The organism is Micromonospora lutea (genome assembly GCF_016863535.1).
Classification (GTDB): domain Bacteria; phylum Actinomycetota; class Actinomycetes; order Mycobacteriales; family Micromonosporaceae; genus Micromonospora; species Micromonospora lutea.
The window spans coordinates 1-57,671 of sequence record NZ_BOPB01000010.1; the positions used below are offsets into that span (position 1 = coordinate 1).

General features: G+C 71.0%; 43 protein-coding genes, 1 pseudogene and 1 riboswitch (1 of these 45 running past the window's edge). Of the genes and pseudogenes, 15 read left to right on the forward strand and 29 right to left on the reverse strand.

Annotated features, from left to right (window positions below; genetic code table 11):
- Positions 1-357 precede the first annotated feature (357 nt).
- The 5 genes from ung to Vlu01_RS10425 are packed head-to-tail and all read right to left on the reverse strand — an operon-like array spanning position 358 to position 5,325.
- Complete coding sequence (gene ung, locus Vlu01_RS10405) at positions 358-1,059, reverse strand: uracil-DNA glycosylase (protein ID WP_203997129.1); 702 nt, start codon at positions 1,057-1,059, stop codon at positions 358-360.
- A gap of 60 nt (positions 1,060-1,119) precedes the next feature.
- Positions 1,120-1,599, reverse strand: coding sequence for a tRNA (adenosine(37)-N6)-threonylcarbamoyltransferase complex ATPase subunit type 1 TsaE (gene tsaE / locus Vlu01_RS10410; protein WP_203997137.1), 480 nt, complete (start codon positions 1,597-1,599; stop codon positions 1,120-1,122).
- Positions 1,596-2,699, reverse strand: a complete 1,104-nt coding sequence (locus tag Vlu01_RS10415) for an alpha/beta fold hydrolase (protein WP_203997140.1) — start codon at positions 2,697-2,699, stop codon at positions 1,596-1,598. The genes tsaE and Vlu01_RS10415 overlap by 4 nt, the downstream gene beginning before the upstream one ends.
- Positions 2,696-3,814: an alanine racemase gene (gene alr / locus Vlu01_RS10420; protein WP_203997142.1), complete on the reverse strand. Its 1,119-nt coding sequence runs from the start codon at positions 3,812-3,814 to the stop codon at positions 2,696-2,698. Before alr ends, Vlu01_RS10415 begins: the two co-directional genes overlap by 4 nt.
- Before the next feature lie 41 nt (positions 3,815-3,855).
- Positions 3,856-5,325, reverse strand: coding sequence for an NAD(P)H-hydrate dehydratase (locus Vlu01_RS10425; protein ID WP_203997144.1), 1,470 nt, complete (start codon positions 5,323-5,325; stop codon positions 3,856-3,858).
- A 173-nt stretch (positions 5,326-5,498) separates the two neighbouring features.
- On the opposite strand from Vlu01_RS10425, the gene Vlu01_RS10430 reads away from it, so the two are divergent.
- Complete coding sequence (locus Vlu01_RS10430) at positions 5,499-5,795, forward strand: type VII secretion target (RefSeq protein WP_203997145.1); 297 nt, start codon at positions 5,499-5,501, stop codon at positions 5,793-5,795.
- Complete coding sequence (locus tag Vlu01_RS10435; protein ID WP_203997146.1) at positions 5,792-7,390, forward strand: alpha/beta hydrolase; 1,599 nt, start codon at positions 5,792-5,794, stop codon at positions 7,388-7,390. Before Vlu01_RS10430 ends, Vlu01_RS10435 begins: the two co-directional genes overlap by 4 nt.
- Positions 7,391-7,400: 10 nt before the next feature.
- On the opposite strand, the gene glmS is transcribed toward Vlu01_RS10435, so the two are convergent.
- On the reverse strand, positions 7,401-9,314 hold the full coding sequence (glmS, locus tag Vlu01_RS10440; protein ID WP_203997147.1) for a glutamine--fructose-6-phosphate transaminase (isomerizing): 1,914 nt from the start codon (positions 9,312-9,314) through the stop codon (positions 7,401-7,403).
- 156 nt (positions 9,315-9,470) lie between these two features.
- On the opposite strand from glmS, the gene Vlu01_RS10445 reads away from it, so the two are divergent.
- A complete protein-coding gene (locus tag Vlu01_RS10445; RefSeq protein ID WP_203997148.1) occupies positions 9,471-10,664 on the forward strand; it encodes a pyridoxal phosphate-dependent aminotransferase in 1,194 nt (397 codons plus the stop codon).
- On the opposite strand, the gene Vlu01_RS10450 is transcribed toward Vlu01_RS10445, so the two are convergent.
- From Vlu01_RS10450 to Vlu01_RS10485, 8 genes are all read right to left on the reverse strand, one after another.
- Entirely contained in the window at positions 10,647-11,591 is a 945-nt protein-coding gene (locus tag Vlu01_RS10450; RefSeq protein ID WP_203997149.1) for a hypothetical protein, read from the reverse strand. The two genes, Vlu01_RS10445 and Vlu01_RS10450, sit on opposite strands and share 18 nt — an antisense overlap.
- Positions 11,592-11,831: 240 nt before the next feature.
- Positions 11,832-13,184, reverse strand: coding sequence for a phosphoglucosamine mutase (gene glmM, locus Vlu01_RS10455; RefSeq protein WP_203997150.1), 1,353 nt, complete (start codon positions 13,182-13,184; stop codon positions 11,832-11,834).
- 134 nt (positions 13,185-13,318) lie between these two features.
- Positions 13,319-13,783, reverse strand: a complete 465-nt coding sequence (gene rpsI / locus Vlu01_RS10460) for a 30S ribosomal protein S9 (protein ID WP_018784602.1) — start codon at positions 13,781-13,783, stop codon at positions 13,319-13,321.
- A gap of 20 nt (positions 13,784-13,803) precedes the next feature.
- Complete coding sequence (gene rplM, locus Vlu01_RS10465) at positions 13,804-14,247, reverse strand: 50S ribosomal protein L13 (RefSeq protein WP_203997151.1); 444 nt, start codon at positions 14,245-14,247, stop codon at positions 13,804-13,806.
- A gap of 208 nt (positions 14,248-14,455) precedes the next feature.
- On the reverse strand, positions 14,456-15,823 hold the full coding sequence (locus Vlu01_RS10470) for a NarK family nitrate/nitrite MFS transporter (RefSeq protein ID WP_203997153.1): 1,368 nt from the start codon (positions 15,821-15,823) through the stop codon (positions 14,456-14,458).
- 113 nt (positions 15,824-15,936) lie between these two features.
- Positions 15,937-16,242, reverse strand: coding sequence for a type II toxin-antitoxin system PemK/MazF family toxin (locus Vlu01_RS10475; RefSeq protein WP_203997436.1), 306 nt, complete (start codon positions 16,240-16,242; stop codon positions 15,937-15,939).
- A complete protein-coding gene (locus Vlu01_RS10480; RefSeq protein WP_155214581.1) occupies positions 16,220-16,477 on the reverse strand; it encodes a hypothetical protein in 258 nt (85 codons plus the stop codon). The genes Vlu01_RS10475 and Vlu01_RS10480 overlap by 23 nt, the downstream gene beginning before the upstream one ends.
- 9 nt (positions 16,478-16,486) lie before the next feature.
- Positions 16,487-17,233 carry a class I SAM-dependent methyltransferase gene (locus Vlu01_RS10485; protein WP_203997155.1) on the reverse strand — a complete coding sequence of 249 codons (747 nt, stop codon included), beginning with the start codon at positions 17,231-17,233 and terminating at the stop codon, positions 16,487-16,489.
- A gap of 146 nt (positions 17,234-17,379) precedes the next feature.
- Between Vlu01_RS10485 and Vlu01_RS28100 the strand changes: the two genes are divergently transcribed.
- From Vlu01_RS28100 to Vlu01_RS10510, 5 genes are read left to right on the forward strand one after another with little or no spacing between them, the layout of a single operon-like run.
- Positions 17,380-19,557, forward strand: a complete 2,178-nt coding sequence (locus Vlu01_RS28100) for a molybdopterin oxidoreductase family protein (RefSeq protein ID WP_203997157.1) — start codon at positions 17,380-17,382, stop codon at positions 19,555-19,557.
- A complete protein-coding gene (locus Vlu01_RS10495; protein ID WP_203997159.1) occupies positions 19,554-20,999 on the forward strand; it encodes an FAD-dependent oxidoreductase in 1,446 nt (481 codons plus the stop codon). The genes Vlu01_RS28100 and Vlu01_RS10495 overlap by 4 nt, the downstream gene beginning before the upstream one ends.
- Positions 20,996-23,518, forward strand: a complete 2,523-nt coding sequence (nirB, locus tag Vlu01_RS10500) for a nitrite reductase large subunit NirB (protein WP_203997162.1) — start codon at positions 20,996-20,998, stop codon at positions 23,516-23,518. Before Vlu01_RS10495 ends, nirB begins: the two co-directional genes overlap by 4 nt.
- A complete protein-coding gene (gene nirD, locus Vlu01_RS10505) occupies positions 23,515-23,862 on the forward strand; it encodes a nitrite reductase small subunit NirD (protein ID WP_203997163.1) in 348 nt (115 codons plus the stop codon). Before nirB ends, nirD begins: the two co-directional genes overlap by 4 nt.
- Entirely contained in the window at positions 23,862-24,950 is a 1,089-nt protein-coding gene (locus Vlu01_RS10510; protein WP_203997165.1) for a uroporphyrinogen-III synthase, read from the forward strand. The genes nirD and Vlu01_RS10510 overlap by 1 nt, the downstream gene beginning before the upstream one ends.
- A 65-nt stretch (positions 24,951-25,015) precedes the next feature.
- On the opposite strand, the gene Vlu01_RS10515 is transcribed toward Vlu01_RS10510, so the two are convergent.
- Genes Vlu01_RS10515 through Vlu01_RS10530 form a run of 4 tightly spaced genes read right to left on the reverse strand, consistent with a single transcriptional unit; the run spans position 25,016 to position 29,519 of the window.
- Positions 25,016-25,639 (reverse strand): GTP-binding protein, encoded by a 624-nt coding sequence (locus Vlu01_RS10515; RefSeq protein WP_203997167.1) that lies wholly within the window; start codon positions 25,637-25,639, stop codon positions 25,016-25,018.
- Positions 25,620-25,982: a DUF742 domain-containing protein gene (locus Vlu01_RS10520; RefSeq protein ID WP_203997169.1), complete on the reverse strand. Its 363-nt coding sequence runs from the start codon at positions 25,980-25,982 to the stop codon at positions 25,620-25,622. Before Vlu01_RS10520 ends, Vlu01_RS10515 begins: the two co-directional genes overlap by 20 nt.
- 43 nt (positions 25,983-26,025) lie before the next feature.
- Complete coding sequence (locus Vlu01_RS10525; RefSeq protein ID WP_099849649.1) at positions 26,026-26,433, reverse strand: roadblock/LC7 domain-containing protein; 408 nt, start codon at positions 26,431-26,433, stop codon at positions 26,026-26,028.
- Positions 26,430-29,519: a sensor histidine kinase gene (locus Vlu01_RS10530; protein WP_203997171.1), complete on the reverse strand. Its 3,090-nt coding sequence runs from the start codon at positions 29,517-29,519 to the stop codon at positions 26,430-26,432. The genes Vlu01_RS10525 and Vlu01_RS10530 overlap by 4 nt, the downstream gene beginning before the upstream one ends.
- Positions 29,520-29,961: 442 nt before the next feature.
- Here Vlu01_RS10530 and Vlu01_RS10535 point away from each other — a divergent pair, with 442 nt between their 5' ends.
- Positions 29,962-31,143, forward strand: a complete 1,182-nt coding sequence (locus Vlu01_RS10535; RefSeq protein ID WP_203997173.1) for an ABC transporter substrate-binding protein — start codon at positions 29,962-29,964, stop codon at positions 31,141-31,143.
- Between the two features lie 15 nt (positions 31,144-31,158).
- Here Vlu01_RS10535 and Vlu01_RS10540 read toward each other — a convergent pair whose 3' ends face one another.
- Positions 31,159-32,019 carry an ABC transporter permease gene (locus Vlu01_RS10540; RefSeq protein WP_203997174.1) on the reverse strand — a complete coding sequence of 287 codons (861 nt, stop codon included), beginning with the start codon at positions 32,017-32,019 and terminating at the stop codon, positions 31,159-31,161.
- 95 nt (positions 32,020-32,114) lie between these two features.
- A complete protein-coding gene (locus tag Vlu01_RS10545; RefSeq protein ID WP_203997177.1) occupies positions 32,115-33,137 on the reverse strand; it encodes an ABC transporter substrate-binding protein in 1,023 nt (340 codons plus the stop codon).
- A 266-nt stretch (positions 33,138-33,403) separates the two neighbouring features.
- On the opposite strand from Vlu01_RS10545, the gene Vlu01_RS10550 reads away from it, so the two are divergent.
- The 4 genes from Vlu01_RS10550 (at position 33,404) to Vlu01_RS10565 (ending at position 37,721) form a co-directional block, all read left to right on the forward strand.
- Complete coding sequence (locus Vlu01_RS10550; protein WP_203997179.1) at positions 33,404-34,189, forward strand: ABC transporter ATP-binding protein; 786 nt, start codon at positions 33,404-33,406, stop codon at positions 34,187-34,189.
- A 2-nt stretch (positions 34,190-34,191) separates the two neighbouring features.
- Positions 34,192-35,142, forward strand: a complete 951-nt coding sequence (locus Vlu01_RS10555) for an LLM class F420-dependent oxidoreductase (RefSeq protein ID WP_203997437.1) — start codon at positions 34,192-34,194, stop codon at positions 35,140-35,142.
- Positions 35,139-35,462 (forward strand): cupin domain-containing protein, encoded by a 324-nt coding sequence (locus Vlu01_RS10560; protein ID WP_203997181.1) that lies wholly within the window; start codon positions 35,139-35,141, stop codon positions 35,460-35,462. The genes Vlu01_RS10555 and Vlu01_RS10560 overlap by 4 nt, the downstream gene beginning before the upstream one ends.
- Before the next feature lie 78 nt (positions 35,463-35,540).
- A complete protein-coding gene (locus Vlu01_RS10565; RefSeq protein ID WP_203997183.1) occupies positions 35,541-37,721 on the forward strand; it encodes a hypothetical protein in 2,181 nt (726 codons plus the stop codon).
- A 103-nt stretch (positions 37,722-37,824) separates the two neighbouring features.
- Here Vlu01_RS10565 and thiC read toward each other — a convergent pair whose 3' ends face one another.
- From thiC to thiE, 7 genes and pseudogenes are all read right to left on the reverse strand, one after another.
- Positions 37,825-39,417, reverse strand: a complete 1,593-nt coding sequence (gene thiC / locus Vlu01_RS10570) for a phosphomethylpyrimidine synthase ThiC (protein ID WP_203997184.1) — start codon at positions 39,415-39,417, stop codon at positions 37,825-37,827.
- Between the two features lie 13 nt (positions 39,418-39,430).
- Entirely contained in the window at positions 39,431-40,219 is a 789-nt protein-coding gene (gene thiD / locus Vlu01_RS10575; RefSeq protein WP_203997185.1) for a bifunctional hydroxymethylpyrimidine kinase/phosphomethylpyrimidine kinase, read from the reverse strand.
- Between the two features lie 274 nt (positions 40,220-40,493).
- Positions 40,494-41,099 (reverse strand): annotated as a pseudogene (locus Vlu01_RS10580) (thiamine phosphate synthase); the annotation flags it as partial.
- Between the two features lie 65 nt (positions 41,100-41,164).
- Positions 41,165-41,950: a thiazole synthase gene (locus Vlu01_RS10585; RefSeq protein WP_203997186.1), complete on the reverse strand. Its 786-nt coding sequence runs from the start codon at positions 41,948-41,950 to the stop codon at positions 41,165-41,167.
- Positions 41,951-41,955: 5 nt separating this feature from the next.
- Positions 41,956-42,156, reverse strand: a complete 201-nt coding sequence (gene thiS, locus Vlu01_RS10590) for a sulfur carrier protein ThiS (RefSeq protein WP_099849631.1) — start codon at positions 42,154-42,156, stop codon at positions 41,956-41,958.
- A complete protein-coding gene (gene thiO, locus Vlu01_RS10595) occupies positions 42,147-43,340 on the reverse strand; it encodes a glycine oxidase ThiO (RefSeq protein WP_203997187.1) in 1,194 nt (397 codons plus the stop codon). Before thiO ends, thiS begins: the two co-directional genes overlap by 10 nt.
- Positions 43,334-43,960, reverse strand: a complete 627-nt coding sequence (thiE, locus tag Vlu01_RS10600; protein ID WP_203997188.1) for a thiamine phosphate synthase — start codon at positions 43,958-43,960, stop codon at positions 43,334-43,336. The genes thiO and thiE overlap by 7 nt, the downstream gene beginning before the upstream one ends.
- Positions 43,955-44,064, reverse strand: a riboswitch (TPP riboswitch). It overlaps the preceding gene by 6 nt.
- 346 nt (positions 44,065-44,410) lie before the next feature.
- On the opposite strand from thiE, the gene Vlu01_RS10605 reads away from it, so the two are divergent.
- Complete coding sequence (locus Vlu01_RS10605; RefSeq protein WP_203997195.1) at positions 44,411-49,084, forward strand: ThuA domain-containing protein; 4,674 nt, start codon at positions 44,411-44,413, stop codon at positions 49,082-49,084.
- Between the two features lie 276 nt (positions 49,085-49,360).
- Positions 49,361-55,195, forward strand: a complete 5,835-nt coding sequence (locus Vlu01_RS10610; RefSeq protein WP_203997197.1) for a ThuA domain-containing protein — start codon at positions 49,361-49,363, stop codon at positions 55,193-55,195.
- Between the two features lie 162 nt (positions 55,196-55,357).
- On the opposite strand, the gene Vlu01_RS10615 is transcribed toward Vlu01_RS10610, so the two are convergent.
- Both Vlu01_RS10615 and Vlu01_RS10620 read right to left on the reverse strand, forming a co-directional pair.
- Entirely contained in the window at positions 55,358-56,311 is a 954-nt protein-coding gene (locus Vlu01_RS10615; protein ID WP_203997441.1) for an aldo/keto reductase, read from the reverse strand.
- A 72-nt stretch (positions 56,312-56,383) separates the two neighbouring features.
- A protein-coding gene (locus tag Vlu01_RS10620; protein ID WP_203997199.1) for an ABC-F family ATP-binding cassette domain-containing protein crosses the window boundary here: on the reverse strand, positions 56,384-57,671 show its 3' portion. 392 nt of this gene lie beyond the right edge of the window; the window shows 1,288 of its 1,680 coding nt (coding positions 393-1,680); its start codon lies beyond the right edge, outside the window; it ends in the stop codon at positions 56,384-56,386.

Here is a 57,671-nt window from a genome sequence, read left to right on the forward strand (position 1 = left end):
CCGCGTCGGCGACTCTTGCGGTGTGTGGGGATTTCGTTCATGGTGGCGTGCTTCTCCTTGCGAGAGGCGGCGTGACGTGATCGACGGGGTGCTTGTGGTAACGGGACGGTCACCGTTCGTCGTTGCCGCGCCATGGTTGTACGAATTACCGGACTGTCGGTTGTGTGGGTGTTCCACTGCTACTTCGCGTCGCCACTGACCCCCAGACTGAGGATGTTAGCCAGCATCGATGTTTCCGATATCGTTATCCAACGATCGATGTCAGTCAAGGAATGTCGTACGACCGGCTGAATCGATCAACCAGGCGGATGCCACCGGCTGGTACGTGCGGGCGACGTGGCGGGAGAAGCACGCGGCTCAGCCGGCCGAGCGCTCCCAGTCGATGGTGGGCTGGCCGGCGTCGGCGAGCGCCTTGTTGGCCGCGCTGAACGGCCGGCTGCCGAGGAAGCCGCGCGGATTCATCGGGCTGGGATGACCGGCCTCCAGGACCACGTGCGAGGGGTTGCTGACCAGCGTCGCCTTCTTGCGCGCGTAGCCGCCCCAGAGGAGAAAGACCACCCGGGAGTCCAGCGCGTCGAGTGCCCGGATGGTCGCGTCGGTGAACTCCTCCCAGCCCCGGTTCGCGTGCGAACCGGGCTTGCCCTGCCGCACGGTCAGCACCGAGTTGAGCAACAGCACACCCTGCGCCGCCCAGCCGTCGAGGTTGCCGCTGCGCGGCTTCGGCACGCCCAGATCCTCGCCCAGTTCCTTGAAGACGTTGCGCAACGACGGCGGCACCGACACCCCCTCCCGCACACTGAAGCTCAACCCGTGAGCCTGGCCGGCGCGGTGGTAGGGATCCTGACCGAGGATCAACACCCGGCAGGCCGACGGCGCGCAGAGCCGATAGGCCGAGAACAGATCCTCGACCGGCGGGAAGACCGGGCCGGCAGCGTACTCCCCGGCGACGAACTCGGCCAACGCGGACACCCGGGCCGGGTCGAGATGGGGGGTCAGCACCGCCCGCCACTCATCGGGAAGCAGCGCCAGCAGGTCGAGAGCAGGGGTGTCGTCGGGCATCGGCAACCTCTCACCGGTCGGAACGTCTGCGGGCACTGTAGGTATCGGGTACGACAGCGCTCAGCCCAGGGCGGCGAGGCGCTCCGCCCAGTCGCCACCGACCGGCTCCAGCTCCGCCGTACGGGTATCGTCGTCGTGCCGGTGCAGGCGGATCCGCAGATGCGCGTCGGCCAGTTGCTCCACCAGCCCTTCGCCCCACTCGACCACGGTCACCGACTCGTCGACCGAAGCGTCGAGGTCGAGGTCGTCGATCTCGGCCCGGGGATCACCCGCGTCACCCAACCGGTACGCGTCAGCGTGCACCAGCGCCACTGCGCGCCCGCCGGTCGGGTCCGGACGGTGCACCCGGGCGATCACGAACGTCGGCGAGGTGATGTCACCGAGCACCCCCAGACCGGCCCCGATCCCCCGGGTCAACGCGGTCTTGCCCGCGCCCAGCGGGCCGGTGAGCAGCACCAGGTCACCGGCGCGCAGCAGCCCGGCCAGCCGACGCCCGAAGGCGTACGTGTCCGCGACCGTCGGCAGCACGACCTCGGTCACGAGCCGTCCCGCCCGCAGGTGTCGAGGAAGCTGAGCAACGCGGCGTTGACCTCGTCGGCGTGCTCCAGCATCACCACGTGACCGCTGTCGGGGATCCGTACGAACTCGGCGTGCGGCAGCCGCCGGACGATCTCCTCCGAATGGTTGATCGGGGTGATCATGTCCTTGTCGCCGACGATCACCAGCACCGGCGTGCCCGCCAACGCGGCCAGTGCCGGAAATCGGGAGTGGGTGGCCAGCGTGCGCAGATAGCGGGTCACCGTGTCGGCGGAGGTACGGGAGTTCATCTGCTCCACGTAGGACACCAGGGCAGGGCTCGGATTGCTGGTGCCGAAACCGTACCTGCGCGTGAGCAACCAGGCCACGTTCGTGGTCGAGCGGCGGGCCCGGTCGATCACCGCCCCGCCGTAACGGGTGACGTTGCCCGCCATGTAGAGCACCGGCGCGCCCACCCGGCCCAGCAGGGCGGGCGCGACCAGCTTCGTCTCCGCCAGCAGCCCGCCCGACGTGGCCATCAGCACGGTTCCCACCACCCGGTCGCCGAACATCTCCGGATACAGCTCGGCCAGGGCCATGATGGTCATGCCGCCCATCGAGTGACCGACGAGCACCAGGGGCCCCTCCGGGGCAGCCTCGTCGATCACCCGGCGCAGCGTACGCCCCAGCGCAGCCAGGTCGTACTCGCCGCTCTCCAGCCGCCCCGACCGGCCGTGCCCCGGCTGGTCGTACGCGACGATCCGGTGCTCGCCCCGCTCGGCGAGCAGCTTGCGCTGGAAGTGGAAGGTGCCCATGTCCAGGCAGAAGCCGTGCACCAGCAGCACGGTCGGGTTGCCCGCTACCGGTCGGGTCGGCTCGACCACCTCGACGTGGATGTCGGTGCCGTCGCTCATCTCCAGCCGGTACGCCTCGTCGTACCGCTGATCGTCGAAGACCTCGTCGGCGTACGCGTCGGTGGGGTCCGCCTTCAGCCGGCGGACCAGGGCGCGTTCCGTGGCGACGCCGGCGGCCAGTCCGGCGGCGGCCACCCCCAGCGCCGCGCCCACGAGTCCGGCGGCCTTTCCGGCGGTCGTCCGGGGTCGCGGAATGTGCCAACCGCTCATGGGTGGTCGCCGTCGTAGACGCGGGGCACCCGGGTGCTGCCGAACCGGGTGACGATCTCGTAGTTGATGGTGCCGACCGCCTCGGCCCAGTCGTCAGCGGTGGGCTCGCCCTCGGCCCCGCTGCCGAACAGGACCGCCACGTCGCCGGCGGCCACCGGGTCGTCGCCGCAGTCGAGCACGAACTGGTCCATGCAGACCCGACCGGAGATGGTCCGGCGGACCCCGCCGAGCTGCACCGGACCGGAGTTCGAGGCGTGTCGGGGCACCCCGTCGGCGTAGCCGAGCGGCACCACGGCCAGGTTCGCCGCACGCTCGGTCGTGTAGGTGTGGCCGTAGGAGACACCCGAACCGGCCGGCACCCGCTTGGTCAGCATCACCCGGGCGCGGGCGGTCATCGCCGGACGCAGCCCGTACGTCTCGCCCGCCACCGGGGAGAGTCCGTAGACGGCCAGCCCCGGACGGACCAGGTCGAAATGGGTGTCCGGCCGGGTCAGCGTGGCCGCCGAGTTGGCCAGGTGCCGGTAGCGCGGGCGCAGCCCGGCCCGCTCGACCATGGCCAGGCCCTCGTGGAAAACGGCCAACTGCCGATCGGTGGTCGGGTGACCGGGCGAATCCGCGTACACGAAGTGGCTCCACACCCCGACCACCTCGGCCAGCCCGTCGGCCTGTGCCTTCGCGGCGGCGTCGAGCAGAGTCGGCCAGTCGGCGACCGTCGCGCCGCCCCGGGCCAGCCCGGTGTCGATCTTCAGGTGCAGTCGGACGGGTCGCCCGGCCGTCCGGCTCGCCGCCAGCATCTCGTCGAGCTGGGGCAGGCTGGCCGCTCCCAGGTCGATGTTGGCCGTCACGCCGGTGTGCAGCGGTAGCCCCGGCGTGAGCAGCCAGGCCAGCACCGGGGCCTCGATGCCGGCCGCGCGCAACGCCAGCGCCTCGTCCAGGGTGCAGACGCCGAGCCAGTCCGCTCCCGCGTCGAGCGCCGCTCGGGCGGCCGGAACCATGCCGTGGCCGTATCCGTCGCCCTTCACCACCGCCATCAGTTCCGCGCTGGTGCCCGCGCGCAGCCGGTCCACGTTCTCCCGGATCGCGTCAAGGTCGACACGTACCTCGGCCTGCCACATGCTTCCACCCTACTTTCCGCGCTGATCACCACGACGGGTACTCAGGGCAGACGGGCCAGCACGGGACGCAACGCGGCGGCGACGTCCGGCGCGGTCACCGGGCCGCCCCGGGCCGCTTCCCGGCCGGCCAGCCCGTGCAGGTACGCCGCGGCGGCAGCGGCCCGGTCGGCCGGCAACCCCGCCGCGAGCAGCGAACCGAGCAGTCCGGCCAGCACGTCGCCGGTGCCGCCGGTGGCCAACGCGGGCGTGCCGGTCGGGTTGACGTACGCCTGCCCGTCCGGCGTGCCGACCACCGTGCGATCCCCCTTGAGCAGCACCACCGCGTTCATCCAGGCAGCCAGTCGCAGCGTGGCGGCGACCCGGTCGGCACCCGGTTCCTCCCCGCAGAGCCGGGTGAACTCCCGATCGTGCGGGGTGACCACGATCGGCGCGTCCCGTCGTCGCAACTGATCGGCCAGGGAGCCGTCGACCAGCAGGGTCAGCGCGTCGGCGTCCAGCACCACCGGTACCGGTGCGGCGAGCACCGTCCGCAGTTCGGTCGCCGCCCGCTCGTCGGTGCCCAGTCCTGACCCGCACACCCAGGCCTGCACCCGGCCGGCATCGGCCACCCGACCGGTGGCGATCACCGAGGGGTGCTCACGCACCACCTCGTCCCGGGCGCCCCCGGCGTAGCGCACCAGGCCGGTCGGACCGGCGAGCGCGCCGCCGACGGAGAGCACCGCCGCGCCCGGGTACGTCGCGGAGCCGGTGGCGACCCCGACCACACCCCGAGAGTACTTCTCCGAGGTGGGACCGAGCGGGGGCCACCAGTCGGCCACGTCGGACCACTCCACCACGCGCAGTGCGGGGCTGCCGCGCAGCCACGGCGTCAACCCGATGTCGACCAGTTCCACCTCGCCGGCCAGTGCGGCGGCGGGGCCGACCGCCAGCGCCGGTTTCCACGCGCCGAAGGCCACCGTCACGTCGGCGTGCACCGCGTTGGGTCGGCCGGACGGCGTCAGCGGCACCGCTCCGGTGTCCACCGTGACACCGCTGGGCACATCGACCGCCACCACCGTCGCCCGCTCGCCGTCACGTCCCCGGTGCCGAAGCAGGCTCGCCGCCAACTGGTCAGCGGGCTCCCGCAGCCCACCGTGACCGCCGATGCCGACGATCCCGTCCAGCACCACGTCGACCACCGCAGGTGGCCGCGACACCACCCGCCCGCCGGCCGCCCGCAGCGCGGCCAGGCCGTCGGCGTGCGCCCGCTCCGGGGTGAGCAACAACGCCGAGACCGCGGCACCGCGCCGAGCGAGCCGGGCACCGGCGTACAGGGTGTCGCCACCGTTGTCGCCGGAGCCGACGAGCAGCAGCACCGGCGCGGCGTACACCCCGCCCCGCTCGGCGAGCAGCAGCGCGCAGCGCCGGGCCAGCCCGGCGGCGGCGCGTTGCATCAGCGTGCCGGGTGGCAGGGTGGCCATCAGCGCCGTTTCCGCCGCGCGTATGTCCGCCACCCGCCAGACCGATCGCATGCCCCAAACCCTACCGGCGCGGAGGCCGCAAGATAGCCGTCCGGCGCGCGTCCGGCAACGCCTGTGGACAAACCAGGGGTACGCGCACCGCCGGCTGTCCACAGGGCACGACCGACGGCCACGTCACCACCTAGCCTCGTCGGCGTCGTGCTGATGCCGGGCGGGAGGAACCGATGGCCGAGGAGAAGTTGACCGTACGGCCGGAGCTGCTGCACCAGGTCGGGCAGGCGCTGGGGGCTACCGCCTACCGGCTGGCGCACGGGCTGGCCGGTGAGCGAGGGCTGACCGCACCGGCCCGGGAATGGTCGACGGCACAGGCGCTCGCCGGCCTGGAGACGGCCGTGCACGCCTGGTCCGGGCGGCTCGGTGCCCGGGTCGCGGAGACCAGTGACGCGGTACGCGCCGCCGCCGGGGCGTACGAGTCGGTGGACGCGCGGGCCGCCGCCCGGCTGTCCGCCCTGCCCCGATGAACGCACCGGGGCAGGTCGGTTACGCCCAACTCTCCACGGTCGACCCGGCCGCCTGGCGGGCCACCGGGTCGGCCTGGGCGGGTCTGACCGGGTTGGTCGAGCGGCGGGCCGGTGAACTGGCTGACGGCGGTGCGACGCTGCGCACGGGTTGGTCGGGCAGTGCCGCCGGGTCGGCCGACGCTCGACTGTCCGGGCTGCGCGCCGAGCTGGTCGCCCTGGTTCCGGCCGTGATCGAGACCGATCAGATCCTCGCCGAGTTCGCCGCGCGGTTGGTCGCCGCGCGGGCTCGGCTGGCGGCGGCCGTGGCGCTGGCCGCCACAACCGGTGTGCTGATCGACCGCCGGGGCGATGTCCGCGCCGATCCGTCCCGGGTGTCGACCGACCGCACCGGCCAGCCGGTGCTCCAGGTGGCTGCGGCCCTGCGGGAGGCCCTCGACCTGGCCGACGCGGCCGACGCGGAAGCCACGACCCGTCTCGCACGGCTGACCAGGGCCGCCAGCACCGGCTGGCCGGCTCAGCCACCGTCCTACCGTCCGCCGCCGAACGCCGATCCTGGTCTGGTGCGGCGCTGGTGGGCCGGGCTCACTCCGGCCGAGCGTCGCTGGCTGGTGGTGCACGATCCGGCGCTGACCGGCCGACTCGACGGGGTGCCGGCCGAAGCCCGTGACCAGGCGAACCGGCTGCTGCTCGCCGCTCGACGGGCGGCACTGGTCGAGCGGTGGGAGCAGTTGCTGGCCCGGGTGCCACGCGGCCCGCTGGAGCTGGCCGGGCTGCGTGCCGTGGACGCCGCGATGTCCGGGTTGGACGCCCTCGTCGACCGGTTGGAGTCAGCTCACCAACCACGGGCGTACCTGCTGGGTCTGGACGTCGGCGGCGAGGGACGGGCGGTGGTGGCGCTGGGCAACCCGGACCGCGCCACGGATGTGCTCACCTACGTGCCGGGGATGACCGCTGGGCTCAGCGACGCCACCGGCGAACTGGGCCGGGCGGCCCGGGTGCTGGAGCGCTGCGCCGAGCTGGCCCCCGGTACGCAGACCTCGGCGGTGCTCTGGCTGGATTACGACGCCCCGGATTTCCTGCACGAGGCGGCCTGGGACGGACAGGCCCGCGCGGCCGGGGAGGCGCTGCACCGGTTCCAGGAGGGCCTGCGGGCCACCCACGACGGCCCGCCGGGCCGGCAGACCGTGCTCGGGCACAGCTACGGGTCACTGGTGGTGGGCACCGCCGCCCGCGATCATGGTTTGGCGGCGGACGCGCTGGTCTTCGTCGGCTCACCCGGCGTCGGCGTGACGCACGCGGCCGACCTGGGGCTGCCACCCGGGCAGGTGTGGGCCAGCACCGCACCGGACGACGTGATCCGGCTGACCCGCCCGCCGGACGAGCTGGCCCGGCGGGCGGCGCTCGGTGCCACCCCGATCGGCACGATCGCCGGCTGGCTGGCCGGGTCGAGCGACGAACGCTGGTTCGGGCGCGACCCGGCCGAGCCGGGCTTCGGAGGCCGGACGTTCCCCAGTGGCCGGTACGGCCACACCGGCTACTGGCATCCGGACAATCCGGCGCTGGACGGGATGGCGCGGGTGGTGCTGGGCCGGTGACCCACCGCCACTACTCCACGGTGACGGACTTGGCGAGGTTGCGCGGCTGGTCGACGTCGTGGCCCCGGGCGGCGGCGATCTCGGCCGCGAGCACCTGGAGGGGCACCGCGGTGACCAATGGCGCGAGCAGCGTGGGCGTCCGCGGGACGTAGATCAGGTGGTCGGCGTACCGGACCACCGACTCGTCGCCCTCCTCGGCGATGACGATGGTGCGCGCACCGCGTGCGCGTACCTCCTGGATGTTGGAGACGACCTTGTCGTGCAACATGCCCCGACCGACCGGGGACGGGACGATGCAGATGACCGGGGTGTTCTGGTCGATGAGCGAGATCGGCCCATGCTTCAACTCGCCTGCGGCGAAGCCCTCGGCGTGCATGTACGCCAGCTCCTTGAGCTTCAGCGCGCCCTCCAACGCCACCGGGTAGCCGACGTGCCGGCCGATGAACAGGATGGTCGTCTCGGCGCTCAGCTCACGGGCCAGCTCACGGACCGGCTCGATCCGCCCGAGCAGGTCCCGCAGCTTCTCCGGCACCTGGTGGAGCTGCTCGACCACGGCCGCCACCTCGTCGGCGAACTTGATGCCGCGCACCTGGGCCAGGTGCAGCCCGATCAGGTAACAGGCGACCAGCTGGGTGAGGAACGCCTTGGTGGAGGCGACGGCGATCTCCGGGCCGCCGTGGGTGTAGAGGACCGCGTCGGACTCCCGGGGAATGGTGGAGCCGTTGGTGTTGCAGATCGCCAGCACCCGGGCCTTCTGGTCCTTGGCGTGCCGCAGCGCCATCAGGGTGTCCATGGTCTCGCCGGACTGCGAGATCACCACGATCAGGGTGGACCGGTCCAGCACCGGGTCGCGGTAACGGAACTCGCTGGCCAGCTCCACCTCGCAGGGGATCCGGGTCCAGTGCTCGATGGCGTACTTCGCCACCATCCCGGCGTGGTAGGAGGTGCCGCAGGCGACGATGAAGACCTTGTCGACGTCGCGCAGGTCCTGGTCGCTGAGGCGGACCTCGTCGAGCATGATCTCGCCGGTTTCGGTGAGCCGGCCGAGCAGCGTGTCGGCGACCGCCTCCGGCTGCTCGGCGATCTCCTTGAGCATGAACCAGTCGTAGCCGCCCTTCTCTGCGGCGGAGGAGTCCCAGTCGATGTGGAAGTCCTTGCCACTGGCGGGCTGGCCGTCGAAGTCGGTGATCTCGATGCTGTCACTGGTGATCAGGACGATCTGGTCCTGGCCCAGCTCGACCGCTTCCCGGGTGTGCTCGATGAACGCGGCGACGTCGCTGGCCAGGTAGTTCTCCCCGACACCGCGACCGACGACCAGGGGTGAGTTGCGGCGTGCGCCGACCACCGCGCCGGGAATCGCCGAGTCCACGGCGAGCAGTGTGAAGGCGCCCTCCAGCCGTTGGCACACCACGCGCATCGCGGCGGTCAGCAACTGCGGCCCGTCCGGCTGGCCGGCCGCGCGCAGCTCGGTCAGGGCAGCCGAGAGCAGGTGCGCCGCGCACTCGGTGTCGGTGTCGCTGCTGAAGGTGACGCCCTGGTCCTCCAGTTCGGTACGAAGCTTGGCGAAGTTCTCGATGATGCCGTTGTGGATCACCGCAACCCGCCCGTCGGGCGACAGGTGCGGGTGGGCGTTGCGGTCCGTGGGGCCGCCGTGGGTGGCCCACCGGGTGTGTCCGATGCCGGTGGTGCCGTCGCCGATGCCGATCGGGCTGGCGCCACAGCCGGCCGGGTTCTCGGCCGCCCGCTCGGAGAGCACCTTCTCCAGGTTGGCCAGCTTGCCGGCCTTCTTCTCGGTCAGTAGCTCCCCGTCGCAGACGATGGCGACGCCGGCTGAGTCGTAGCCGCGGTACTCCAGCCGCCGCAAGCCGTCGAGCACGATACCGAGCGCCGGTCGGGCGCCGGCGTAACCCACGATTCCACACATGGGTGGCAGCCTAACCAGTTTCGCTCACGATGTCTGCTCGAAAGCGGGGTAAACAATCACTGAACTTGAGCGATCTGGCGATCACGGTGAAGGCTGCCACAAAGCACGCATCCAGCGGCGGGCCGGCCAACAGATCGCACCCGTACCCTGACGGGCGTGACGAGCAGCGATGTCGACCCGCTGGTGTCCCGGATGCGCCCGTTCGGGACGACCATCTTCGCCGAGATGTCCGCCCTCGCGGTGCGTACCGGTGCGGTGAACCTCGGGCAGGGTTTTCCGGACACCGACGGCCCGCCCGAGATGCTCGCCGCCGCGGCGGCGGCGCTGGCCGCCGGCCGCAACCAGTACCCACCCGGGCCCGGCATCCCCGAGCTACGGGCGGCCGTCGCGGCGCACCAACGCCGTTTCTGGGGACTGGAGTACGACCCGGACGGCGAGGTGGTGGTGACCGCCGGAGCCACCGAGGCGGTGGCCGCGGCCATCCTCGCCCTCTGCGAGCCCGGCGACGAGGTGATCTGCTTCGAGCCCTACTACGACTCGTACGCGGCCTCCATCGCCCTGGCCGGCGCGGTCCGGCGGCCGGTGACGCTGCGCCCGGACTCGGACGGGCGGTACGCCTTCGACCCGGACGACCTGCGGGCCGCGTTCGGTGCGCGTACCCGGCTGGTGCTGCTGAACTCCCCGCACAACCCGACCGGCAAGGTGTTCACCCCGGACGAGTTGGCCTTGGTCGCCGAGCTGTGCCAGGAGCACGACACCTACGCGGTCACCGACGAGGTGTACGAGCATCTGGCCTTCACCGACGCCCCGAGCGGGCACGTTCCGCTGGCCACGCTGCCCGGGATGCGCGAGCGAACCCTGCGGATCTCCTCGGCCGGCAAGACCTTCTCCTGCACCGGCTGGAAGGTGGGCTGGGCCAGCGGTCCCGCGGCACTGGTGTCGGCGCTGCTGCGGGTCAAACAGTTCCTCACCTTCGTCAACGCCGCACCCCTGCAACCTGCGGTGGCGGTGGCTCTCGCCCTGCCCGACGACTACTTCACCGCCTTCCGGGCCGACCTGCAGGCCCGCCGTGACCAACTGATCGACGGGCTGACCGCTGCCGGGTTCGACGTGCTCGTCCCGGAGGGCACGTACTTCGTCACCGCCGACATCACCGCCCTGGACGGCAGTGATGGTGTCGACTTCTGCCGTGCGCTGCCCGAGCGGTCCGGCGTGGTTGCGGTGCCCACCCAGGTCTTCTACGACGACCCCGAGGCCGGTCGGCGGCTGATCCGGTTCGCCTTCTGCAAGCGTCCCGAGGTGTTGGCCGAGGCAGTGACCCGGCTGCGCCGGCTACCCGAGCTGCGGTGACCGCGCGGCCCGGGCCCGCCGTCGCGCCGCCGACCAGGCCAGCACCATCGCGACGAGGAAGAGCACGGGCGCGAGCTGAACGAGTTCGGCTGCAGAACGGACATCGTAGGTGACCGCGAGGAATCGGGCCCGCTCGGCCGCATCCTGCCACTCCTCGGGATCCACCTTGACGTAGTCGGGCGCGATGAAGAGCGCTAAGGCCGCCGGCACCGTCACGAGCAACAGGGCCAGCCGGCCCCGGGTCGACCGGCGCAGCGCGGCCCACCAGGTCAGAGCGGCGACCGCCAGCATGCCGACCATGATGAGCACCGCGCCACCGCCGAGGGTGGGCCACCAGACGTTGCGCCGGTCCAGCTCGCTGGCGGTCGCGCCATACACGGTCACCCAGGGCAATGCGATGCCGGCGAGCAACGCCAACGTCCCGGCTCCCGCCACGACGACCCGGCCGGAACCCGGCCACGCGCTGGTCAGCACCACGGCGGCGAGGGTCGCGACGGCGAGCACCGCGAACGTCAGGCCGGGGCTGTCATAGCCGAACCAGATCGACCCGTAGTCCCGGTCCATCACCGGCGTCAGCCGGCGCACGACCTCGGCCCAGCGGGCAGCGGCCTCGTCCGGTGTCGACGAGAGGTGGTACGCGGCACCGACCAGCACGGTCGTCATGGCCAGCAGGGCACCACCCGCCGCGACCGCAGCGGCCCGTCCGGCGGATCTGGGCAATACCACCGCAGCCACCGTCAGCAGCACCAGCGGCACCAGCAGGAGAAGGTACGCCCAGCCCCACCCGTCGATCTCGGTGACGGCGAGCCCGGTGGTCGAATCCTGATAAAAGAGCGAGTCGTCTCTACTGCCCAGCACCTCGAGCTGCACCTCGGACCACGGAGCCGCCACGGAGCCGATGACCAGCCCCAGCGTGACCATGGTCATGAGCAGGCGGCCCCAGCGGGCCCCGAGCCAGCTCTGCTCTGCCTCGGCCGGTGCGTCGGCCGGCGGAAGGCCGGCAGATTGGTCCAGGGAACCAGGAGAACCTGGGTGAGACACAGTCACCCCCGTGAGATGTGGCGGCCCGCCCCTGCGGCGGCCGGCGGTCATCGTCCCACGGCACCCTACACAGTAGGGGGACGCGCGTTGACCCTCGGCGGCGTCGATCGTCGCCGGTGGTGGCGGTCAGGCAGGGCTGGCGGTGCGGACCTGAGCGGCGATGCGCTCGGCGATGTCGCGGGCGGCCTGCTCGGTGGCCGCCTCGACCATCACCCGGACCAACGGCTCGGTACCCGACGGGCGCAGCAGCACCCGGCCGGTCTCGCCCAACTCGGCCTCGGCCCGCTCGACCTCGGCACGCACCGCCGGTGCGGCGGCACCGATGGTGCGGTCACCGACCGGCACATTGATCAGCACCTGCGGCAGCTTGGTGATCACACCCGCCAGCTCCGTGAGGGAGCGGCCGGTGGCGGCCATTCGAGCCATCAGGTGCAGTCCGGTGAGGACACCGTCTCCGGTGGTCGCGTACGCCGGCATGACGATGTGCCCGCTCTGCTCGCCACCCAGGGCAAGCCCGGAGGCACGCAGTTCCTCCAGCACGTACCGGTCGCCGACCTTGGTCTCGACCAGCCGGATGCCGGCGGCGGACATGGCCAGGCGCAAACCGAGGTTGCTCATCACGGTGGCGACCAGGGTGTCCCCGGTCAGCGTGCCGGCCTCCCGCATGGCCAGCGCCAGGATCGCCATCACCTGGTCGCCGTCGACCTCGTCGCCCTCGGCGGTCACCGCCATGCACCGGTCGGCGTCACCGTCGTGCGCGATCCCCAGGTGCGCCCCGTGCTCCACCACCGCCTGGCGCAGCGTCTCGATGTGGTTGGAGCCGCACTCGTCGTTGATGTTGAGCCCGTCCGGCTCGGCGTGGATCGCGATCACCTCTGCACCGGCTTCCCGGTAGATCGCCGGAGCCACCTCGGCAGCGGCACCGTTGGCGCAGTCGACCACGACCTTGATTCCGTCGAGCCGGTGCGCCGTCGTTCCGGCGACGTGCTGCACGTAGTGACTCGCGCCGTCGAGCAGATCGTGTACCCGGCCCACTCCCGCGCCGACCGGACGCTTCCAGGCGGTGGTGCCGTTGGCCTCGATCGCCGCCTCGATTCGCAGCTCGATCTCGTCGGGCAGCTTGTGCCCACCGGCGGCGAACAACTTGATCCCGTTGTCCGGCATCGGGTTGTGCGAGGCCGACAGCATCACCCCGAGGTCCGCCTTGGCCTCTGCGGTGAGGAAGGCGACCGCTGGCGTGGGCAGCACACCGACCCGGATCACCGTCGCGCCCGCGCTGGTCAGCCCGGCCACCACGGCGGCTTCGAGCATCTCGCCGCTGGCCCGGGTGTCCCGACCCACCACGGCCAGTGGGGCGCGGCCTCGGTCCGACTCGGCGAGGGTCTGGGCGGCCGCGACTGCCACCGAGAGCGCCAACTCCGGGGTGAGGTCGGCGTTCGCCCGCCCGCGTACGCCGTCCGTGCCGAACAACCGGCCCATACCCACCAACCTCCGATGAACTGCCGATACAGGAAGAATGCCTTGTCGCGAAGCGACGGAAACGGCCGGCCCACCTCCCCTGTCGAGGGGAGGCGGACCGGCCGTCCGTCAGAAGTACAAGGTGCGGCTGGAGATCAGCGCTTCGAGTACTGGGGAGCCTTACGGGCCTTCTTGAGGCCGTACTTCTTGCTTTCCTTGACCCGGGCGTCCCGGGTCAGGAAGCCGGCCTTCTTCAGGGCCGGGCGGTCGTCGGGCTCGCTGACGATCAGCGCCCGGGCGATGGCCAGCCGCAGCGCACCGGCCTGGCCGGTGGTGCCGCCGCCACGCAGGTTGGCGATGACGTCGAACGCCTCGGGCTTCTCGGCGGTCACCAGCGGGTCCTTGATCAGCTGCTGGTGCACCTTGCTCGGGAAGTACGCCTCCAGGTCACGTCCGTTGCAGGTGATCTTGCCGGTACCCGGCACGATGCGCACCCGGACGATGGCCTCCTTGCGCCGACCCACGGTCTGGATCGGGCGGTCACCACGAGGCGCGCGCGCGACGGGCGCCGGCGCCTCGGTGGCCTCAGGGGCGACCTCGGTGGCGGTGATGTCGGTCATGCTGCTTCCTTCGCCCGCGCTCACTGCGCGATCTGCTTGATCTCGAACGGCACTGGCTGCTGCGCGCCGTGCGGGTGCTCGGCACCGGCGTAGACCTTCAGCTTCTTGATGAGCTGACGGCCGAGCTTGTTGTGCGGGAGCATCCCCTTCACCGCCAGCTCGATAGCCCGCTCGGGGCGCTTGGTCAGCAACTCGTCGTAGCCAACCTGCTTCAGGCCACCCGGGTAACCGGAGTGCCGGTAAGCAACCTTCTGCTGACGCTTGTTGCCGGTCAGCGCCACCTTGCCCGCGTTCACGATGACGACGAAGTCGCCCGTGTCGACGTGCGGCGCGAAAGTCGGCTTGTGCTTGCCCCGCAGCAGCGTGGCGGCGTGGGTGGCCAGGCGGCCCAGCACGACATCAGAGGCGTCGATGACGTGCCACTGACGCTCGATCTCACCCGGCTTCGGGCTGTACGTACGCACAGGTCTACCTTGTCTCGTCGTCGGTCTGGGGTCGCGCGCCGAGGTGACCAGGACAACCCAGCCGGACCAGCGCGCACGAACGACCAAGCGTACCTCAGGCGGCACGCCCACAGATGTCGTACAACAGCAGGCAACGATACCCGCAGCCCGGCCGGCCGGTCAAAACGGGGTCGGGCTGGCAGGGCAAGCGGGGCTTGTATGGCGACCGTCACACCCCTGCGCGGGCCATCCGGCTACCGGGACGCAGGTACGCCACCCAGGTGACCACCAGCAGTACCAGGAAGAACCCGACGTAGAAGCGCAGTGCCGGCTGAATGCCCCCGTAGGTCGACCGGGCCCAGGCATAACAGATCGGCACCAGAAAACCACCGAAGGCACCGACCGCCGAGATGATGCCCAGCGCACCGGCGGCCTGCCGACGCATCGCCAGCATCACCTCCGGCGTACCGCCCCGCTCCTCGCCCTTGACCTGGAAGATCCTGCTGATCATCCGGTAGGTCGAGCCGTTACCGACGCCGGTGGCCACGAAGAGCAGCAGGAACGCCGCGAAGAACAGGGCCATGCTGCGTTGTTCGACGGACCAGAGCGCGCCCAGGGCACCGACCGCCATCAGCACGAAGCTGACCACCGTGACCTTGGCCCCGCCGACGAGGTCGGACAGGCGGCCGCCGAACGGCCGGCAGAGCGAGCCCACCCCCGCGCCGAGAAAAGCCCAGCCCAGCGCGACGTCCGGCCGGCCGAACACCGAGTTGAGCAGGGTGGGGAAGGCCGCCGAGTAGCCGATGAACGAGCCGAACGTGCCGATGTACAGCAGCGACATGATCCAGGTGTCGCGGTGCCGCAGCGACGACCAGACCGGCCGCACGTCGGCCTTCGCCTCGACCAGGTTGTCCATGAACAGGTACGCACAGACGGCGGCGATCACGGCCAGCGGGATGTACATCAGGCCGGCCCGGGCCAGGGCGAGGCCGCCGCCGAGCACGATCACCTGGGGCACCACGAACTGCACCACGGCCACCCCGATGTTGCCGCCCGCCGCGTTCAGTCCCAACGCCCACCCCTTCTCCCGCTCCGGATAGAAGAAGGAGATGTTGGCCATGCTGGAGGCGAAGTTGCCGCCGCCGAGCCCGGCCGTGGCGGCGATCAACAGCAATGACACGAAGCCGATCTCCGGGTGCTCGACCGCCCAGGCCAGTCCGGTGCAGGGCACGATCAGCAGCAACGCGGAGATGACCGTCCAGTTGCGGCCGCCGAAGACCGGCACGGCGAAGGTGTACGGCAGTCGCAGCAGGGCGCCGACCCCGCTCGGCACGGCGGTCAGCCAGAGCGCCTGGCTGGTGGTGAGTTGCCAGCCGGCGTCGCCGAGCCGGACGACGACGATGCTCCAGAGCAGCCACACCGAGAAGCCGATGTGCTCGGCGAAGATCGACCAGATGAGGTTGCGCCGGGCGACACCACTGCCGATCCGCCGCCAGAAGGCCGGATCCTCAGGTGCCCAGTGCCCGATCCACCGACCCGGTCGGCGGTCCAGGCTCTCCTCTTCGATTACCGTCGGCTGCGCGCTCGTGGTGGTCATGGCGCAGAAGCTAGGGATCCGCCGTTACCACGGCGTTCGCCGTTCGGGTCGGCCGGGCAACGGGGAGCGCACCACCAGCCGGCGGCAATGGTGAGGTGCCGTCAGAGGTGCCGTCAGAGTTGCTGGAGGATGCGCAGCGCCCGGTTCACCCGCCCCATCGTCTCCGCGTCGGCGACGTCGACGCATTCGGTGAACCACTTCTTCATCGGCGAGGAGATCCGGTCGGGCATCACCACCTGGTCCCCCATCGGCACCGCCAGCGGCGAGTCGCGCAACAGTGCGGCCTCCACCACCTCGGCCACGATCACGATGGGCACCGCCGTGGAGTTGTAGACATCGGAACTGATCACCAGGCCGAGGCGCTCCCGGGCCCCTTCGATCCGCCAGACCTCGCCCCTACGCAGCACGCGGAGGACCACCGAAGAGCAGGTCATCGACCATGCCGACCTCCTGGGCATCGGCCAGCGAGGCGGATTCCAGATCCAGCCCGGCCCGCCCGACGGCGGCGGCGTGCGCGGCGAAGACCTCACGCAGCGCCTTCTCCCGGGCCGCCTGGTCCATCCAGGCGGAGAGGGAGAGCCCTTCCCGCTTGGCGAACCGCCGGGCGTCCGCGATCGTCTCGTCAGCGAACGACAGAGTCACCTTGGCCGTCATACCGGCAGATTACCCGCTGGTATGACCACTAGTCATCCCCGAAGTGCCCCTCGCCCGCCGGCCACCGCGGTGGCCGGCGATGACGGCGAAGCGCCATGCCTTGAAGAAGCAGTCCACGTCATCCAGGCCCGCCTCGGTCAGCCAACGGCACTGCTCGGTGACCGACGCGGGGCGGTCGTAGGCCATCCGTTGCTCGGCGGCGGCGATCTCGACGGCGTCCGAACCGAGCGCCGCGACCTGCGCCAACCAGATCTCGTGGTAGCGCCGGTCCAGTTCCGGGGTCGGGCCGGCCACCTGCTCGGCGTTGACGAAAACGCCGCCGGGCACCAGCGCCCCGGCTGCCCGCCGGTAGAGGTCGCGCTTGGCGACGTCGTCCAGGTGGTGAATGGCCAGCGCGCTGACCACGGCGTCGTACCGCCCGGCGGGCAGCGGACCAGTCAGGTCGGCCACCACCACCCGGTGCGCGACACCCCGGCCGGCCAACTGCTCGGCGGCGACCGCCAGCATCTGCGGCGCGGCGTCCAGCAGGGTCAGCCGCACGCCGGGCACGGCGGCGGAGAGCAGCGCCGACAGCAGACCCGTCCCGGCACCGAGATCGAGCACCTCGGGCGTACGCCCGGCCGCCAGCGCGGCCCGCAGCGGTGGCGCTGCCACCTCGACGGCGGTCGTGTAGAACGCGTCGAAGCAGGGCACCAGCCTGCGGCGTGCGGCATCGTAACTGCCTGCCACCGCGTCGAACGCCTCGGCCACACTCATAACGCCTCCCATATAGCAGGATTCTCGTTCCACATTGTAGACCTGGCGAGTCGACTCTCAGCCGAGGTGCGGTGTGAGCGGCTCTTGACAGGGCCGAAACAAACGGGACGCGGACCGGAAACTGCGCAACGGCACGCTTTGCCGACATGACAGACGGTGCACGGCCAGCGACGCGACCGGGGCGGGAGCCCCGGGAGGTGGCGACCCACTGCCCGTACTGTGCACTCCAGTGCGGGATGACCCTGCGCGAGGAGGCCGACTCGGTCAGCGTGCTACCCCGCGACTTCCCCACCAACCGGGGCGGCCTGTGTCAGAAGGGCTGGACCTCGACGGAGTTGCTCGGCCACCCGGACCGGTTGACCAGTCCCCTGCTGCGCGACCCGGCCAGCGGCGAGCTGCGCCCGGCCAGTTGGGACGCCGCGCTGGACCGGATCACCAGCGGCATTCGCGACGTACAGGAGCAGCACGGCCGCGACGCGGTCGCCGTCTTCGGTGGCGGCGGGCTCACCAACGAAAAGGCGTACGCGCTGGGCCGGTTCGCGCGGGTGGCGCTGGGCACCCGGCACATCGACTACAACGGACGGTTCTGCATGTCGTCCGCCGCCGCCGCCGGTATGCGGGCCTTCGGGGTGGACCGGGGGCTGCCGTTCCCGCTGTCCGACCTGGGGCGGGCGGACACCCTGCTGCTGGTCGGCGCGAACCCGGCGGAGACCATGCCGCCGCTGATGCGCTGGCTGACCGAGCAACGGGAGCGGGGCGGCAAGCTGATCGTGGTCGACCCACGGGTCACCGCCACCGCCCGGCAGGCCGACCTGCACCTGCAGCCGTTGCCCGGCACCGACCTGGCGGTGGCCAACGCGCTGCTGCACGTCGCCCTGACCGAGGGCTACGTCGACGGCGAGTACATCGCCACCCGTACCACCGGATTCACCGCCGTGAAACGCACCGTGGCGGGGTGGTGGCCGGCCCGCGCCGAAGCGCTCTCCGGCGTGCCCGTGGCCGACCTGGCGGAGACCGCGCGAGCCCTCGGCACCGCCGGGCGGGCGATCATCCTCACCGCACGCGGCGCCGAACAGCACGCCAAGGGCGTCGACACCGTCACCGGCTTCGTCAACCTCGCCCTCGCGCTCGGCCTGCCCGGCCGTCCCGGCTCCGGATACGGCTGCCTCACCGGGCAGGGCAACGGGCAGGGCGGCCGGGAGCACGGGCAGAAGGCCGACCAGCTTCCCGGGTACCGCCGGATCGACGATCTGGAGGCCCGAGCCCACGTGGCGCGGGTCTGGGGGGTGCCCGCCGACGAGCTGCCCGGGCCGGGGGTGCCGGCGTACCAGTTGCTGGACTCGCTGGGCACGGAGGCAGGGCCACGGGCGCTGCTGGTGTTCGGCTCGAACCCGGTGGTCTCCGCGCCCCGCGCCGCCCGGGTCGAGGGTCGCCTGCGCGACCTGGACCTGCTGGTCGTCGCCGATTTCCTGCTCTCCGAGACGGCCGCCCTGGCCGACGTGGTGCTGCCCACCGCCCAGTGGGCCGAGGAGGACGGCACGATGACCAACCTGGAGGGACGGGTGCTCCGCCGCCGGGCGCTGCGCCCACCCCCGGCGGATGTCCGCACCGACCTGGCGATCCTCGCCGCCCTCACCACCCGCCTCCAAACGCAAGGAAGGGCCCCCTCTTACCGTCTCGTGCATAGCAAGGGCCCCCTCCTAACAGCTGGCACGCCCTCGGACGAGGCGGACGCAGCCGACCCGCACGCGGTCTTCGCCGAGCTGCGCCGCGCCTCGGCCGGGGGCATCGCCGACTACGCCGGGATCAGCTGGGACCGGATCGACGCCACCGACGGCGTCTTCTGGCCGTGCCCCGACGACGAAGGCCCCGATTCCCCTCGACTCTTCACCGACCGCTTCGCCACCGCTGACGGGTTGGCCCGGTTCCACCCGGTGGAGCACCGGCCGGCGGCCGAGGAGGTGTGCGCCGACTATCCGCTGCACTTCACCACCGGCCGGGTGCTCGCCCAGTACCAGTCCGGCACCCAGACCCGCCGGGTGGCGGCGCTGCGCCGGGCGGCTCCCGAGGCGTTCGTGGAGCTGCATCCGGACCTCGCCGAACGGCTCGGCGTCGCCGACGGCGAGCCGGTACGCGTGCGCTCGCGGCGTGGCGAGTTCCAGGCACCGGCCCGGCTGAGCCCCGGCATCCGGCCGGACACCGTCTTCGCGCCCTTCCACTGGGGTGGCCGGGCGCGGGCCAACTCGGTCACCAACGACGCCGTGGACCCAATCTCCGGCATGCCGGAGTTCAAGATCTGCGCGGTACGGGTGGAGAAGGCATGACCGGACGCAGCGAACGGGTCGTGGTGGTCGGCAACGGGATGGCCGGCGCCCGGGTGGCGGCGGAACTGCACGCCCGCGGCGAGGACCTGAAGGTCACCGTGCTGGGCGCGGAGCCGCACCCCGCGTACAACCGGATCATGCTGTCCACCCTGCTCACCGGCAAGATCGGTGAGTCGGACGTGGAGCTGGCGGAGGTCGCCGGACGCGGCGTGGACCTACGCACCGGGGTGACGGTCAGCGCGATCGACCGTGCCGCCGGCCTGGTACGCACCGACGACGGCGACCGGATTCCCTACGACCACCTGGTCCTCGCCACCGGCAGCCAGGCGGTGGTGCCCGCACTGCCCGGGCTCGACCCACGGCAACTCCCGGAGCGGGTGGTCCCGTTCCGCACCCTGGACGACTGTCGGCGCATCCTCGCCCTCGCCGGTGCCGCCCGGCGCGCCCTGGTGCTCGGCGGCGGCCTGCTCGGCCTGGAGGCCGCCCGTGGGCTGGCACTCCGGGGCCTCGACGTGGGCGTGGTGCACCGGGTGCCGTACCTGATGGACCGCCAACTCGACCCGGCCGCCGGTGCCATGCTCGCCGGCACGCTCGCCAACCTCGGCGTGACCACCCACCTGGCGGTGGAACCAACCGCGGTGCACGCCGACGCGGCAGGAGTGCGGCTGGAGCTGTCCGAGGGTCGGTCGCTCGACGCCGACCTGCTGGTGCTCGCCTGCGGCGTACGCCCCGACACCGCCCTCGCTGCGGCAGCCGGCCTGGCCGTGGAGCGGGGTGTGCTGGTCGACGACCGGCTGCGCACCAGTGACCCGCACATCTCCGCGATCGGCGACTGCGCCCAGCACGACGGCACGCTGACCGGGCTGGTGGCACCGGCCTGGGCGCAGGCTCGGGTGGTGGCCCAGGTGGTGACCGGGCAGGACCCACTGGCCCGCTACCGGCCACGACCGGCGGTCACCCGGCTCAAGGCGGCCGGCATCGATCTCGCCGCGATGGGTGACCCGACGGGTGGCCCCGGCGAGGAGCTGACCTTCGCCGACCCGGCCCGGGGCACCTACGCCTGGTTGCGCATTCACGACGAGCGGTTGGCCGCCGCGATCCTGCTCGGCGACAACCCCGCCGTGGGCACGGTGATCCAGCTGTTCGACCGTGGTCACCCGGTGCCCACCGATCGGCGGGCATTGCTGCTCGGCCGAGCCGTCGGCGGGGCCGTCGCGGCACCGGCCGCGTCACCGGCGCTGATGCCGGACGCGGCCGTGGTCTGCCAGTGCAACTCGGTGAGCAAGGGAGCCCTCGTGCGGTGTTGGCGGGACGGAGCACGCACGGTCGACGCCGTGGTCGCGGCGACCCGGGCCGGTACCGGCTGCGGCGGATGCCGCGACGCGGTCGCCGGCATCGTCGACTGGTTGTCCAGAACGGATCCGGTGGAGGTGGGACGATGACCGGCGGAAACGTGGTTGTCATCGGCAACGGCATGGTCGGCCAGCGGTTCGTGGACGCGCTGCGGGCCCGCGACCCACAAAGACGGTGGCGGGTCACCGTGCTCGCCGAGGAGAGCAGGCCGGCGTACGACCGGGTGCGTCTCTCGGCGTACTTCGACGGCGCCGACGAGGAGGACCTGAACCTGCACACCCCGCACGACGGGGTGGAGTTGCGACTCGGCGAGCCGGCCACCGGCGTCGACCGGAGTCGCCGGGTGGTGACCACGACGGCCGACGAGTACCCGTACGACGTCCTGGTCTTCGCCACCGGGTCGTACCCGTTCGTGCCACCGGTGCCGGGAACGGACCTGCCTGGCGTCTTCGTCTACCGGACCCTGGACGACCTCGCCGCCATCCGTCGGTACGCGAAGGACCGCCAGACCGGCGCTGTCATCGGTGGCGGGCTGCTCGGCCTGGAGGCGGCGAACGCGCTGCGCCTGCTCGGGTTGACCACAAGCGTGGTCGAGTTCGCCCCCCGGCTGATGCCGGTGCAGGTGGACACCGCCGGCGGCGCGATGCTCCGCCGCTACGTCGAGGAGTTGGACGTCAGGTGCCACCTGGGCGTGGCCACCACCGCGCTGCGGCCCGGCACGGACGGAGCCGTGGTCGCCCTGGAACTCGCCGACGGCGCGTTGGTCGACGCCGATCTGGTGGTGGTGGCCGCCGGTATCCGGCCCCGGGACGAGTTGGCCCGGGCAGCCGGACTCGACATCGGTCCACGCGGTGGTGTGCTGGTCGACGCCGCCTGCCGGACCACGGACGAGCGCATCTACGCGGTCGGCGAGTGCGCGGCGATCGACGGCACCTGCTACGGCCTGGTCGCCCCCGGGTACGCGATGGCCGAGGTGGTGGCCGACCGGCTGGTCGGCGGCACCGCCACCTTCCCGGGGGCGGACACCGCCACCAAGCTCAAGCTGCTCGGTGTCGATGTCGCCTCGTTCGGCGACGCGCACGGCGCGACGCCGGGCTGCCTGGACGTCACCTGGACCGACCCGGCCACCCGGGCGTACGCCAAACTGGTCCTCTCCGACGACGCGTCGACCCTGCTGGGCGGGGTGCTGGTCGGCGACGCCAGCGCGTACCCGACGCTGCGCGCCAGCGTCGGCGGTCCGCTGCCGGCCGCTCCGCTGGCCCTGCTGGCCGGCGACGACGCGGTGGGAGCCACGGCCGGTGCCCTGCCCGCGACCGCCCAGATCTGCTCCTGCAACGCGGTGACCCGGGCGGACATCGACACGGCTGTCGCGGACGGCTGCGCCGACGTGGCCGCCCTGAAGGCGTGCACCCGGGCCGGGACGAGTTGTGGCTCCTGCGTGCCGATGCTCAAGCAGTTGCTCGACGCGGCCGGCGTCGTCCAGTCGAAAGCGCTCTGCGAGCACTTCGACGTCAGCCGGCAGGAGCTGTTCGACATCGTCCGGGTACGCGGCATCAGGACGTTCTCCCAGTTGATCGCCGAGCATGGTCGGGGGCGGGGCTGCGACATCTGCAAACCGGTGGTCGCCTCGATCCTCGCCTCGCTCGGCAGCGGTCACATCCTCGACGGCGAGCAGGCCTCGTTGCAGGACACCAACGACCACTTCCTGGCGAACCTGCAACGCGACGGCAGCTACTCGGTGGTGCCTCGGATCCCCGGTGGAGAGATCACCCCGGAGAAGCTGATCATCATCGGCGAGGTGGCCCGCGACTTCAACCTCTACACGAAGATCACCGGCGGGCAGCGAATCGACCTGTTCGGTGCCCGGGTCGACCAGTTGCCACAGATCTGGCGTCGGCTGGTCGACGCCGGGTTCGAGTCCGGGCACGCGTACGGCAAGGCGCTGCGCACGGTGAAGTCCTGCGTCGGCTCCACCTGGTGCCGCTACGGGGTGCAGGACTCGGTCGGTCTGGCCGTCGCCCTGGAACTTCGCTACCGGGGTCTCCGCGCCCCACACAAGATCAAATCGGCGGTCTCCGGCTGCGCCCGGGAATGTGCCGAGGCACGCAGCAAGGACTTCGGCGTGATCGCCACCGAAGTCGGCTGGAACCTCTACCTCGGCGGGAACGGCGGCTTCCGTCCTCGACACGCCGACCTGTTCGCCACCGACCTGTCCACGGAAGCGCTGATCACGCTGATCGACAGGTTCCTGATGTACTACATCCGCACCGCCGACCGGCTGCAACGTACCGCCGCCTGGATCGAGGCGATGGAGGGCGGCCTGGACCACCTCCGGGCGGTCATCGTGGACGACTCGCTCGGCCTCTGCGCAGAACTCGACGCCGCGATGGCCCGGCACGTGACCGGCTACTCGGACGAGTGGCGTGACGTGCTGGCAGACGCGGACCGGTTGCGTCGGTTCACCTCGTTCGTCAACGCGCCGGAGGTACCCGACCCGTCGATCACCTTCGTCACCGAACGCGGACAGCCGGTGCCGGTCGGCGGTCAGCCAGCCGCCACACCGGGCCGCCAACCGGTCGCGCTCGGCCTTCCGGAGGTGCGCCGATGACCGCCGCGATGACCCTGAGCTGGGTCGCCGTCTGCCCGGTGGACCGCCTGGACCGGGACCGGGGCGTCGCCGCCCTCGTCGACGGGGTGCAGGTGGCGATCTTCCAGACCACCGACGGGCTGTACGCCATCGACAACCTCGATCCGGTTTCCGGGGCGTACGTGCTCTCCCGCGGCATCGTGGGCAGCCGAGGCGAGGCACCGACCGTCGCGTCGCCGCTGCACAAACAGGTGTACGACCTGCGTACGGGGGACTGTCTCGACCTGCCGGGCGTCTGCGTCGCTCGGCACCAGGTCCGTTGCCACAACGGCATGGTCGAGGTGCGGCTGCGACAGGAGGGTTGATGCGCGAGGAACTGGCCGGCTTCACCATCGGGGTGACCGCCGACCGGCGGCGGGACGAACTCGCCGCGCTGCTCCAACGACGCGGTGCCCGGGTGGTGCTCGCCCCCGCCCTGCGGATCGTGCCGCTCGCGGACGACACCGAACTGCGTGAGGCGACCCGTGCCTGCCTGGAACGGCCACCCGACATCCTGATGGCCAACACCGGCATCGGGATGCGCGGATGGCTGGAGGCCGCCGAGGGTTGGGGGCTCGCCGAGCCGCTGCGTGGGGTCCTCGGTGACGCCTACGTCGTGGCCCGGGGGCCCAAGGCGCGTGGCGCGATCCGGGCAGCCGGCCTGTACGACCAGTGGTCCCCCGCCTCGGAGAGCTGCGACGAGGTGGTCGATCATCTGCGGCAGCGCGGCGTGTCCGGTCAGGTGATCGCCATGCAGCTGCACGGCGAACGGCAACCGGAGTGCACCCGTGCGTTGGAGGACGCCGGTGCCACCGTCATCGAGATCCCGGTCTACCGCTGGGCCCCGCCCACCGACCCGGCACCGCTGCACCGGCTGGTCGACCTGGTGGCGGGACGGCTGGTCGACGCGGTCACCTTCACCTCGGCACCGGCGGTGGAGGCGCTGCTGCGGGCCGCCGGCGATCGCACGGACACGGTGCTGGACGCGTTGCGCAGTGACGTGCTGGCCAGTTGCGTCGGCCAGGTGACCGCCGAACCGCTGGTCCGGCGCGGAGTGCCGGTGAGCGCGCCGAGCCGGGCGCGGCTCGGCGCGCTGGTCCGGACCATCGTCGACGAACTGCCCCGCCGTACGACCACCATCAAGGTCGCTGGACACCTGCTCACCCTGCGCGGCCACGCGGCGGTGGTCGACGGTGAGCTACGTCCGTTGGCCCCGGCGCCGATGGCGGTGCTGCGGGCACTGGCCCAGGCCCCCGGGCGAGTGCTGTCGCGTACCGCCCTGTTGCGTACGCTGCCGCGCGGCGCCGACGAGCATGCCGTGGAGATGGCGGTGGCCCGGCTACGAGCCGGTCTGAAGGCGCCACGCGTCGTGCAGACCGTGGTCAAACGGGGCTATCGCCTCCACGTCGACTGAGCCGCACGGCACCCACCGGCCCGGCGAAGCCGGGCCGGTGGGTGCCGTGCGCAGATTCAGGCGGCCTAGCCGACCGGGGTCGGGAAGCCCCGGTCGTGCTCGGCCTGAAGTCGCGCCATGGCGTGCTCGACGACGGTCACCAGCACCCGCTTGACCGACTCGCGCTGCCGCGCGTCGGTCATCACCAACGGCACGTCCGGCGAGATGGCCAACGCCTCGCGCACCTCGTCCAGCTCGTACTGGGGTGCGCCGTCGAAGCGGTTGAGCGCGACCACGTACGGCAGGTTGCGGTTCTCGAAGTAGTCGAGCGGGGCGAACGCGTCGGTGATCCGGCGGGTGTCCACCAGCACCGCGGCACCCACCGCGCCTCGGATGATCTCGTCCCACATGAACCAGAACCGGGTCTGCCCAGGCGTGCCGAAGAGGTACAGGATCAGATCCTGTGCCATGGTGATCCTGCCGAAGTCCATGGCGACCGTGGTGGTCTCCTTGCCCGGCACCTTGGACGGGTCGTCAATGCCGACTCCCGCCGAGGTCATCACCGCCTCGGTGGTCAGCGGTGTGATCTCGGAGATCGCACCGACCAGCGTGGTCTTGCCGACACCGAAGCCACCCGCGACGACGATCTTCGCGGAGATGATTCCCCGGCTCTGGCGGGCCCCGGCGGGGTCATAGCTCGCGAAGTCCACTCAGCACCCTTCCCAGCATTTCCATCCGCTCCTCGAAACCTGTGGCGGGAGCGGCCGTCTGTAGCGTCAACAGGCCCTCGGCCACCATGTCGGCGACCAGCACCCGGGCGACACCCAGCGGTAGCCGGGTGTACGCGGCGATTTCCGCCAGCGACTCGGGCCGGCCCTCGCAGACCATGGCGATGCGATGCTTGTCGTGCCCGGCGAAACGTGATTCGGCGATCTGGGTGGGACTGGCCACCAACACCGCTTCCAGTGCGATGTCCTGCAACGGCTCGGTCCGGCCCCGGGTGACCGCGTACGGCCGGACCAACGCACCCCGTGGGTCACGCTGCCGATCCATCCGTGATCACCTCCTCTGCCTTCCGCCGGTGTGGTTGCACCCGTTACGACCGCACCGCATCCCGGGGCAGCGGCACCAGCGCCGCCCCCACCCGTTCCACCAGCAACGCCATCTCGTAACCCACCTGGCCGACGTCGCAGCTACGCGCCGCGAGCACCGCCATCGACGACCCGTCACTGATGGACATCAGGAACAGGTAGCCGCTGTCCATCTCGATCACTGTCTGCAACACCCCGCCGGCGCTGAACATCCGCGCGGCACCCTCGGTCAGGCTCACCACGCCGGAGGTGATCGCGGCGAGCTGATCCGCCCGATCCGTCGGCAGGTCGCGCGAAGAGGCGAGCAACAGCCCGTCCGCGGACACCGCCACCACGTGGGCGATGCCCGCCACGCTGTCGGCGAAGTTGCTGAGCAGCCAACCCATATCCTGTATGGCAGCTGGCCTGTTCATCGGCTCGTCTCCTTGGTCGAGGTGCTGTTCTGACTCGCCCCGGCCGTCCGGCCACGCTGGACGCCGCGGTGGTAGGCCGACAGCAGACCGCGTACTTCGTCGGGGGTTCGGCGGCCGTGCTCACGCCCGCTGCGGGGCTCGATGCCACCGGGCACGAGCTGCGCCTGGGGCACCCGCTTCGGCAGCCCCGACCGGGTCGTCCCAGCGGGGGTGGGCTCGGCCGCCTGGCTGGCCCGTGACCAGCCCTCGTCGGCCGCCGTCCGCCAGGCGTCGTCCTGCGGCTGGCCGGTTTCGGGCCGGGCGGACTGCGGCGGAGCGGACTGCGGTGCCGGCGGGGGCGGGGTCACCGGCGCGCTCGGCGCCGGAGTGGTCGTGCTGGCGGACGAGGAAGTGTACGACGGTGGCGGCGCGGGCGTCGCGGCGGCGGCCGCACCCGGCGTGCGGGTTGGCAACGGGCTCCGTCCCCTGGTGGGCTCGACAGGAGGCGCCGGTGGCACGGCGGCCGCCTGCGGTGTCGGCTCGTCGAACTGCGGCCGACTGAAGATCGTGGTGACGTCGTTTCCGTGCGACCGGAACCAGACCGCCTCCATCTCCCGGAAGATCGGCGCCTCGGAGGTCTGCTCGGGTGGGACGGTGATCGGACGCGTCGCGGGTGGGGCGGTGGCGGCCAGGCTGGCACCCAGCCCACGGAACCCGGAGCCGTCACCGCCACTGCCGGGCTGCTGACCGGCGGTCGGCGCGAATCCCGTCGGTGCGGCGACCCCGGCGCCCGCGACCGGTCCCACCGGCAGTCCGGGCGCGGCGAACTGGCTGTGATCGGTACCCCGGCTCGGCAACGGGTCGAGCGTGGGCTGCGCGACGGTTGGCGTACCCGCGCTGAAGCCATTGAAGGCCGGCGGCGGTGTACGGGTCGGCGGCGGGTCGGCGGGAGCCGCCTCCCGGACCGGCCAGGGGGTGCCGGAGGACGTTCCGTCGTGCCAGCGGTCCACCAGCGTCGCGGTGTTGCCGCGCCCCGTGACGCCAGCCGAATCTCCACGGCCCGCCGACGCGAGCGGGGGCTGCTCGACCGCGAGCGGCTGCCGGGGCCGGGTGATCGCCTGGTCGCGTCCGCGCAGGCTGGGTAGCACCACGGTGGCGGCGGGCAGGGTGACCTGCGCGACGGTGCCGCCCTCGACGTTGCGCCGCAACTCGACCCGGATGCTGTAGCGGGCCGCCAGGCGGCTGACCACCGCCAGACCCATCAGGCGGAACGCCGAGACGTCGACCGCGGACGGCGCGGCGAGCCGCCGGTTGAGTGAATCCAACTGCTCGTCGGAAAGGCCGAGACCCCGATCCTCGATCTGGATGAGCACGTAGTCCCGGATCCGTCGCCCGTCGGCGACCACCGTGGTGTTGGGCGGCGAAAACCGGGTGGCGTTGTCGAGCAGTTCGGCCACCAGCCGCACCACGTCGTTGACCGCGTGGGCCGCCACCGACACGTCGGTGTCGACGGTCCCGAACTCGATCCGGTTGTAGAGCTCCACCTCGGACTGCGCGGCCCGGAGCACATCCACCAGCAGAGCGTCGTCGCGGCGCGGCACGGCCGAGTCCGCCCCGGCCAGCACGAGCAGGTTCTCGTCGTTGCGGCGCATCCGGGTGGCGAGGTGGTCGAGTTCGAAGAGCTGGGCGAGCCGCTTCGGGTCCTCCTCGCCGCGCTCGATCGCGTCCAGCTCGCCGATCATGCGGTCGACCAGAGTCTGACTGCGTCGGGCCAGGTTCAGGAACATCGCGGAGACACTGGTCCGCAGGGCCGCCTGTTCGGCCGCGACCCGGACCGCCTCACGGTGCACGACGTTGAAGGCCGAGGCGACCTGACCCACCTCGTCGCGGTTGTTGAGCTGGATCGGATCGCGTACCTCGCGAACGATCTCGTCGACGCTGCCGTCGCTGACGTTGCCCATCCCCTGTAGCCGACGCACCGCCTCCGGCAGGTCGTGGTTGGCCACGGAGAGCGCACCCTCTCGCAGCCGACGCAGGGAGTGGTTCAACGAGCGGGCCAGCACCACGGCCAGGGTCACCGCGATGATCAGCGTGAGCAGCACCAGCGTCGTCTCGACGACGGCCTGCCGGGTGACGTCCGAGCGGGCCTGCTCGGCCTGGGCGAGCAGGCGGTCCTGCAGCTCGATCTCGGCCCACCGCATCAGCTCGTTGACCGCGCCGATCGCTGCCGTGGCCTCCTGCGCGGTGAACGGCGAGCGTTGGTTCACCGACCGGCTGATGTCACTGGCGATCCGGTCGGCCAGCACCACCGCGTCGCCGGAAACGGTGCTCTCGACCAACGCACGCTGCACCGGATCGGCGGCGAGCGAGAAGGCAACCAACGCCTCCTGCTGCCCGGTGAGGGTGGCCACGAAGGCGGAGAACTGCTCGCTGTCCAGCCGGCCGTTGCTGAGTGCGGTGAAGACGACCGCTTCTTCCTCGGCGACGGCCGCCTTCGCCCGGGCGAAGGCGGCGACCGCCCGGCGGGTGTCACCGAGTGCCTCGTCGCCGGGCAGTTGGGCCAGCCCGTCGCCGTAGCCGACCAGGTCGCTGAGGACCACGCCGTACCGCAACGCCGCCTCGGCGACCTCCATCTGCTCGCGGGCGAGCACTTCCTGGCGGGTGCCGTCGAGAGTGTCCAGGTGCGCGTCGATGGCCGTCAGTCGGGCGCGGATCGCCGCGGGCGGGTCACCGAGCTTGGCGCGCTCCGCGCGGTACTCGTCGATCCGCTGTTGGGTCTCCCGCACCCGCAGGTTGTACGCGTCGGCCCGCTGCTGCGGTGCGGCGAGGTAGGCCGCCGCCGCCATCCGTTCGGCGTGCAGGTCGTTCGTCAGCGCGGAGACATTGATGGACAGGGCCGTGAGTGTGCGGGCCTGACTCGCGTCGTAGGCACCCTCGACAACGGAGACCAGGCGGACCGTGGCCAACGCGATGACCGCCGCCACCGGAACGACCAGAATCAATGCCAGCTTGGACCGGATCCGGGCGTCGCGCAGCCGGGGCAGCCGAGCGCCTTTTTTCTGCGCGGCTTCACCACTGGCGGGCAGGGTCGTCGGTCCGGTGCTCACGACATCGCCTCCGTCGTTTTCTTCCCGCCAGAACCGCCGACCCGTGCGTGGAGCGACGGCCGGCGCCATGCGCGGCACGGCCGCGATTTCATCAGACGAGATCGTGTTTGGGAAGCCGCAGGCGGGCAGGAAACGGTCGGACGGCATGCAACCTGTGATCCGGTCAACTAATACCTACATTTCCACAACGCCCCTGAACAGGGCATGTAACTCCAGAGTGGTCAAGCGTGTCGGCACAGTGAGCATTTGAAAACATTTGGTTACGCCAACATGTGGGATCGGCGTCCCGAAACGTCTTCGCTGACCCGCTTGACCGCAGGGCCCGGCATTGGCAAGGTTTTGCAGGCTTCGCGCACACGGTACGGCAGAGCCGTCTCATTATCCACAGAGGACGGCTGAGCCACCGATCAGCGGGCCCCCGTGCCGCATCAGGAGGACCGAGTTGACCCCCTTCCGCTCCGCGACCGCCACGGCGCTCGTGTCGACCCTGCTCGCCACCACCCTCGTCGGTTGTCAGTTCGGCGGGGACGAGCAGGACACGAGCCCGATCGTGATCGCCGCCGACCTGGAACTCTCCGGTGCTGCGGCCGGGGTCGGCAAGGCGTACCGGCAGGCCCTGGAACTGAAGGTCGAGCAGTTGAACGCCTCCGGCGCACTCAACGGCCGTAAGGTCGACCTATTGTTGAAGGACAACAGGTCCGACGCCAGTGAGTCGCTGCGGAACATCGTCGACTTCAGCAACGATAAGCGGGTCACCGCCATCATCATGGGTGGCTGCAACGAATGCGCTGTCGGTGCGGTGCGTACGGTCAATGAGAAGCAGATCCCGACCATCGCGCTCGCTGCGGCCGGCGCTGTGGTGAACCCGGTCGCGGAACGCCGCTACATGTTCAAGCTGGCCCCCAACGCCGACGACAACGCCGCAGCGCTCACCGTCGAACTGCGCCGCCGCAACATCGAGCGGGTCGGCCTGCTGCGCAGCGACGACGCCTACGGCCAGGAGGGGGCCAAGGCCCTGCGCCGCGAGTTCGGCAAGGTCGGCATCCAGGTGCTGGCCGAGGCATCCGTCCGGGGCACCGACACGGAACTGGACGGCCCCGCCGGCAGGCTGGTCTCGGCCGACCCCGACGCTGTGGTCATCTGGACCCCTCCGGAGCAGGCGATGCTCGCGTCCAGCGCGGTCAAGCGGCTCAGCTACACCGGTGCCCTGTTCCTCGACGCCGCAGCCGCGGGTGACCTCTTCCTCGGCTCGGCCGCGCGGTCCGCAGAGCGGGCCACCCTGGTCTTCACCCAGACGATGGTGATCGACGACGTCATCGCGACCACCCCCGCGAAGGCCGCACGACGTCAGTGGTTCCAGGCCTACACGGCCCAGTTCGGCGGCTACCACGGCTCCTCGTCGTTCGCCGCGGACGCGATCCAGCTCATCGCCGACGCGGAGCTGCGGGCCGGCGGCCCCGTCGGCGAGGTCGACCGGGACCGCCTCCGCGACGTGCTGGAAACCTCCCAGATGGACGGCCTGTCCGGTCCGATCCGGATGACGCCGGACAACCACTCCGGGCTGATGCCGCAGGCGCTGACGACCCTGGTCGCCCGTAACGGCCGGTGGCGCCTGGCGAGCTGAGCCGGCCCCGGTCGGTCAGCGGCTGGAGGTGGTTTCCCGCAGCCAGGGCAGGCTGCGCCGTTCCAGGAGGACCAGCGCGGCGTAGAGCAGGATGCTGACCAGGGCAACGAGGATGATCGCGGCCCAGGCGGTGGCGGTGTCACCGATGCCGGCGTACTGCTGGACCACGTAACCGAGGCCGCCCTCACCGGCCTGGAACTCACCGATCACGGCACCGATCGCGGCCAGCGGCATGGCGACCTTCAGGCCCACGAAGATCTGCGGTAGCGCGGCCGGGAAGCGGACCTTGCGAAACGCCTGCCAACGGGAGGCGTTCCAGGACCGCACCAGTTCGGCCAGTTCGGCCGGAGTGGTGGTCAGGCCGGTGGCGGTGGACAACACGATCGGAAAGAAGCAGAGCAGGAAGACCATGGTGAGGATCGGCTTCTGACCCCAACCGAGCGCCACCACCAGCAGCGGGCCAAGGGTGATCTTCGGAACCGCGTTGACCGCGACCAGCAGCGGGGTGAACATCCGCTCGACCGTCCGGGAGGCGGCCAACGCCAGGCCGATCAGCACCCCGGCCACCGCGGAGAGCGCGAAGCCGATCAGGATCTCGCCGGTGGTGGCGAGGGTGTGCTCCAACAGTCTGGCCGGCCGTTCGGAGAACGCGGTGAACACGTCACCGGGCGGTGGCATGGCGGCCGGGTGGATCAGCTCCAGCCGGGCCACCAGCCACCAGAGACCGAGCGCGATCAGCAGCCCGGCTGCCGGCAGCAGCGCGGCGGCCGTACCCGAGCGCAGGTCACCCGCTCGCCACCGTCGGCCACGCGCTGCGGCCGAAGGCTGCTCGGGTTCGAGCGTCGCCTCCGGCGGCCGTGGGCGGACGTCGGTCATCGGATCCTCCTGCGGTTCGGTGCCATCGTGAACGGGGAGCGGAGTACGCCGCACCGGCGAGCAGTGCGGCGTACCTCCGTGCGATACGAGCGACCTCAGGCCTTCGGCGCGAGGTTGAAGTCGATGATCTGATCGGGGGTGAGGTCCGACTTCAGGGCACCGGCACCGCGCAGGATCGCGATGCTCTTGGCGACCCGGCCGCTGTCCAGCGTGCCCAGTGCGGTGCCCGAGTTGCTGGACCGGACGTAGCCGGCCATCAGCTGCAGCTCGGCGGCAGCCGCCGCAGGTACGACCGCCTCGGCGTTCTTGGCCAGGATCTCGGCCGCCTCGTCGGGGTGCTCCAAGGCGTACTCCAGGCCCTTGAGCACCGCCTCGGTGAACCGCTTGACCTGCTCGGGCTTCTCGCTGGCGTACTGCTTCGAGGTGATCAGCACATTGCCGTAGAGGTCCTGCATCACGTTGCTGTACGGCAGCAGAACCGCCTTCTTCTTGGTCACCGTCTCGATGGTCGGCTGACCGACGACGAACTGGCCGATGCCGTCCACCGAACCGGAGGCCAGGGTGCCCATCAGGGTCTGCGCCTCACCGTTGACCCACTTCACCTTGGTGTAGTCGATGCCGGCCATCCGCGCGTACGTCGGGAAGAGGTTGCGGACCACCGAGCCGGGGGTGTCGGCGAGAGTCTTGCCCTCCAGGTCCTTCGGCGTGGTGATGCCGGTCCCGTCGACCGTGGCGATGGCCGCCATGGTGCGCTGCTGAATAGCGGCCACCGCGACGAAGTCCTTGGCGTCGCCGTTGCCGAGCTGGAGCAGCCCACCGGTCAGGTCGATCGGGCCGAAGTGCGCCTGACCGCCGACGATGGTCTGGATAACGGCGCCGGTGCCCTGCCCCGGCTTGATCTCCACGTCGAAGCCGGCGTCCTTGAAGTAGCCCTTCTCCTTGGCCACCCAGGCGTAGGAGTCGCGTCCGAAGTTGCCGAACGAGGTGAGGTACGTCACTTGCTCCAGGGAGGAGCCGACGTTGTCGCCGTCAGCGTCGTCCGAGCTGCTGCACGCGGAGACCAGGGCCAGGGCGGTGGCGATCGTAGCCGCGGCGACCGTACGGGTCAGCCTTCTCATCAATGCACCTTGTCCTTTCCAACCGGGGCGTCGGGCCGCCGGGAGGGAGTTGTCGGGGCGGCACCGGCAGCCGGATGGAAGCCGACACCGCGTATCGAGGGGGACTCTCGCGGGCACAGCGTACGAGAACCCCATCTATGCGACGCCAGGCGTACCGTGTTGCGGAACGGATACAAAGTGTTGTCCACCCCGGACGGTGCGATACAGGACACGGGCCGATAGCCTTTGCCAGTTCCTGACTTTCCACTCAGGGGAGGCACGTCGGCATGATCCGACTCTCCGAGGTGTCTCGCACCTTCGACGGCCGCGCCGGCCGGGTCGAGGCGCTGCGAGGTATCGATCTCGACGTCGCCGACGGCGAGTTCGTCGCCGTACTCGGGCGCTCCGGATGCGGCAAGTCCACGCTGCTGCGGCTGATCTCCGGTCTGATCCCGGTCACCTCCGGCGAGGTCACCGTCGCCGGCAAGCCGGTCACCGGACCACGCCGGGACATCGCCATGCTGTTCCAGCGGCCGGCCCTGCTCCCCTGGCGCACCGTCCTGGACAACGTCCTGCTGCCGGTGGAGGTGTTCGGCTGGAAGCGCGCCGCGCACCGCGACCGGGCCCGGGACCTGCTCGACCTGGCCGGGCTGTCCGGCTTCGAGAAGCGGCTGCCACACGAGCTGTCCGGCGGCATGCAGCAGCGGGTCTCGTTGTGCCGGTCGCTGATCGGCGACCCCCGGGTCATGCTGATGGACGAGCCCTTCTCCGCGCTCGACGCGCTCACCCGCGAGGAACTCGCCGGCGAGCTCCAGCGGGTGCACATGCGCAACGGCGCAACTGTCGTCTTCGTCACCCACTCCATCGACGAGGCGGTGCTGCTCGCCGACCGGGTGATGGTGCTCAGCCCGCGCCCCGGCCGCGTCCGCAAGGTCGTCGAGGTGACCATTCCCCGCCCACGCACCCTGGGTCGCAACGCTCATCTGGCGGAGGTCGCCCAGGTGAGTGCCGACCTGCACGAGCTGCTGATGGAACGCGACCAGCCGGCGGGAGCCGGCGCGGAGGGACGATGAGCATGCGGGTGTCCGTCTTCACGGAGCCGCACCGGGGTGCTACCTACGATGACCAGCTCCACTTCGCCCAACTCGCCGAGCAGGGCGGCTTCGACGCCTTCCTCCGGGCCGATCACTACCAGGCCATGAGCGACGAGCCCGCCCCACCCGGACCCACCGACGCCTGGCTGACTCTGGCGGCGCTCGCCCGGGAAACCAGCCGGATCCGGCTCGGCACGCTGGTCACCTCGGCGACCTTCCGGCTCCCCGGTCCGCTGGCGGTGATGGTGGCCCAGGTCGACCAGATGAGTGGCGGTCGGGTCGAGTTGGGCATCGGTGCCGGCTGGTACGCCCGGGAGCACGTCTCGTACGGCATCCCCTTTCCCGGCGCCAGCGAACGCTTCGACCGCCTCGCCGAACAGCTCGACGTGATCACCGGTCTGTGGCGCACCCCGTCCGGCGGGACCTTCAACTACGTCGGTGACCACTACCGGCTCACCGACTGTCCGGCCCTGCCCAGACCGGTGCAGACCCCGGGCCCCCCGGTAATCATCGGCGGGCGCGGCCCGAAGCGCACCCCGGAGCTCGCCGCCCGGTACGCCGACGAGTTCAACGTCCCCTTCACCAGCGTCGAGCAGGCCCGCGAGGCGTACGGGCGGGTGCAGGAGGCGTGTCAACGGGTCGACCGGGCCGGCAGCGGGCGACCGCCGTTGACGCTCTCCGCTGGCATCGTGGTGGCGATCGGACGCACCGACAGCGAAGCTCGACGCCGGGCGGCGCCACTGCACGTCAAGAGCGCCCTGCCGCCCGAGGACCCGGTGGTCGGCTCGCCGCAGCAGCTGATCGACCGGATCGGCGAGTTCGCGGCGATCGGCACCACCCGGGTGCACCTACGCCTGATCGACCTCACCGACCTGGACCACCTGGAGCTGATCGCCGCCGAGGTGCTCCCCCGACTGGATGGAATCCGATGACCGAGACGCCGTCCGACCTTTCCACGTTCGAGCCCGTACTCGGCCCGGTGGGGCAGGAGATCGTTCTGGAGAACGACCGGGTCCGGGTCTGGCACATCCGGCTGGAGCCCGGCGAGCGCCAGCCGCTGCACCGCCACGACCACCCCTATCTCGTGGTGGCCGTCCAGGGCGCGAAGAACGTCATTCAGACCGTCGACGGCGTGCGGATCGACGCCGACGAGCCGACCGGTGGCGTGGTCTACCGCGATCCGGGGGCGGTGCACATGCTCACCAACGTCGGGGACACGACATATCTGGCCCGGCTGGTAGAGCTCAAGTAGACCCGCCGCGACCAGGTCGTACGTCCGTTCACGGCGTGCCGGTGGCGATTGGTGGCAACGGACCGTAACGTGCCCGTCATGGCCCATCGGACATCGAGCCGACTACTGTTCACCGCGTTCGGCGTTAGCCTGCTGGCCGGGGCCGGGCAGCTCGGCCTCGCCTTCGGCTTCGGCATCGTCCGGCTCACCGGCACCTTCACCGGCGCGAGCATCAACCAGTGGCCGGCACAGCTCGTCTGGGTCGGCTGGTTCGCCATGAACGCCGCCGTGATCGGTGCCATGCTGACCGAGCGGCTGGTCCGTCACGGTGGGCAACTCACCGGCACCCCCCGACAGCTCGCCGTCGCGGGCGGCGCCGCCCTGGGCGCCACTGTCGTGGCCCCGCTGTGCATGCAGCCGGCCCGCAACGCGGAACTCATCTCGGTCGACCCGGTCTGGGCCGTGGCCATCTGCGCCGTTCTCGGCGCGGTGGTCGGTGCCGGTGCCGCTGTGGCCGTGCTGGTCCGGCCGCCGCTGGCCTGGAACATGGCCGCGGTGGCCGCAGTGGTCTGGCTGCTCGCGTTGCTCTCGGTGCTGCCGTCGCTGGGGGCGAGCGGACCACTGACCCCGGTGCGCCTCGGCGTGCTGGAGCCGACCTGGCTCGCCGCCGGCACCGCGCAGCAACTGGCGCTGCTGATCCTGCCGATGGTGACGCTGCTGGCCGGCGCGGCGACCGCGGCCGTGGCCCGGTGGCGTGGGCATCCCCCGCTGGTCAGCGGGCCGAGTGGGGTCGCCGGACCGGTGCTGGTGGCCTTTGCCTACCTGGCCGCCGGCCCGGGCGACGCGGGCGACCGGTACCAGTTGACCCCCTACTACGGAGCGCTGATCGCGGTGCTGGTCGGTGCGCTCGGTTCGGCCGCCGCAGCTCTGCTGCCCTGGACGCTCCCCGACCGGTTCAGCCACCGGGCCGCCACGCCCGCCAGCAGGACGACCGCCGAGTCGACAGTTATCGAGCCGACCGCCATCCTCCAACCGCTGCCCGCGACCCCCGCGCTGCCTCCCTCGACCAGTGCCCCGACCGACACGTCGGCCACCCCGGTCGTCGTCGACAGCGACACCGAGGCCGCCCGTCCGACCGGCGACGCCCGCGCCGCCGCCTCGGACGGCTCACCGCCGCACTGGCACTGGCCGGTCGCGCACACCGACCCAACCGCCGCCGCGGCCACGCCGACCGCCAGCGATGCGGACACCCGCAGCCAGGTAGCCGCCGTCACCGCACCACCGCCAGCCGCCGCCACACCACCGCCAGCCGCACCGCCGGTCGCCGTGGGGCGCACCGACAGCGGGCAACCCGGAAACGACGTGCGATCCGTCGACAACGACGCCACCACCGACAACCACGAGCAGGTCGACGACGGCGCCGAGGGCGACCGGGCGGACGACGGTACGGAGCACGCGGACGAGCCTGTGAGGCGCACCGACGCCACCGACCGGTCACCCGACGAGGAGGGACCGCACCGCGGAGAGGGACCGCGTGAGCCGGCCGGGCCGCAGTTCGGTGGACAGCCCGCGGCGGGAACCGACGGGAAGCCGGATGCGGCCGTCGATCCGACGCCGGTCGGCGACGGCAGTGACCTTCCCCGACCGACACCCGTCACGATGGAGCCGGAAGCTCCGGTGGCACCCACCGGAAAGACCCCGACGCCCCGACGCACCCGCGGGCCCCGGACACCGACCCCGGCGGCGGTCCCGCCACCCGCGACACCCGCGACACCGGCGGTGCCGGACACGCCGACCGTCGAGCCAGCACCAGCGGTGGATGCCGGAGGCGGGGAGGCGGAGGAGGTGTCACCGGAGGCGACGCCTCGGCCCCGGCAACGGTTCGCGCTGCCGGAACTCGGCCGGGCGACGGCCGGGCCCGACACGTCTGCCGCGCCCGGCATCGCAGCGGCTGTTCCGGAGACCCCGGAGGTTTCCATCGAGACGGCGGCCACCGCCCGGGACCTGTCGGCCGCCTTCACGAAACCACCCGCCGTCCGGGCCGAGGACGTCCAGCCGGACGGCGAACCGGAGAAGGGCCGACGCGGGCTGTTCCGACGGGGCCGGCCCCGCTCCGGAGAGGACGCCACGACCGAGCACGACGAGCCGCTGGCGGCTCAGGACGAGGAGTACGTCGACTGGGTCGCCGGCCTCAGCCGACCGCTGGACGACGACGAGACGACGCCCCCGAAGGAGCCGCGCCGCTCCCTGCGGTCGACCGGGCGGCACCACCGGCGCTGAGGCCCCACACCCCTGCCGACGTCACCTTCCCACGAGGGTACGGCGCGTTCACCGTCGATGATCACGGCAGGGGTCATGGGGCGGCGACACTTCACCCGCCCGCTCAGGCCAGCGGCAGATAGACCTTCCCGCCGGAGGCGACGAACTCGTCGGACTTGTCCTGCATGCCCCGGGCGGCGTACTCCTTCAGATCTTGCGTGATCTTCATCGAGCAGAACTTCGGCCCACACATCGAGCAGAAGTGCGCGGTCTTCGCCGGCTCGGCGGGCAGCGTCGCGTCGTGGTACGACCGCGCGGTCTCCGGGTCGAGCGAGAGGTTGAACTGGTCTTCCCACCGGAACTCGAACCGTGCCTTGGAGAGCGCGTCGTCCCACGCCTGCGCGCCGGGGTGTCCCTTGGCCAGGTCCGCCGCGTGCGCCGCGATCTTGTACGCGATCACGCCCGCCTTCACGTCGTCCCGGTCCGGCAGCCCGAGGTGCTCCTTCGGCGTGACGTAGCAGAGCATCGCGGTGCCGAACATGCCGATCATCGCCGCCCCGATGGCCGAGGTGATGTGGTCGTAGGCGGGCGCGATGTCGGTGGTCAGCGGGCCGAGCGTGTAGAAGGGCGCCTCGTGGCACCACTCCTGCTGAAGGTCGACGTTCTCCTTGATCTTGTGCATCGGCACGTGCCCGGGACCCTCGATCATCACCTGCACGTCGTACTCCCAGGCGATCTTCGTCAGCTCGCCGAGCGTACGCAGTTCGGCGAACTGCGCCTCGTCGTTGGCATCCGCGATCGAGCCGGGCCGCAGGCCGTCACCGAGGGAGAACGTCACGTCGTAGCGGGCCAGGATCTCGCATAGCTCCCGGAAGTTCGTGTAGAGGAAGTTCTCCTGGTGATGCGCCAGGCACCAGGCCGCCATGATCGAGCCACCCCGCGACACGATGCCGGTGACCCGGTCCACCGCCAACGGCACGTACGGCAGCAGCACCCCGGCGTGCACCGTCATGTAGTCCACGCCCTGCTCGGCCTGCTCGACGACGGTGTCCCGGAACACCTCCCAGGTCAGCTTCACCGGATCACCGCCGACCTTCTCCAGGGCCTGGTAGATCGGTACCGTGCCGATCGGCACCGGGGAGTTGCGCACGATCGCCTCGCGGGTCTCGTGGATCCGCTTGCCGGTCGACAGGTCCATCACGGTGTCCGCACCCCACCGGGTGGCCCAGGTCAGCTTCTCCACCTCCTCGGCCACCGAGGAGGTCACCGCCGAGGTGCCGATGTTCGCGTTGACCTTGACGAGGAACGCCTTACCGATGATCGCCGGCTCGCACTCCGGGTGGTTGACGTTGAGCGGCAACACGGCCCGCCCCGCCGCGATCTCGTCCCGGACGAACTCCGGTGCCATTCCCTCCCGGATCGCGACGAACTCCATCTCCGGCGTCACGACACCGGCACGCGCGTACCTGAGCTGCGTCGGCCGCTTGCCGTCCGACCCGGCCAGTGGCGTCCCGGCACCCCGTACCGGCGCCACGTCGGCCCGCTCGGCGATCCACGGTCCCCGTAACGGCGACAACCCGACCTCGGGATCAGAGCCCGGCCCGGAGGTGTCGTAGAGCCGTACCGGTGGGTTGTCCCCGGTCAGTTCCACCTCCGCGAACGGCACCCGGATGTCCGGTCGGGACCCCTCGACGTACACCTTGCGACGTGCCTGCATGCAGCCTCCTTGATCAGGCGGACCAGCCGAAGTGGTCCATCGGTCCGCGTCCCGCGCCCAGTTCCCAGTCACGCGCGCCGGTCAGCGCGCGAGTCACGTACTCCTTCGCGGCCCCGACCGCTGCCGGCACCGGATCACCCATCGCCAGCCGCACCGTCACCGCCGCCGAGAACGAACAGCCGGTGCCATGGGTGTGCCGGGTCGACACCCGAGGGGCACGCAGCACCGTCGTCCCGTCCGGGCCGTGCAGCACATCCACCGACTCCGCACCGGCGTCCACGTCGCCACCGGTGACGATCACCCACTCCGGTCCACCGGACGCGAGGGCCTGCGCCGCCGTGACCATCTCCGCCACGTCCGTCACGGCTGCCCCGGTGAGAGCTGCTGCCTCCGCGCTGTTCGGTGTCGCCAACCGGGCGTACGGCAGCAGCCGCTCCACCGCCTCCACCACGCCGAGCTGGTGCCCGCTGGTGGCCACCAGCACCGGGTCGACGACCAGTTGCGGTAGCCGGCCGGCCGCCGCCGCGTCGGCGATCGCGGTCGCCACGGCCGGGGTGCCCAGCATTCCGGTCTTGACCGCCCGCACCGCGAAGTCCGACAGCACGCTGTCGAGCTGGTCGGTGACACATTGCGGCGGCAGCGGCAGCACCGCGTCCACGCCCCGGGTGTTCTGCGCGGTCACGGCCGTGAGCACACTCGTGCCGTACGCGCCGAGCGCGGCGAAGACCTTCAGGTCGGCCTGAATGCCGGCGCCGCCACCGGAGTCGGAACCGGCGACGGTGAGCACGGTGGTGGGGGTCACGTCACGTCCTTTGTCGTTGTGGTTGTGGTTGCGGTGGGGGCTGTGGCCGACCGTGCCCACTCCGGGCGGTCAGGCTTGATCCCTGCGTGGGCACGGTCGGCCACAGCCCCGTCGTGGGTGACCTTCGGTTGGACGTGCCGGCTGGGGGGCTTGGGGGCGTCGGGTCGGCGTGGGCACGGTCGGCCGCAGCCCCGTCGTGGTGGGCACGGTCGGCCACAGCCGCGTCGTGGTGGGCCCGGTCGGACGTGCCGGGGGGAGGGGCGGGGGCCGGGTGGTCGGGGAAGGCGGCGGTCAGGGCGGCGGCTGTCTGGTGTGGATCGTCAGCCCGCATGATGGTGCCGAGGACTGCCACTCCGGTGGCTCCGGCCCGGACACAGGCGCGTACCTGATCGGGGGTTTCGATGCCGCCGAGGGCCAGGGCCGGCACCGGGCTCCGCCGGACCAGCTCGGCCAGCCCTTCGGGCAGCAGGGGCGGGCCGTAGCCCGGCTTGGTCCGGGTGGGGAAGACCGGCGAGAGGGTGACGTAGTCCTCGGTGGTGAGGCGGCCCAGTTCGGCCGCGTCATGGCAGGAGCGGCCGACCAGGTCGGCGGCGGGCGGCGGGTACGGGCCAGCAGCCGGCAGGTGCAGTGCGATCGGGCAGCGGTTGGGATCGGCGTCCAGCAGCGGGTCCGAACCGGCGACGATCAGGGTTGCGCCGGCCTCGTCCAGGATCGACCGCAGCTCGACGGCGAGGGCGAGGCGCTCGACGCGCGGCAGGTCCTTCTCCCGCAGTACCACCCACCGCACTCCCCCGGCCACCGCCGCCGCCACCACTCGAATCAGCCCACCCCGTGCCACCCGCCGGTCCGTCAACACGACGACACCGGAGATCGGCGGGATCTTGGTCGGAAATCGCCCTTCACGGGGCAGTTCCGCACCAAGATCCACGGATTCGGACCGCGCGGTCACAGGTCGGGACGACCTTCGTCGGGAGTGGAGGCGAGGGCGTGGAAGCGGCGCGGGATGCGACCGGCGGCGTGGGCGAGCCGGCCGGCCTCGATGGCGTACCGCATCGCGGTGGCCATCGCCACCGGGTCCGCCGCCCGGGTCACCGCGCTGGCCAGCAACACCGCGTCGCAGCCCAGCTCCATGGCGAGCGCCGCGTCGGAGGCGGTGCCGATGCCGGCGTCCAGGATCACCGGCACGGCGACGTCCTGCCGAATGAGCCGGATGTGGTGCGGATTGTTGATCCCCAAGCCGGAGCCGATCGGCGCACCGGCCGGCATCACCGCCGCGCAGCCCACGTCGGCCAGGCGCCGCGCCAGCACCGGATCGTCGGAGGTGTACGGCAACACGGTGAACCCCTCGTCGACCAGTTCCTCGGCGGCACGCAGCAGTTCGACCCCGTCGGGCAGCAGCGTCCGCTCGTCGCCGATCACCTCCAGCTTGATCCAGTCGGTTTCGAACGCGTCCCGGGCCAGCCGGGCCACCTTCACCGCCTCACTCGCCGTGTAGCAGCCGGCGGTGTTGGGCAGCAGCCGTACACCACATCGGTCGAGCAGGTCCAGCAAGCCGCCCGAGCCACCCGGCACACTCTCCACCCGGCGCAGTGCCAGGGTGACCAACTCGGTGCCCGATGCCCGGATCGCCTGCTCCAGCACGTGCAGGTTGGCCGCACCGCCGGTACCGAGGATCAACCGCGAGGTGAACCGCACCCCGCCCAGCTCGAAGCCGGTCGCCTCGTTGTCCATCCGAGTCACCCGCCCTGGGCGGCGCTGAGCACCTCGACCCGGTCACCGCCACGGAGCACCGTCGCCGGCCAGCCGGTACGCGGCACCACCTCGCCGTTGACCGCCACTGCCACGCCCCGCTGCTGGCCGGTGACGTCGCGGACCAGATCGGCCACCGTCAACCCGTCCGGCAGGCTGCGCCCGGCACCGTTAACCGTCAGTTCCACGAGTCGACCTCCGTCGATGGCTGGAAGGTGTTGCCGACAGCGGTCGCAGCCACGACGCCCGGCAGGTTGGCGAACCGCTCCGGTCGGAACGGCGCGAGCAGCGGCGGAGAACTGCCGCCTCCACAGATCAGATCGGTGATCAGGTCTGCGGTGACCGGGGTGAGCACGATGCCGTGCCGATGGTGACCGGCGGCGACCAGCACGTCCGGGTGCCCCGGCAACGGGCCCAACATCGGGGCGTTGTCCGGCGTGCCCGGACGCAGCCCTGCCGAGGTCTCCACCAGGTCGTACTCGGCGATCTCGGGCAGCAGGTCGACGGCGGCCCGGAGCAGTCGCAGCACCGCTCCGGCGGAGACATCCAGGTCGGAGCGCTCCTCGACGGTCGCGCCGACGACCACCTCGCCGCTGTGCCGCGGCACCAGGTAGACCTGCTCGCCGTCGGCGTACCCCCGGATCACGTGCCGAAAGCCTGGCGGCGCGCCATCGGGCGCACGCAGCCGCAGCACCTGCCCCTTCACCGGACGGACCGGCAGGCCGGTCAGTGCCGCGACCCCGCAACCGGCGGCGACCACCGTCACGCCGGCGGTGACGTCGGACAGTCGGCGCACCGGCTCGGTGACCAGCACCGCTCCGGCCCGCTCCGCCGCCAGCCGCAGCGCCGGCACCAGCCGGCGCGGATCGACCTGATGGTCGGTGGCGGCGAGTGCGCCGCCACGCACCCGGGGTGCCAGCGCCGGCTCACGCTCGCGTAGCTGTGACGGGCGCAGCGGCGTCACCGGTAACCCCAGACCCTGCTGGTACGCCCAGAGCCGGCGTGCCTCCGCGAGGTCGTCGGCGGTGAGCCCGACCACCAGCGTGCCCTCGGTCCGGTAGCCGATGTCGGTACCGGCCGCCTCGGTCAGTTCGACGGCGAACTCGGGCCAGCGGCCGGCCGACTCGGTGAGCAGACCGGTCAGCTCCTGCTCGCCGAAGTACGCCTCGGCGACCGGCGCCAGCATTCCGGCGGCCACGTGCGAGGCACCTGACCCGGGCGTCGGGTCGTGCACGACCACCCGCAACCCGCGGGCGGCACACCGCCAGGCGATCGCCAGCCCTACCGGACCCGCCCCCACCACCGCCACATCCGGAGCAAGGAAGGGCACCTTGTTAACGCCTCCGGTAGAGGAAGGGCCCCTTCCTAACACGAAAGCCCCCGGAGCAGCTCCTCGGCGGCGCGGGCGGGATCGGCGGCTGCGGAGAGCGCACCGACCACCGCCACCCCGTACGCCCCGGCGGCCCGCAACGGCGGCACGTCCGCCGCCGTCACCCCACCGATGGCGATCACCGGCACGGCGACCGCCCCGGCCACCGCCCGTACGCCGGCCACACCGATCGGCGGCGGCAGCCCGTCCTTGGTGGTGGTGGCCCGGCACGGCCCCACGCCCAGGTAGCTCGCCCCGGCGGTGACCGCCGCGAGCGCGGTTGCCGGTTCCCGCGCGGTGGCACCCAGCACGGCAGCCGGGCCGAGCACCTGCCGGGCCGCCGCCACCGGCAGGTCGTCCGCACCCACGTGACCGCCGGCGGCACCGGTGGCCAGCGCCACGTGCAGGCGGTCGTTGACCAGGCAGGGCACCTCGTACGGCGCGCAGAGCGCCAACACCTCTCGGGCCAGCTCGTACGCCTGCCGGTCGGTCGCGGTGTCCTCGACGCGGACCTGCACCACCAGCTGGGTGCGGGCCACCGGCAGTACGGCACGCAGCACGGCGAGCGGGTCCCGCCCGGGCCGGGTGTCGGTGATCAGATGCAGTCGTCCCAGGGACGGCACGGCAACACTCCTCCCTGCGCCGGCATTACCCGGATCAGGTTCGACGGTCGGGGGCTCACAGCCCCCCTCTCAGCCCGGTGCACCGGGCTCCCGTGGGTTCGTTGGGTGTCACCGTACGACGTTTCGCCGGCTCCGCCAAGCCCGTCCCACACTGCCGGCCGGGGCGAAGACAGCCCTGTCATGCCGGCTCGCGACACCCTGCCGGGCCGAGTCACAGCGTTTCGGTGATCGAAAAATGGCACCGATATGCAGTGACTCGCACCAATAAGGTAACGGCTCGTTACTGAAACGTTACAAGGGTTCGCCTTGCTCGAACTTAATTCACGAACACAAATTGAATGATCGGATCGGCTTGTCGCCACCCAGACCTCGCTCAGGTATGGGCGCTCGGACCGACGGAGTGACCACCGCCGTCCACTCCGACCCGTCCCATCGACAGAGGAGATCTTCGTGCCCCGACACCGTCGGCGGCGAGCCCCGCTCGCCCCATTGACCGTGGCGCTACTCGCCCTCTTACTCGTCCTGACCGCCGCACCGGCCCCGATCGGCGGCCCCGCCGCTGCCCAGGCCGCCAGGACCGCCGTCCCCGTCGCCGCGGCGGCGGAGCCGTACTCCGTCCTGGTCTTCTCCAAGACCGCCGGATTCCGACACGACTCGATCCCGGCCGGCATCAGTGCGATCCAGCAGCTCGGCACGGCGAACGGGTTCACCGTCACCACCACCGAGGACGGTGCCGCCTTCACCGACACCAACCTCGCCAGGTTCAAGGCGGTCATCTGGTTGTCGACCACCGGTGACGTGCTCAACGCCAGCCAGCAGGCGGCGTTCGAGCGCTACATCCGTGCCGGTGGCGGATACGTCGGCGTGCACGCCTCGTCCGACACCGAGTACGACTGGGCCTGGTACGGCCAGTTGGTCGGTGCCTACTTCAACAGCCACCCGGCCAACCAGACGGCCACCGTGAAGGTCGAGGACACCACCCACGAGTCGACCCGGCACCTGCCGGACCGGTGGTCCCGTTTCGACGAGTGGTACAACTTCCGCACCAACCCCCGCGCCCGTCAGGTGCAGGTGCTGGCCTCGCTCGACGAACGCAGCTACAGCCCGGGCAGCGGGGCGATGGGCCACGACCACCCGATCGCCTGGTGCCAGAACTTCGACGGTGGCCGGTCCTGGTACACCGGCGGCGGACACACCCAGGAGTCCTTCACCAACGCCGAGTTCCGGCAGCACCTGCTCGGTGGCATCCAGACCGCCGCCGGGGTGGTACACGCCGACTGTGGCGCCGGACGGGCCGCCAGCTTCGAGAAGGTGACGCTGGACAGCAACACCAGCAACCCGATGGAGTTGGACATCGCGCCCGACGGCCGGGTCTTCTACATCGAGCGCGACGGCCGGGTGCAGATCATCAAGCCGGACACCGGCCAGACGGTCACCGCGCTGCGGCTGAGCGTCTTCGCGGGCAACGAGGACGGGCTGCTCGGCATCCGGCTCGACCCCAACTTCGCCAGCAACGGGTGGATATGGCTCTACTACGCCCCGAGCGCGGGCGGCTCCCGCAACTACCTGTCCCGGTTCACCGTCACCGGTGACACGATCAGCACGTCGAGCGAGCGGGTGGTCCTGGAGGTGCCCACGCAGCGCAACACCTGCTGCCACATGGGCGGGACGATGACCTTCGACTCGGCCGGCAACCTCTACCTGGCCACCGGGGACAACACCAACCCCTTCGAGTCCAGCGGGTACAGCCCGTTGGACGAGCGCTCCGGGCGGGCGGACTACGACTCGCAGCGCACCGCCGGCAACACCAACGACCTGCGTGGGAAGGTGCTCCGGATCCGGCCGCAGGCCGACGGAACGTACACCATCCCGAGCGGGAACCTGTTCGCCCCGGGCACCGCGCGGACCCGGCCGGAGATCTACGCGATGGGCCTGCGCAACCCGTTCCGGATCGGCATCGACCCGGTCACCAACGTGCTCTACGTCGCCGACTACGGCCCGGACGCCACCACCGCCAATGCCAACCGGGGCCCGGAGGGCCTGGTCGAGTGGAACATCGTCGACCGGCCCGGCAACTTCGGCTGGCCGTACTGCCACGGCAACAACCAGGCGTACAACGACTACCAGTTCCCGTCCGGCCCGAGCGGGGCGAAGTTCGACTGCGCCGCGCCGGTGAACAACTCCCCCAACAACACCGGCCTGACCAACCTGCCGGCGGCCATCCCGGCCACAGTCGACTACGGCTACGGCGGCAACAGCCGCTTCCCGGAGATCGGCGGCGGTGGAGCGCCCATGGCCGGTCCGGTCTACCGGTACGACCCGAACATCTCCTCCAGTCGCCAGTGGCCGGCGTACTTCGACGGCAAGTCGATCTTCGGCGAGTGGAACCAGTCGCGGATGTACACCATGCAGGTCAGCCGGGACGGCAAGACACTCGTCGACATCAACCGGATCCTCGACCAGATGACCTTCGTCCGGCCGATGGACATGGAGTTCGGCCCCGACGGCGCGTTGTACCTGATCGAGTGGGGCAGCGGCTTCGGCGGCGACAACGACAACTCCGGGGTCTACCGGATCGACTACACCGCCGGTGCCCGCGCCCCGGTCGCGGTCGCCTCGGCGAACCCGACCTCCGGAGCGCCACCGCTCGCCGTCACCTTCTCCAGCGCCGGCTCCCGCGACCCCGACGGCGGAGCGCTCACCTACGCCTGGACGTTCGGCGACGGCGGCACCTCCACCCAGGCCAACCCGACCCACACGTACGCCCGGTCCGGCAGCTACACGGCACAGCTCCGGGTCACCAACCCGGCGGGACGGACCGCGGTCGCGAACGTGCCGATCACCGTCGGCAACACCGCACCGACCGTCACCATCGAGTTCCCGCCGGACGGCGGCTTCTTCGCCTGGGGTGACCAGGTCGCCTACACCATCAAGGTGACCGACCCGGAGGACGGCACGATCGACTGCGACGACGTCGAACTCCAGGTCCTCCTCGGCCACGACGAGCACGCCCACCCGCTGGAACGGCACACCGGCTGCACCGGCACGGTGCAGACCCAACTCGCCGACGGCCACGGAGCGGACGCCAACGTCTTCACCGTGCTGGAGGCGACCTACACCGACCGGGGCGGAGCCGACGGGGCCGAGCCGCAGACCGGCCGGGCGTTGAAGATCCTTCAGCCCAAGCGCAAGGAGGCCGAGTACTTCTCGGCCACCGGCCGGGTGGCGGGCGCCACCGGAGGTGGCACCGCCGGGGTGCAGCGAGAGACCACCGGGGACACCGCCGGCGGCGGGCAGAACATCAGCTTCATCGAGGACGGCGACTGGTGGTCGGTCGATCCGGCCAGCCTGACCGGCATCACCTCGGTCCGGTTCCGGGTCGCCTCGGCCACGTCCGGTGGCCGGATCGAGGTCCGCGCCGGAGCCGCCGACGGGCCACTGATCACCACCGCCACCGTGGCCGGCACCGGGGGGTGGCAGACGTACACCGACGTCACCGCGCAGATACCGAACGGCGCCGCCGCAGAGGGCAAGCTCTTCTTCGTCGCCCGCGACCCGAACCGGGGCTCCGGCACCCTGTTCAACGTCAACTGGATGGACTTCGTCGGCCCCGGGGTGAGCGGCAACGCCCCACCGACGGTCACCGCCACGGCCACCCCGACCAGCGGGACCGCACCACTGGCCGTGACCTTCACCGGTACGGCTACTGACCCGGACGGGGACACGCCCCTGACGTACGCCTGGGACTTCGGTGACGGTGCCACCGCGACCACGCTCAACGCCACCCACACGTACACCACGCCGGGCAGCTACACCGCGACCCTGACGGTCACCGACAGTCGGGGTGCCCGGGGGCAGGCCAGCGTGCAGATCCGGGTCGACGGGGCGGACAACCCCTGCCAGGCCGAGCAGGGGCCGCAGCGGTCCGACGAGTTCACCGGCAGCGCGTTGGATCGCCAGCGGTGGACGAGCGTGGTACGGGAGGACCAGTCGTACTCGGTCTCCGAGGGTTCGCTGCGACTGCTCACCTCGGCGGGTGACCTGTACGGCACCCGCAACGACGCCACCAACCTGGTGCTCCAGCCCGCGCCCGGCGGGGCCTGGCAGGCGACCACCCGGGTCACCCTGGCGGCCCGGGCCGACTACCAGCAGGCCGGTCTGATCCTCTACGGCGACGACGACAACTACGCCAAGCTGGACCTGCTCTACGGTGGCAGCCGCCGGGTGGAGTTCATCAGGGAGAGCGCCGGGACGCCGCGCAACGAGAGCACGGATTCCACGGCAGCTCCCACCGGTGACACCATCCATCTGCGACTGACCAGCGACGGGACGAATCTGACCGCCGCCTACTCGACCGACGGGCAGACCTTCACCCCGGTCGGCCGGTCCGCCACGCTGGCCGGGATCACCAACCCCCGGATCGGCCTCTTCGCCCTCAACGGCGGCACCACCGCGCCGGTGGTGAACGCCGCGTTCGACTGGTTCCGGGTCACCCCGGAGGTCACCACGGCAGTCGTCGCACCGTCGGACGAGTTCACCGGCGGCAGCCTGGAGAAGTGCCGGTGGAACGCCATCGTGCGGGAGGATTCGACCCGGTACCGGGTGACCGACGGCTCGTTGCGCATCGACGTGCCGAACGGTGACATCTACGGCACCGGCAACACCGGGCCGACGAACTTCATCCTGCAGAACAGCCCGGCCGGGAACTGGACGATGCAGACCCGGGTCGACGGCAGTCTGTTCAACGAGCAGTACCAGCAGGCGGGTCTGCTGGTGTACGCCGACGACGACAACTACCTGAAGTTCGACTACGTGACGGACAACGCGGCCGGTCAGACGGTCTCGCGGCGGATCGAGTTCCGCAGCGAGATCGGCGGAACGGTGCAAAGTACGCAGCCGCAGGCGACCGGCCTGACCCAGGGGATCTGGCACCTGCGGGTGTCGCGTAGCGGAAGCACCTTCACCGCCGCGTACTCGGCCGACGGCACGAGTTGGACGACCCTGGGGACGTTGACGAGCACCGCGGTCGGGACGACTCCGAAGGTGGGTCTGTTCACTCTCGGTGGCAACCAGACCGCCTCGAAGACGGCCGCGTTCGACTACTTCCGGCTCACGCCCGGGTAGTTGGTCGACATCGCCGGCCCGTACCTCCGCCGGAGGTGCGGGCCGGCGCTCGCGGCGCTTTGGACGGACTGTACGGGAATGTCGCCCGTATTTACTGAAACGTTATACATCGAAGCCTTGCCATAAATCGTTTTAACCGAAATAAATTGTTTAGCGACTCGACATAATGCTGGGACGGACACCATTCGGCACGGTGGCCGGACCAGCTCCACCTGGGACGGTCTTCGGCGAGCCGGCCCCCGCGACTCACGTCCAACAAGGACAGAGGAGACCGGAGTGCTCCGAACACCCCGTGCCCGCGTACCCATCACCGCCGCGCTACTCACCCTCGGCCTCGCCGCGACCGGCCTTGTCGGCGTTCCTGCCGCCCAGGCCGCGCCGAGCACCGAGACCATGGCGCAGCGCGCACCCGTCCAGCAGGTCCAGCCCGCAGCCGCGGCCGACGACTTCGCGGTCCTGGTCTTCTCCAAGACCGCCGGTTTCCGCCACGACTCCATCCCCACCGGCATCGCCACCATCCAGCAACTCGGTGCGGAGCACGGTTTCACCGTCGACACCACCGAGGACGGCGCCGCCTTCACCGATGCCAACCTCGCCCGCTACCAGGCGGTGATCTGGCTCTCCACCACCGGTGACGTGCTCAACACCGACCAGCAGGCCGCGTTCGAACGCTACATCCAGGCCGGTGGCGGCTACGCCGGCATCCACGCCGCCTCCGACACCGAGTACAACTGGGCCTGGTACGGCGAACTGGTCGGTGCGTACTTCAACAGCCACCCGGCCAACCAGACGGCCACCGTCAAGGTCGAGGATCCGGCGCACCCCTCCACCGCCCACCTGCCGGAACGCTGGTCCCGGTTCGACGAGTGGTACAACTACCGCACCAACCCGCGTGGCGCGGTGCACGTGCTGGCCACCCTCGACGAGAACAGCTACAACCCGGGTTCGGGCGCGATGGGGCATGACCACCCGATCGCCTGGTGCCAGGACTACGACGGCGGTCGCGCCTGGTACACCGGCGGCGGCCACACCCACGAGTCGTACGCCGAACCGAACTTCCGCACCCATCTGCTCGGCGGCATCCGCACCGCAGCCGGGAGCGAGGGAGCCGACTGTGGGGCGTCGCTGACCGCCAGCTTCGAGAAGGTGACGCTGGACAGCAACACCAGCAACCCGATGGAGCTGGACATCGCCCCCGACGGCCGGGTCTTCTACATCGAGCGCGACGGCCGGGTCCAGATCATCAAACCGGACACCGGCAACACCGTCACCGCCATCGACCTCGACGTCTTCACCGGCAACGAGGACGGCCTGATCGGCATCCGGCTCGACCCGAACTTCGCCACCAACAACTGGGTGTACCTCTACTACGCCCCGAACGACGGGATCGCGCGTAACCTGCTGTCCCGGTTCACCGTCTCCGGCGACACGATCGACCCGGCGAGCGAGCAGCAGGTGCTGCGGGTCGACACGCAGCGCAACACCTGCTGCCACGCGGGCGGGACGATGGTCTTCGACTCGGCCGGCAACCTCTACCTGGCCACCGGAGACAACACCAATCCGTTCTCGTCGGACGCGTACACCCCGATCGACGAGCGGCCCGGCCGCGCCGACTACGACGCGCAGCGCAGCTCCGGCAACACCAACGACCTGCGCGGCAAGGTGATCCGGATCCACCCGGAGGACGACGGGACGTACACCATCCCGGAGGGCAACCTGTTCCCGCCGGGCACCGAGAAGACCCGTCCTGAGATCTACGCGATGGGCTTCCGGAACCCGTTCCGGATCGGCATCGACCTCGCCACGAACGTGCTCTACGTGGCCGACTACGGGCCGGACGCCAACTCCGCCAACCCGAACCGGGGCCCGGAGGGCCTGGTCGAGTGGAACATCGTCGACCGGCCCGGCAACTTCGGCTGGCCGTACTGCCACGGCGCCAACAAGGCGTACAACGACTACCAGTTCCCGTCCGGGCCGAGCGGCGCCAAGTTCGACTGCGCGAACCTGGTCAACGACTCGCCCAACAACACCGGCCTGACCAACCTGCCGCCGGCCATCGCGGCCACCGTCGACTACGGCTACGCCGCCAACCCGCTCTTCCCCGAGATCGGTGGCGGCGGCGCGCCGATGGGCGGCCCGGTCTACCGGTACGACGCCGACCTCGACTCCAACCGCAAGTGGCCGGCGTACTTCGACGGCAAGGCGCTGCTCGGTGAGTGGAACCAGTCGCGGATGTACACCATGCAGGTCACCTCGGACGGCAAGTCCCTGGTGGACATCAACCGGCTGCTGGACGGGATGAGCTTCATCCGGCCGATGGACTTCGAGTTCGGCCCCGACGGCGCGCTCTACATGATCGAGTGGGGCAGCGGCTTCGGCGGCAACAACGACAACTCCGGCGTCTACCGGATCGACTACATCGCCGGTGACCGGGCCCCGATCGCGGTGGCCAGCGCCGACCCCACCTCCGGGCCGGCACCGCTGACCGTCAGCTTCTCCAGCGCCGGGTCCCGTGACCCGGACGGCGGTGCGCTCACCTACGCCTGGACGTTCGGCGACGGCGACACCTCTGACGAGGCCAACCCCACCCACACGTACGCCTCGGCGGGCAACTACAACGCCCAGCTCACTGTGACCAACCCCAAGGGGCGCACCGCGGTGGCGAACGTGCCGGTCACGGTCGGCAACACCGTACCGACGGTCACCATCGAGTTCCCGCCGGACGGCGGCTTCTTCGACTGGGGTGACCAGGTCAAATACACCATCAAGGTGACCGACCCGGAGGACGGCGAGATCGACTGCGACGACGTCGAACTCCAGGTCCTCCTCGGCCACGACGAACACGCCCACCCGCTGGAGCAGCACACCGGCTGCGAGGGCGTGGTGCAGACCCAGCTCGCCGCCGGGCACGGCGCCGAGGCGAACGTGTTCACCGTGCTGGAGGCGACCTACACCGACAAGGGCGGCTCCGGTGACGCCAACCCGCTCACCGGTCGGGCCCTGGAGATCCTCCAGCCCAAGCGCAAGCAGGCCGAGTACTACTCCAACACCGGCCGGCTGGCGGACGGCGTCGGCAGCGGTGACCCGGGAGTGGGCAAGGAAGCCAGCGGCGACAGCGCCGGCGGTGGTGACAACATCGGCTTCATCGAGGACGGCGACTGGTGGTCGATCGAGCCGGCGAGCCTGACCGGCATCGAGTCGATCCGGTTCCGGGTGGCCTCGGCCAACTCCGGCGGCCGACTTGAGGTCCGCGCCGGTGCCGCCGACGGTCCGCTGGTCACCTCCGTCGTCGTACCGGGCACCGGAGACTGGCAGGCGTACACCGACGTCACCGCGGAGGTGCCGGCGGAGGCCGACTCGAACGGCAAGCTGTTCTTCGTCGCCCGTGACCCGGCCGGCGGCACGGCGAGCCTGTTCAACGTCAACTGGATCGACTTCCTCGGCAAGGGCGTGACCGACAACGCGCCGCCGGTCGTCACCGCCACCGCCACGCCGACCACCGGCACCGCGCCGCTCACCGTCGCGTTCAGCGGTACGGCCACCGACCCCGAGGGCGACACCCCGCTGACGTACGAGTGGGACTTCGGTGACGGTGACACGGCCGACACGCTGAACGCCGAGCACACCTACGCCGCGCCCGGCAACTTCACCGCCACCCTGACGGTGACCGACAGTCGGGGTGCCCGGTCGTACGCCACCGTGCCCGTCCGGGTCGAATCGCCGAACACCTCCTGCCTCGGGGCACGTTCGGACAACTTCGACGGCGACACGCTCAACCGCGACCGGTGGAGCAGCGTGGTGCGGGAGAACCAGCTCCTGTCCGTCTCCGACGGCGCGCTGCGACTTCCCACCGAGGCCGGTGACCTCTACGGCAGCCGCAACGACGCGACAAACCTGGTGCTCCAGCCCGCGCCGACGGGTGCCTGGCAGGCGACCACGAAGGTCACTGTCCCGGTGACGGCCACCTACCAGCAGGCCGGTCTGATCGTCTACGGCGACGACGACAACTACGCCAAGGTCGACCTGCTCTACAACGGCAGCCGGCGGGTGGAGTTCCTCCGGGAGACTGCCGGCACACCGCGCAACGACAGTGACGACAACGTCGCCGCGCCCGAGGGTGACACCGTCTACCTGCGGATCAGCAGCGACGGCACCAACCTGACCGCGGAGATGTCGGCCGACGGGCAGACCTACAGCCCGGTCGGGCGCTCCGCCGAGCTGGCCGGCATCGAGAACCCGCGGATCGGCCTGTTCGCCCTCAACGGTGGCACCGACGCCCCCGTCGTGGATGCCGCGTTCGACTGGTTCCAGGTGGTGCCGGACGAGCCGGCCGGGCCGGTCGACCCGTCCGACGACTTCGACGGAATCTCGCTGGACAAGTGCCGGTGGAACGCGATCCTGCGGGAGGACCCGAGCGCCTACCGGGTCAGCGGTGGGAAGCTCTACGTCGACGTGCCCAACGGTGACATCTACGGCACCAACAACACCGATCCGACGAACTTCATCCTGCAGAACGCCCCGACCGGCGACTGGACGATGGAAACCAAGATCGACGGCAGTCTGCTGGACGAGCAGTACCAGCAGGCGGGTCTGATCGTGTACGGCGACGACGACAACTACCTCAAGTTCGACTTCGTCGTGGACAACCAGGCCGGCCAGCCGGTGTCCCGGCGGATCGAGTTCCGCAGCGAGATCGACGGATCGATCCAGGATCCCCAGCCGGGGGCGGAGAACCTGACCTCGTCCGAGTGGTACCTGCGGGTGTCGCGCGCCGGTGACACCTTCACCGCGTCGTACTCGGCGGACGGCACCACCTGGACGGCGTTGACCGAACTGGTCAACGCGGCCGTGGGGGCGACCCCGAAGGTGGGCGTGTTCACCCTCAGCGGCAACCAGACCGCCTCGAAGGTGGCGTCGTTCGACTACTTCCGGTTCTCCGCGGAGGAGGTGCCGAGCGACACCGTGGCGCCGGTGACCACCGCCGAGGTGTCCGGTACGCCGGTCGACGGCTGGCACGCCGGTCCGGTGACCGTCACGCTCTCCGCCACCGATGCCGACGGCGGCAGCGGGGTGGCCCGCACCGAGTACCAGCTCGGTGAGGCCACCGAGTGGACCACCTACACCGACCCGGTGCAGGTGACCGGGGACGGCGAACACGAGCTGCGGTTCCGTTCCGTCGACGAGGCCGGCAACGTGGAGGAGACCAAGACGGTAACCGTCAAGATCGACACCACGGCACCGGTCAGCACCGCGACGTTCGCTCCGGCGAACGACGAGGGTTGGCATGACGGCGCCATCCCGGTGGTGCTCACCTCGACCGATGCCGGTTCCGGGGTGGAGCTGCTGGAATGGTCGCTCGACGGCGGTGACTGGACGCCGTACACCGACCCGGTGGAGATCAGCGGTGACGGCCTCCACGAGTTGCTGTACCGAGCCACCGACAAGCTCGGCCACGTGGAGACGTTGAAGTCGGCGGTGGTACGCATCGACGGCACGAAGCCGACCCTGCTCGTCTCCGGCATCGCCGACGGCCAGCTCTACGGCGACAGCCAGGACGTGCGGGTCTCCTGGCAGGCGGTCGACCCGACCTCCGGCATCGCCACCGTGGTCGGCACGCTCAACGGCCGGCCGTACGCCAGCGGCACGCTTCAGGCGATGTACGAGCTGCCGTTGGGCCTGCACGAGCTGACCGTGACCGCGACCGACAAGGCGGGTAACGCCACCACCACGTCGGTCCGGTTCTTCGTCACCACCTCGTTCCGGGACATGCAGAACCTGCTGGACCGGTTCAAGGTGACCGGACGCCTGTCGAACAAGGCGTACGACCAGTTGTCGAAGCGGCTGGGCAACGCCCGTACGGCCGAGGCGGCTGGCAACGACAAGCGGGCGATCAACCAGCTCACCGCGTTCCGGACGCTGGCCGGCGACGCCACGCTGGTCGGCGAGGCGGAGATCCGGGACACCCTGGTCCGGGACGCCGACGCCATGATCACTCGGCTCGGCGGCACGGCCAGCACGGCGGGCGTCAAGGCTAACGACGGCAAGTCCGTCAAGGGCGCCGGTCGCCTCGGCGAGGATCCCACCCGGCTCGCCCCCGGTCGTCGCCTGTGATCCATGGGCCCCGTCCGGTCTCGACCGGACGGGGCCCGACGGCCGCGGCACACCCGGCTGGTAATGGGTGGTCGGGACCGGTTTCAAGCGGTACGGCAGGGCCCGGCACGCAGCGCGCGTGCCGGGCCCTGCCGGTTGTCCAGCGTCGACGCCGCCACGCCGCTATCGGCGGTCGAGCACCTCGCGCAGCGCCTTGAGGTCCGCGTCGGTGGGCTGCCAGGAACCGGCCGCCGCGTTGGCGCGTACCTGCTCGGGCGTGGTTGCCCCGGCGATGACCGAGGTGACCGCGGGTTGGGCCGCCAGCCCGCCGATCGCCACCTGCAACATGGGTACGCCGCGCTCGGCGGCGTACGCCTCGATGGCCTCGATGATGTCCCAGTCGGCGGCGGCGAGGCGCTGGGCGTACCGGCCGCCGCCGGCCAGGCGGCTGCCGGCGGGCGGCGCCTCACCCCGCTTGTACTTGCCGGTGAGCAGCCCGTTCGCCAGTGGGAAGAACGGCAGCATGCCCAACCCGAACCGGTCGCAGGCCGGCAGCACCTCGATCTCGACATCCCGGTTGAGCAGGCTGTAGTGGTTCTGCGCGCTGATGAACCGGGTGAACCCCCGGGTCTTCGCCGTCCAGTCGGCGTCGGCGATCTGCCAGCCGGCGAAGTTGGAGTTGCCGAGATAGCGCACCTTGCCGGCGCGGACCAGATCATCCAGGGCGGCGAGCGTCTCGTCGATCGGGGTACCGGGATCTGGCTCGTGGAACTGATACAGGTCGATGTAGTCGGTGTCCAGCCGCCGCAGCGACGCCTCGACCGCCCGGATGACGTACCGCCGCGAGCCGCGTACCCCGAAGTCCCGTCCGTTGCCGCCGGCCATCGACATGCCGAACTTGGTCGCCAGCACCACCTCGTCCCGACGGCCCTTGAGGGCCGCGCCGAGCTGTTCCTCCGACGCACCGTGCGGCTCACCGTAGATGTCTGCGGTGTCGAAGAAGTTGATCCCGGCGTCGAGGGCCGCGTCGACCACCGCGCGGGTGCCGTCGAGGTCGAGTTTGCGGCCGAAGTTGTTGCAGCCGATTCCCACGACGGACACCACAAGCCCGGAGTCGCCCAACCGGCGATAGGTCATCTCACTCACGAGATCACCATATGTCGCCCCGTCGGGTGGTCGCAGGGCTGACGGCAGGAGCCGATGCGGTGGTCAGCCCACGTCCCACACCGGCTCGTCGGTCTCGACCACCTCGCCGTCGCCCCGGAACAGCAGGAACCGGTCGAAGGTCCGGGTGAACCAACGGTCGTGGGTGACCGCCACCACCGTGCCGGAGAACGCGGCGAGTCCGGCTTCCAGCGCCTCGGCCGAGGCCAGGTCGAGGTTGTCGGTGGGCTCGTCGAGCAGCAGCATGGTCGCACCGGACAGCTCCAGCAGCAGCACCAGGAAGCGGGCCTGCTGCCCGCCGGAGAGGGTGCCGAAGCGCTGATCGCCCTGTCCGGTCAGCTCGTACCGGCTCAGTGCCGCCATGGCCGTGTGTCGGTCCATGCCGGCCCGGTGCTCGTCGCCCCGCCACAGGATGTCGACGAGTGTCCGGTCCATCAACTCGGGCCGGTCGTGGGTCTGGGAGAAGTGACCGGGACGCACCCGCGCACCAAGCCGGGCCACCCCGTCGTGCGCCACCGGCGCCAGCACCTCCGCACCGTCGACCGGGCCGTTCGCCGGGTCCGGGTCCGTCCCGCCCCGGGCCAACAGGCGCAGGAAGTGGGACTTGCCGGTGCCGTTGGCGCCGAGCACCGCGAGACGGTCGCCGTACCACAGCTCCAGGTCGAAGGGATAGGTCAGGCCGTCCAGTTCCAGCTGCTCGCAGACCAGCGCGCGCTTGCCGGTCCGTCCACCGGCCAGCCGCATCCGGATGTCCTGCTCCTTCGGCGGTACGGGCGGCGGCCCGGCCTCCTCGAACTTGCGCAGCCGGGTCTGCGCCGCCTGGTAGCGCGAGGCCATGCTGGAGTTGTACGCGGCCTTCTGCTTGTACATCAGCATCAGCTCGCGCAGCTTCTGATGCTCCTCGTCCCACCGTTTGCGCTGCTCGTCGAGGCGGTCGTGCCGCGACAGGCGCGCCGCGTGCCAGCTGGCGAAGCCGCCCGGGTGCACCCAGGCGCTGCCACCCTCCACGGCGACCACCCGGTCGGCGGTGTGCGACAGCAGTTCCCGGTCGTGCGAGACGTACAGCACCGACTTGGCCGACTCCCGCAGCCGCGCCTCCAACCAACGTTTTCCGGGCACGTCGAGGAAGTTGTCCGGCTCGTCGAGCAGCAGCACCTCGTCGGAGCCGCGCAGCAGTAGTTCCAGGGCGAAACGTTTCTGCTGTCCACCGGAGAGGGTGCGAACCGGGCGATGCCGGGCGGTCTCCCAGGGCAGGTCGAGGACGATGGTGGCGACGGTGTCGAAGAGCACCTCCGCGTCGTACCCGCCGGTCTCTCCCCAGGCGGCCAACGCG

Coding starts and splice junctions, on each gene's coding strand:
- ung (WP_203997129.1), bottom strand. CDS start 1,059: ATGCCCGACGACACCCCTGCTCTCGACCTGCTGGCGCTGCTTCCCGAT.
- Vlu01_RS10415 (WP_203997140.1), bottom strand. CDS start 2,699: ATGAGCGGTTGGCACATTCCGCGACCCCGGACGACCGCCGGAAAGGCC.
- alr (WP_203997142.1), bottom strand. CDS start 3,814: ATGTGGCAGGCCGAGGTACGTGTCGACCTTGACGCGATCCGGGAGAAC.
- Vlu01_RS10425 (WP_203997144.1), bottom strand. CDS start 5,325: ATGCGATCGGTCTGGCGGGTGGCGGACATACGCGCGGCGGAAACGGCG.
- Vlu01_RS10430 (WP_203997145.1), top strand. CDS start 5,499: ATGGCCGAGGAGAAGTTGACCGTACGGCCGGAGCTGCTGCACCAGGTC.
- Vlu01_RS10435 (WP_203997146.1), top strand. CDS start 5,792: ATGAACGCACCGGGGCAGGTCGGTTACGCCCAACTCTCCACGGTCGAC.
- glmS (WP_203997147.1), bottom strand. CDS start 9,314: ATGTGTGGAATCGTGGGTTACGCCGGCGCCCGACCGGCGCTCGGTATC.
- Vlu01_RS10450 (WP_203997149.1), bottom strand. CDS start 11,591: ATGACCATGGTCACGCTGGGGCTGGTCATCGGCTCCGTGGCGGCTCCG.
- glmM (WP_203997150.1), bottom strand. CDS start 13,184: ATGGGCCGGTTGTTCGGCACGGACGGCGTACGCGGGCGGGCGAACGCC.
- rpsI (WP_018784602.1), bottom strand. CDS start 13,783: ATGACCGACATCACCGCCACCGAGGTCGCCCCTGAGGCCACCGAGGCG.
- Vlu01_RS10470 (WP_203997153.1), bottom strand. CDS start 15,823: ATGACCACCACGAGCGCGCAGCCGACGGTAATCGAAGAGGAGAGCCTG.
- Vlu01_RS10480 (WP_155214581.1), bottom strand. CDS start 16,477: ATGACGGCCAAGGTGACTCTGTCGTTCGCTGACGAGACGATCGCGGAC.
- Vlu01_RS10485 (WP_203997155.1), bottom strand. CDS start 17,233: ATGAGTGTGGCCGAGGCGTTCGACGCGGTGGCAGGCAGTTACGATGCC.
- Vlu01_RS28100 (WP_203997157.1), top strand. CDS start 17,380: ATGACAGACGGTGCACGGCCAGCGACGCGACCGGGGCGGGAGCCCCGG.
- Vlu01_RS10495 (WP_203997159.1), top strand. CDS start 19,554: ATGACCGGACGCAGCGAACGGGTCGTGGTGGTCGGCAACGGGATGGCC.
- nirB (WP_203997162.1), top strand. CDS start 20,996: ATGACCGGCGGAAACGTGGTTGTCATCGGCAACGGCATGGTCGGCCAG.
- nirD (WP_203997163.1), top strand. CDS start 23,515: ATGACCGCCGCGATGACCCTGAGCTGGGTCGCCGTCTGCCCGGTGGAC.
- Vlu01_RS10510 (WP_203997165.1), top strand. CDS start 23,862: ATGCGCGAGGAACTGGCCGGCTTCACCATCGGGGTGACCGCCGACCGG.
- Vlu01_RS10520 (WP_203997169.1), bottom strand. CDS start 25,982: ATGGATCGGCAGCGTGACCCACGGGGTGCGTTGGTCCGGCCGTACGCG.
- Vlu01_RS10525 (WP_099849649.1), bottom strand. CDS start 26,433: ATGAACAGGCCAGCTGCCATACAGGATATGGGTTGGCTGCTCAGCAAC.
- Vlu01_RS10540 (WP_203997174.1), bottom strand. CDS start 32,019: ATGACCGACGTCCGCCCACGGCCGCCGGAGGCGACGCTCGAACCCGAG.
- Vlu01_RS10545 (WP_203997177.1), bottom strand. CDS start 33,137: ATGAGAAGGCTGACCCGTACGGTCGCCGCGGCTACGATCGCCACCGCC.
- Vlu01_RS10550 (WP_203997179.1), top strand. CDS start 33,404: ATGATCCGACTCTCCGAGGTGTCTCGCACCTTCGACGGCCGCGCCGGC.
- Vlu01_RS10555 (WP_203997437.1), top strand. CDS start 34,192: ATGCGGGTGTCCGTCTTCACGGAGCCGCACCGGGGTGCTACCTACGAT.
- Vlu01_RS10560 (WP_203997181.1), top strand. CDS start 35,139: ATGACCGAGACGCCGTCCGACCTTTCCACGTTCGAGCCCGTACTCGGC.
- Vlu01_RS10565 (WP_203997183.1), top strand. CDS start 35,541: ATGGCCCATCGGACATCGAGCCGACTACTGTTCACCGCGTTCGGCGTT.
- thiC (WP_203997184.1), bottom strand. CDS start 39,417: ATGCAGGCACGTCGCAAGGTGTACGTCGAGGGGTCCCGACCGGACATC.
- Vlu01_RS10585 (WP_203997186.1), bottom strand. CDS start 41,950: ATGGACAACGAGGCGACCGGCTTCGAGCTGGGCGGGGTGCGGTTCACC.
- Vlu01_RS10615 (WP_203997441.1), bottom strand. CDS start 56,311: ATGACCTATCGCCGGTTGGGCGACTCCGGGCTTGTGGTGTCCGTCGTG.